Below are 54,966 nucleotides of genomic sequence, written 5' to 3'. Positions count from 1 at the left end.
AGCGCGAAGGCGCCGAACAGCGCCTGGATGACGGGCGTCACACGGTCGAGCACGAGAACGCCGGTGGCTTCGTAGTAATTGTTGGCCATGAAGGCTCCTTTCGATGAATGAACGGAGCCAGCCCTTGCGGACGATGGCATCCGCAGGGGAACCGCCTGATGCCGGATGGCACTGGGCGGGGAGAAACGCGAGGGACATGGCCTCGGGCGAGGCGCATGTCCCTCATGGGGTCGCGTGAACGCAGTGATGAAGGTGTGCCGGGGACCGGCTCACCAACCGCTGTAGTTCAGCAGGAGGTCGGCGATCACCTGGCGACGAGGCAGATCGAGGCCGTCGAAGTCCGACAACCCGTTGAAGTGGCAGCGCTTGAGCATGGCACCGCCCTCGCGCGCGTTGTAGAAGCTGACCATCGCGGACAGGAACATGCGTTCCCCGCTGCTCAGGACGCCGAGGGCGTCGTTGAGGCGCAGCATGTCGGGGCGCAGATCCCACTTGCTCTTGGCCTGGTTCAGACCTTCACGGGTGCCATCGCCAAACCATTGCGGGCCGGCGATCTCGACACCACGCTTCCATGCCTCGAAAAAGGCTTGGGGCGCGGCGCTGAAATGCCGTTCTTCCCGAACGATCTGATCGACGACTTCCTGCGGCAGTAGCTGGTTCATGACGTGATTCCTCCAGTTGGATCAGGGAACGGCGAGCTGGGACCAGCCGCCTCTTTCGAGGGCACGTTGAGCCGCGGCATGGCTGCGGAAGTACTCACGAGATTCCCGCGAAACGGGACCTTCGGTATCGCGCGTGCCGATGTAGTGGCCGGCGGCGCTGTGCAGGACTTCGAGCGGCAGGAACTTGCCGCAGTAGGTCAAGGCCAATTGACCGAATCGGCCGAAAGAGGCTTGCTGGGACATGGATGGGCTCCTTGGAAAAGCGGGGCCCTGTCCCTCACGGGATGGCAGCTCCCGCACGCGGTTGAAAAAAAGCATCAGCGTCTTGGCGACGCGCGTCCGCGCAATGGATGCGATGCGGACTGGTGGGTTGCGCGGGGAGAACCCCGCGGCAGCCTGAAACCCTGGCTGCTGGCATGTGCTGACGAATCAGCGAGCATGCGGGCAGCTTCGTGGGGGGGGCGCGCCACGTCAGTTGGAAATCGGCATCTGGTCCAGCCCCGATTGATGTACGCAGAGACAAAGAAAAGCCCCGCAGCAAGTGCGGGGCGGTCATGACGGTGCGGTGAGGCTGGATCAGCGGGGCTTGTCGCCCAGGACATGCTGCTTCCAGATGGCGAATGCCTCGTCCGCTGGCAGCTCGGCCAGGATGACGATGGGCTGGTCCTGTCGGCTGCGCAGCTTTGCGAAATACGCTGCGCGGTCGGCAATGGCCTTGAGCTTGATGCCCTTGAGGAACAGCAGCCTGCCGTCCTTGATGAACAGCACCTTGTTGCCGATGTCGCGGTTGAACGCGGTGCGCAGCTTGCGCTCCGCGTGCATGGCATCGGCCAATTGGTCCACTAGGAAGTCGAGCGTCATGTCGATGAGAAGCGGCTCGTCGTCTTCGCGTTCGACGTCGAGCGATGCCGGCGGCAGGCTCTTGGCGAATTCCTCGGCCTGGGCCAGCAGCGCGGCCTGGCCTTGCAACGCGCGCACGAACGTCGAGCCGCCGTGTCCGTCGTTGCGGGCTTCGGCGATGGGCCTGCCGTCGAACATGACGGTGGCGGTGAAGCACAGCGTTTCCTCGCTCGCGAAATCCGCGACCTTGAGGTTCTTGAGGGTGATGCGGTCTTGTCGGGTGATGGTGTCCATGGGAAGTCCTGATATCGACCGGGTTGACGACACGCCCCTGACGGGACGCGGCATACATCCCGTGGGTTGGAGGAAGGTGGCATCGATGCCCGGTGGGCAGCGTTCGCCGGAGAGATGCCGGGGCGAACTGGCGGGTGGCGTGGGCGGAACCCACGGCAGTCTGGACACCCTGGCTGCTGGCTGTTGCCGATGCGTCGGCAATGCAGGAGGGAGGATCGCGCGACCCGCCGGCCGCGTCTTGCATCAATCCGAAGCGATCGATCTCGTCTTGTGCAGGTACTGCACCAGCCGGCGTCCCCAGCCACGCGACGCACAGCACGGCCATGGAATTGCCGATCGCCTTGCAGTTCGGTGCATCGGCGGTGCGTAGTGAGGCGGATTGCAATGTTGGCGGTCATGTGGGTCTCCCGTTCGTGTGGCGCAGGGCCATCGCCCTGGCCGGGGCGTTGAAAGGCAGGAGAAAGGCGCCGAAGGCCCCAGGGGCCTTCGGCTCGGGAGGAAAGAAGAACCACCCGTGGGCTGATTGGCAGGCCCGGTCGTCGCTAGAACCGTCTGCTCATCCAGCAATCACACCCGGCCCATGTCGTGGCTGGGGCCGGCATCGTCTGGCGCACATCCGCGCACAAAGGGAGCCCGTTTTTGCGCCGGCGGGCACCGGCACCGAATACCGCTGACCGCGAAGGGTCTCCGGATGGCTCGCACAGGCAAGCCATCGGGGGACCCTTCGCAGCGGCGGAAGGAATGCAGACGAGGAGAACGCGCGGGGTGCGGTTCGCGGAGAAGCCACCTTCAGGTCCCGCGGCCGGGGCCGGCCGGACGGGACGCGCACACGGAGCAAGAAGGCGTTGCGCGCTGGGGCGTCCCGCAGGGCATGCGGGACACGGGCCACGCCGCCGATGGCGGGCATGGCTCACGGGGAACGGGGGCGGTCAGGCGCCTTTGCGGCCACCGCCACTGGTACGGCGTGGACGCGAGGCACCACGCCTGGACGTGCCGGTTGCCACCGGCAGCGTGCCTTTGCAGTCGGGGTAGCGACTGCACGACCAGAACGGGCCGCTCTTGCCGGTTCGCTGGCGCGTGGGTGCGCCGCACTGCGGACAAGCCGGTCCTTGGGGAACCTTGATGGACAGGGACGTGCTGCCGTATTGCGCGATCAACTGCGAAATCCAGGCGGCCTGCTTGCCGATGAACACATCCAGGGTGAGTTGTCCGCCCTCGATCATGTCCAGCGCCTGTTCCCAGACGGCGGTGGTGCCGGGGTCGGCAATCGCCGCGGGCACGGCGTCGATCAGCGTGAACGCCGCATCCGATGCGCGGATGGAGCGCCCCTTCTTCACGATATAGCCGCGGGCGATCAGCCCGCTGATGATGTTGGCCCGCGTCGCCTCGGTGCCGATGCCCGTCGTGTCCTTGAGCTTCTGCTTCAGGCGCGGGTCGGTCACGAAACGCGCAACGCCCTTCATCGCCTTGACCAGTTCGCCCTGGGTATAGGGCTTGGGCGGCATCGTCTTGAGGGCCTTGATGTCGGCCCCGGCGACCTGGCATGCCATCCCGTCACGCAGCGCAGGCAGCACCTGGGTGCGCACGGGGGCGTCGCCATCCTCATCGGCGCTGCCTTCACGTTCGGACTCGGCCAGCACCAGGCGCCAGCCGCGGGCGACGACCTGCTTGCCCGTAGCCACCAGCTTCTGCTGGCCGCAGGAGAGATCCGCCACGGTGCGGTCGAACTCGTGGTGCGGGAGGAACTGGGCCAGGTAATGTGCCCGGATCAGCCGGTACAACGCCCGTTCCTTCTCGCTCATGGCGGAGAGATTCGCGGGTTCGAGCGTCGGGATGATGCCGTGGTGCGCCGTCACCTTGCCGTCGTTCCAGGCGCGCGAGCGCTGGGTGCGGTCGAGCTGGCCCATGATCTGGGCCAGCGTGGGATCGGTCTTGAGCAGGCTGTCCAGGACCGTGGGCACTTCGGCGAACATGCTTTCGGGCAGGTAGCCCGAATCCGAGCGCGGGTACGTCGTGGCCTTGTGCGTCTCGTACAGGGCCTGGGCGATCTCCAAGGTTTCCTGCACGTCCAGCCCAAGCTGCTTGGAACAGACTTCCTGCAAGGTGCCCAGGTCGAACAGCAGCGGCGGGCCTTCGCGCACGCGCTCGGTCTCGACCGACACCACCTGGGCACTGCCCGCGGCGCGGATCTGCTGCGCGGCCTGCTGTGCGACGGGCTGCCGCAGGCAGCGGCCGGCGTCGTCGGTGCTGGCATCGGGTGCCACCCACTGCGCGGTGAACGTCTGACCGCCTGCGGACAGCGACACGTCGATGGCCCAGTACGGCACGGACACGAAGGCCGCGATCTCTCGGTCGCGGTCCACCACGAGTTTGAGCGTCGGGGTCTGTACACGCCCGACCGACAGCACGCCATCGTAGCCGGCCTGCCGCCCGAGCACGGTGAACAGCCGGCTGAGGTTCATGCCCACGAGCCAGTCGGCGCGCGAGCGCGCCAGCGCCGAGTAATACATCGGCAGCGTCTCGGCCGAGGGCCGCAGCTTGGCGAGCGCGGTGCGGATGGACGCATCGTTGAGCGCCGACAGCCACAGGCGTTCGATGGGACCGCGGTAGCCGCACAGGTCGATGATCTCGCGTGCGATCAGTTCGCCTTCGCGGTCGGCGTCAGTGGCGATGACAAGCTGGGTCGCCTTCGCCAGAAGCGCTTTGACGACCTTGAATTGCGTGGCGGTCTTCGGCTTGACCTCGACCCGCCACTGCTGGGGAATGATGGGCAGCTGTTCCAGCGACCAGCGCTTGAGCGCCGCGTCATAGACCTCGGGTGCTGCCGCTTCGACGAGATGGCCGATGCACCAGGTGACCGTGACACCGGAGCCGTTGAGGCAGCCTTCACCGCGCTGCGTGGCGCCGAGAATCCGGCCGATGTCTTTGCCCTGGGAGGGCTTCTCGCACAGAAACAGCCGCATGTCCGTCCATCCGCTTCCCGTTGTTCATGGAGTTGCTGGGATCGAGGATGCCGAGCGCCTGTTGGGGCAGCAGCAAACAAGCTGCATGCGGCAGCGACCGCTTTCACGCCGATGGAACGGCTTGGGCGGGATGGCGTGCGGCCGGCGGTGTGCGAGCCGGGAGCCGCGATGTTCGGGAGCGCGCGGAAGCCGGTGGACGCTGATGGAGCTATCCCCTGGGGATAGCTCGCGAGGACATGGGGGGCGGCAACGTACTGCGGCCGCCCCCACGCCGGATCACTTCCTGCGCTTGGGCTCCTTCGACGCTGCCGGTTCCTGGGCGGCCTGGGGCTTGGGCTGCGCGTCCTGTGCGGTCTCCTGCGATTTGGGGCTCAGAACGACGGACTCGATGCGGAACGGCAGGATGCCGACGCTGCGCGCGTTGATCTGCCAGGTCTCGCGCGGCTGATCCTCGTTGTCGGTCCAGGGTTCGCGCTCCATGCGGCCGACGACCAGCACGCGCATGCCCTTCTGGTAAAGGTCCTTCCAGTGTGCGGCGTCGCGGTGCCAGATTTCCACCGGCGCCCAGAAGCCGCCGCGGTCCTCGAAGTCACCGCCCTTGGTGGGAACGGGGTTGTCGAAATACACGTTCAGCCGCAACAAGCGCCGCGGTTCGTCGTTGCCGTTGGGGAACTCCCGGTACTCGGGGGGCGAGCCGATGTTGCCTTCGCCCGAAAAATGCGTGCTCATGGTGCAATCTCCTTGGTGGTTGAAATACCCGTGCCATGTCGGCGTCGGGCGCGTGCTGGGGTGCCCGACGCGATCACCGATCGCGCACTCCGGGGGGTATGGACGCGAGCCGGCGCAGGTAGGCGTCTTCCGCCTCGGCGGCCTTGCTGGCGCACTCCTGGGCCTGCCTACCCAGGGTGTGCAACAGGCTGATCTGCATGTTCAGCGTGATGCGCTGCAGCTCGATCGCGTGCAGGTCGGCCAGCAGGTTGACCGGCGTGCTGGTGCTCGCCATCAGCTCCTGCCACAGGGCCACGCCCATGGCCGAGCGGTCGTTCCTGCGCCAGCGCAGGAACGTCGTTCCCGCGCCAGTGGTCTGCTGGGCCAGTTCCACGGGCAGCAGATGGAAGGGATGCCCACCGGCCTGTTGCAGCACTTGTCGCTGCGCCAGGCCGATCAACTCGTCGCGCATGGCGAAGCACTGGCTGGCCCAGGCCTCCAAGTCCCCTTTACCTTTAAAAGGCTTTAAAAGGCCTTTTAGAGAGGCCGCGTGTTCCAGGCGCATGAAGGCTCCCTGTTGCAGGCCCCGGAAGTAGCGGGTCGGCTGGTTCAGATCGCTCATGCGGATTCGTCCTCGCCGGCAGTGGCTGCGCCTTCGGACGGGTCGGCAGCAGCGGCCGCATCACCATCGACGCTGGTAGCGGCTGCGGCAGGATTCTCACCGCGCTGTTGCAGACCACGGCGCACCATGGGTGGCGCAAACGTCGAGCGGCGCGTGCCTTCGAGGACGTCCTGCGGCAACTCGCCGAACTTCTCCAGCGCGACCCGCGCTGCGGCATTCTTCGCCGCGAAATCGTCGCGGGTGCAGCCCGAGTAGCGGTACTGCTGGGCCAGCGAGAACAGGCTGCGCAGCGCGTGCGCGCCCTCGTTGAGCCAGCGCTCCAAAGTGCTGCGGTCGATCAGCGCGGTGTGGTGGGCGAGGATCAGCTTGCGCGCGATGTCGTCGTAGTCGGCCAGGAGATAGACGGCGGCAAAGCCCAACTGCGCATTGACGAACAGCGGCAGCTTGACGGGCTGCACGTTGAGGTTCTCGCCCAGGCTCAATGCCGCAGGCACGCCCGCCAGTGCCTGGTCCACTTGTTTGCGCAAGGTCTGCAGCGTGGTCCTGGTCTGGTCGAGCTTGTCCTCGATGCGCAGCATCCACCAGTCGCTGTAGGGGTCGTCCTGCTCCGAGCCGCGCTTCATCTTATTCATCACCGCGATGTAGCCGTTCAGGCCGACGATGCCGGGTCGCCCTTCGGCGGCGGCGCGGCCGTGCCAGATGCGGGAAGCGTGATGCGTGTGCAGCGTCAGCGACATCGCGCTGCGCAGGGAGCCGAGGTTGAGTTGCAATGGTTCGTTGCTGGTTGCCATGGTGAGCGCTCGCAGTTGGACAGGGAGCCGCCAGCATCCGCATGCAGCGGAAGGCAGTCAGTCAACAAACCGAAATGAGCCGGCCCCCGGTTCTATGCGCGCTGGCGGCGCAGCGCGCAACGGTCCCTTGGAGGCCGGAGCATTCACGTTGGCGCTCCGTGCCTCGGTCGTTGACGGTATGCGTACTGCACCGCACGTCGCGCTGCCGTTCGACACGATCCTTCGCCGCGCAGCCGTCCCCAGTGGACCGTTCCGTTGAGCGCCATGGAGGTCTGCTTCATGGTCTTGCAGGCGCTCTACTCAGGTTTTGCGCAGCATGTCGCGCCGTCGTCCGGCGTTTCACCACACAGCCGTCCCCTGGGGACCGTTTCTGCCGACCGCCAAGGAGGTCTGCTTCATGGCCTTGCCAGGCCCTGCGCTCAGGATTTGCGCAGCAGATCGCGCAGGCGCTCGATGTGCTGCCGGGCCACCGCGGGCGGCACGACGTTGCGCGGCGGCTCGGGCGGTGGCGCTCGCGCCGCCGATGGTGTTGGCGCTGCCGGGCTGGTCTGCTTGGCCCACGCATTGAACTCGCCGCGCATGGCGCGCTGGATGATGCCGAACAGGTACCCGGCGGGGTTGCGGATGCCATGCTTGCCGCACCGTGCGGCCCACTCGTCCAGCACAGCCTGCCGCAGGGCAGCGTCCACTTGCTGCAACGCCATCCTGGCGCCGGCTTGCTGTTCCGCCTTCAGTTCCGCGAAACGCTTGGGCCATTGCAGGTCGCCCAGCGCGCGCGCCTGCGCGGTAGTACGTACTTCATCAATACGACTACTACGTACTGTACGGTCCTGCTTCGGATTCCGAAGAGCGCCGTCTGGCGCGGGTTTCGGCCCTGCTTCGGATTCCGAAGAAGGGCGTTCGCCATTCCGAAGAAGGCTGGCGGGCCCTTCTTCGGAATCGTGGATCGCATCCTCCTGTGGATAACTTGCGGTGGCGGTGATGCCCTGGTCGGCCAGGCGCTCGGCGAGCACTTGCAGCCGCGACGGCAAGGTGCGTCCGGACAACATCGGGTCGTCCGCGATCTCCTGGAGGGTGTTGAGTCCCACCACCTGAACGGCCTTGGCCGAATGCCCCAGCGACTGGCTGACCAGGGCCAGGTAGTCGGCGTCGAGCTGCATGGCCTCGAACGGTGTCAGGGGTTCGTCATGCAGGACGTAGAGGTTTCCGAGGATGCGGCCGGTCTTGGGGTCGCGCCGTCGTCGCACGAGGCTCAGCCAGCGCGTGAGGCGCAGCAGCGTCAGCGCCCGCGCGACGGTCTCGTGGGAGGCTTGTCCCGCGCAGGGCATGGACGCCAGCCAGGGGCGCAACTGCTCATAGGTCGAGAACGCCGTGACGCCGTCGTCGTTGAGCATCAGCCGGAACACCTGCCAGGCGTTGCGCTCCAGCGGTGTCAGGCGGCGGTCGAGGAACAGCCGCCGCGGCACGCTCTCGTGCCGATTGCCACTGAACAGGAAGGCGTCGCCGGACGCGGCAGGCGTGGGCACTGCCATGGGCGCTGGCGCGCTGGGATGTGGCTTGGGCGTGAGGTCCTTCAGCGCAGCGTCGAACAGGTCGGCGAGTGCGATGGGGCCTTGACGCGGGGCTCGTGGGGCGGTGTCGTCCACGGCCATGGCCTAGCCCAATCCCTGATCGACCCAGTTCCTGATCGCGGCCCAGACCACCGAGAGCGGCAGTGACATGCCCTCGGCCAGGTCCATGGCCGCATCGAGAATCGAGGTCTCGTCCTCCAGATCGACGTTCCTGCTGCTGGTCACGGCTTTCCATTGCCGCCACAGTTCGGTGTCCTGGGTCTCGTCCAGGACGGGGTGGCGCCCCTTGCGCTTGGGCAGGCCGAGGATCTCCCGCCGCAGGGCGACTTCCTGATGGGTCAGGCCATAGAAGCGGCTGACCATCTCCGTGCTGGCCCCCAGCCGCAGCATGCGATCGACCGTGGCGATTTCCTTCTCCACGTCCTGTGCCTGGTTGAGCAGGCGCTGCAGCACTTCGCGGTTGACCGTGACCGAGCACCACGAGACGCTGGCGTTGGCCAGCACGCTGATGAGCGCGGGGTGCTTGAGCGCATCCAGCTCGGCCTCGCCGAAGCCCATGGCCTTGCAGCGGCGCAGTTGGCCGTTGCGAAGGTCATACAGCGCCTGGGCGATCACGGCCTGGTTGAGCGGATGCGATGTGGACATGCGACCTCCCTCGCTCACGTCCCGGGCGCCGTGGTGCCGGCTTCCAGGTCCAGCAGACGCCGGGCCAAGCGGAGCAGCCGAAAGAGCTTGACCAACGCCGTGTCGCTCAAGCGCCTTGCGCCGCTGCCATGGCCTTGGCTCTGGCCGTGCAACAGGGTCGGCAGGTCGGTGGCGAGCTGCGCGCCGTCCAGGCCCGCTTCGGCGACGGGCTGACCCGTCAGGGAAGTGAGGAGCGTCAGCACCGCGCGGCCGAGCGGCGACGGGGCTTGGCCGCGGGCGCGGCACGCAAACCCGATGCCATCGGCGCGATCCTCGATGTACTCGTCCAGGCCTGCCTCCCCGGCGATCTCGCGCGCGAACTGCGCGATGTGGATGCGCAGCCGATCGGGCGTGTCCAGGCCCGCGTCGATGTACCAGACATCGGAGATCGGATAGAGTCCGCCGGCTTGCACCGGGATGGACTGCAACACGCTCGCCGAGAAGTCGGGCGGCAGCGCATCGCCCAACTGGTCGGCGACCATGCGCTGGATCGACTGCAGCCGTTCGGTCGTCGGTGCCGGCGAGACGATGTGCTCACGAAGCAGATCGCTCGGTGCAGCCGCCGGGCTTCCCGTGGCCGCTTCGCTAGCCGCCTTGTCGTCGTGGCGCAAGGTGGGCTCGGACGCCGGAGGGCTGGCGGGTGGAGGACCGTCCGCCGCTGCAGGCGTGGCGATGGACGATGCTGCGCCCGGCGGAGTCGGCGTGCCGGCGGTGGGCGAAGGCAACGCCGGCTGCGCCGCAGGTGGCGTCGGGTCACTGACCAGCGCCCGGTGGCGGCTTTCCGATTCGGTCAGATCCAGCGCCAGCACGTCGTAGCCGATGCCCAGCAGCTCGGACATCTGGCCGATCAGCTCGTCTTGCACGCGCTGCGGCGCGAACTCGTCGCCCTGCGTGTCGAACTGCGCCAGCACCTCCTGAAAAAAGCTGTCGAAGTCCAGCGGCAGCGAGCGGTCCTTGGCATAGTGCTCCCAGGTGCGTTTGCAGGCCGTACGCATGACCGACAGCCGCTCGACCTGGTGGCGCCCCAGGCCGCTATAAAGCACACTGGGAATGGCGGGCAGCAGGTAGCGCACAGCGTCGGCCATGCGGGTGATGTGCGATCGCTGGACGGGGAAGCCATCGGCCGCCAGGCGGCGGGCCAGTTCCGACTGGCTCAGGGCGGCGCCGCTCTCCTGCTCGTAGAACTCGCGTGCTTTCTCGACGCCGAGCGCTCGCTCGATGAACGTGAGGCCGCCGCGCAGTTCGTTCTCGGCAAGGTGCCCGGTCAGCGCGACGATCTCGCCGCGCTCAGGCCATGGCCGGAACAGGCACGATATGCGGAAGAAGCGTTCGTCCTTGGTCTCCGACCAGAGTTCGCGCAGGATCGCCAGCCGCGTGTTGCCGCCGTTGCGGATGATGTAGTGGTCCCCGCCGGGCCGGCGCGTGATAGCCGGCGCCGCGTCCAGGCCGCGCTCGCGGATGGACGCCTTGATTTCCTCGTAAGCCGGGTTGCGCTTCATGCGCGGGTCATGGTCGTAGGGCCGCAACTGGTCCAGCGTCACGACCATGGGCGTGTCCGCGATCGGGTCGCTCAAGGCCGTAGCCGCTGGGCCGCTGCGCTCGAAGCCGGCCGCGAGCAGCTTGCCTGCCATGTCCTGCGAGGTCATGTCAGCCATGGCCGCACCCCTCGCAGTCCCCACGACCGCCGGCCGGCGCCATGCGGGCCTCTCGCTCGGCGCGGCGGATCTGCGCACGGGCGTTCAATTCGGCCCGGTGGTCACTCGCTGTCGAACTCGTGTAGATCGCCGCGCAGCCGGCCTTGGTGAACTTGAGGTGCCCGCCACGCGTGCCCTTGACGTGCCAGCCTTCGCCCACCGCGAACTCGATCAAGGCGCGCAGCCGCTTGTGGCCGCGGGCCAGTTCATGTGCGTTTGCCATGGGGCCTCCCGGCATCAAGAGGTCGCTGCGGGCGGCCGGATACTTGAGCCAGTCGGTCCTGCCATTGCGGGAACAACTCGCTGGCGAGCGCGCGCATCGTGTCGAGCGCGGCAGGGGCGACTCTGCCGGGCGGCTGGCGGTGCTCGACCCGATGCACCGGCAGGCCGCGCGTCGCGGCGCGCGGATAGGCTTCGATGGCCGGCACGTCGGTGGCGAGCACGCGGATGCCGGCATGGTCCTGGAACAGGTCGCGCAGGGCCTGCTGGATCAGCCGTGCGTTGGCGGACACCGGGTGGACGCGGTTGATGAGCAAGTGCAGCGGCGGCGGTTCGATACCCAGGTGCCGGTACGGCGCAATGTCTTCGAGCAACTGCATGGTGCCGCGCCGCAGCTCGCGTGCCGCGAGGATCTCCGGCGTGACGGGCGACAGCGCGAGATCGGAGGCGAGCACCGCCATCTCCAGCAGCACGGAACGCGCGCCCTGGGTGTCGATCAGCACCAGGTCGTAGAGGGGAGCAAGTGCTGGCAGCAGATGCCGCAACCGCAGGCGGCCATCCGGCGCATGCAGCAACAACGTGTTCAGCTCGCCCCGGTGGTCGTTGGACAGCACCAGGTCCAGGCCCGCGATGATCGTGCGGGACACGAGCTGGCCAAGGTCGCGCTCGTTGAAGGCCAACAGCTCATAGATGCCGCCAGGCGCGCGCTGGGTCAGTTCGTAGTAGGAGGACAAGGTGGGCTGCACGTCGAGATCGAGCAGCAGCACGCGCAGGCCCGCGTCCGCGGCGAGCCCGCCCAGGTTGGCGGCCGTCGTGGTCTTGCCGACGCCGCCCTTCGTTGAAATGATGGACACGACCTGCATGGCGCTCTCCGGCTGGGAATGGGAAGTCCGCGGGAGAGCGGGTCAGGTCCGGTGGTTGAGGCGCTCGGCGATCCACTGGTCGATTTCGATCGAATCCCAGCCGACAGCGCGCACGCCCAGGCGCAGCGCCTGAGGGAACTGGCGCTTCTTCATCAGGTTGTAGATGTGGGCGCGTTTGAAGCCGGACTTCGCTTCGACTTCATCGAGCCGCAGGATGCGGCGCTCGTTCGGCGGGAGTACAGGGGTCTGCGACATGGCGGTCACTCCTGAACGCTCGGTGGCGTTTGTTGGCGTGACCTCTATTCAATAGACATGGCTGTGGAAAGACATTGCAAATGCAATCTCCGCGACTGCACATACAAGCTGGAAAAACCTCATGCGCTTGCGCTACGGACGTACTTCCTGGCGTTGGCGAACTTGCCGTTCAAGGTTCGCTCCGTGATGCCCATGGTGCCGCCGAAGTGGGCGACCAATGCCGAGACGAGTGCCTCCTGTGTTTTGAAGCTGGAATAGGGCACACCCGAAGGGGACTGGCCCAGCATCAGCGTCAGCATCCCGCCGATGATGTTGAGATACGTCGTCTCCGCTCGCTCGCTGATCTCGCATTGCTTGGAAGCCAGCAGCGCGGTGGACTGCTTGAGCAAGGTGTCGCGCTGCTCCTGCAATTCCTGCATCTGGCGACGCGCATGCTCCAGGGCCGCCTGAAGGGCCAGTCGCTCGATCAGGATCGCCTGTCCTGTTTCCAAGGTGATAAAAGGATGCGCCATGCGTTCGCCACGGCTGAACAGGAATCCTGGCCGGTGCTCGGGATAGTGGTTGCGCATCCAGCGCTTCAGATCGACATGGCGAACGGTCAGATCCGGCGACTGCAGCAGCTTCGGATCATTGAGCGTGATGCCGTTCTGGCCGTAGGGCAGCTCCCCGTTGAGGATGCCGTCATAGATACGCTCCGAGTACAGCCGGCACTCATTCCATCGCGGGCAATTCAACGATGGAGGCAGGAAGCGCGGTGACGCGATCGCAGCCAGGATTATCGGCAGGTACCGCAGCAACCCGGCCCACCGTATGGCAGCCTCGATGGGACGATAGAACACCTTCGATGTTGGAATGTCCTTGTGCATGTCTTCGTCTCCTTTCGGAAGCGCTACATCACCGGCTCCTTTCTTGCCCTGCCAAGGGCTGCTGTGTCGTTATGACCTTCCGCGGGTGCCTGGGAAGATGCCCTGAACGTAGACGGGCGAGGTGATTGGTTTGGCGTCCGCTGTAGGTGGCCTCGTCTTGCTCGTTGTGCAAGAATCGATCGGTTGCCGGCCCATCGAGCGATGAGGACGAAAGCTCGATATTGGCGCTCACGGTACCAGCGTCATGCGCTGCGCTGTTCCCCGCAAAACCGATTTGGTATGGTCTGATACGGCGATGGTTTCAGAAGCTGCGATCAACGGCTTCTGTTCTCCGGGACCTAGGGTCGGCAGAGAAAATCCGGCGGTGTCATATCTGCCCCGGATGCTGATATAGCGATATAGCATCACCCGCGCAGGTCCAGATGACTGCCAACCTGAGATTCGATGCTCACAAGTCCGTAGCAGTTGGTCTACTTGCTCTCTGGTTTCGAGACTGGAAGTGTTGTCGTCCGGTCCGAGGTAGATGGGCGGGGTGATGAATGCCCTGGCATTCCAGGAAGTGGCTTTGCCTAACATGCTCATGGTAAAATTCCCCAGGCTTACTTTGGAATTCCGTTCGGGTGTACTCGGGCCGAGTTCTGGCTTTTAAATTCAACACTTTGGTCTGTCCATGACCCGTACCGCTTCGACCAACATCGCTCTGTGGTGGCGCTTCCAATAGGAAGCGGCATGTCGTTGCGGTCTTGACCGCACCTTGCCGCCGTACCGGCAGGCAAGGTTTCAAGAAGGCTCCCCGGCACGGCGGCTCCAAGATTTGAGGAGATTGCCCGATGCCCTTGGCACCCCAGCCCCGTCGTAGAACTGATGCCCCGCGCGCTGTGTCGCCGCGAGGGGTAGGTCTGTCCGCCCAGTCTCAGCACTTGGCCCTGGCATGCGGGCGCCGTCGCTGCGTCAGTACACCGCACTGGCGCACGCCAAGACATCTCTCAGGAGCCCTTGCTACCTTGAGCCAGCACATGCTCGCGCTTCGTCCATCGCAATCAACTGTCGATGTGTGTAATAAAGTGGGTAATGGAGGTTGTGTGTAATGAAAAACATTAATGAAATCAAGGACTTAGAATCATGAGACTCCTGATGGTCGACAACTACGACAGCTTCACCTACAACATCGTGCAGTACTTCGGCGAGCTGGGCGCCGAAGTCGAGGTGTTTCGCAACGACGAGATCACGCTGGAGGGCATTGCCGCGCGTGCGCCCGACCGGCTGGTGATCTCGCCCGGGCCCTGCTCGCCGGCCGAGGCGGGTATCTCGGTGGCGGCGATCCAGCACTTCGCCGGCAAGCTCCCCATCTTGGGCGTGTGCCTGGGCCACCAGAGCATTGGCGCGGCCTTCGGCGGCAAGATCATCCGGGCGCAGCAACTCATGCATGGCAAGACCAGCGTCATCACCACCACGCAGACGGGCGTGTTCGCAGGCCTGCCCAAGCAGTTCACGGTGAACCGCTACCACTCCCTGTCCATCGAGCGCGCGAGCTGCCCCGAAGTGCTGGAGGTGACGGCCTGGGCGGACGACGGCGAGATCATGGGAATCCGCCACCGCGAGCTGGCCATCGAGGGCGTGCAGTTCCACCCCGAGAGCATCCTCACCGAGCACGGCCACGCGATGCTCAAGAACTTCCTGGATCAAAAATAATAGCTGCCAGCGCTTGCCTGTCAACGAATTCACTGCGAAAAATGCTTGAAATGCATATACAGCAAGCGCAAGCAGCTATCAAAATAGAGGTACTTCCATGACCCCCATCACCCCCCAGGAAGCGCTGCAGCGCACCATCGAGCACCGCGAGATCTTCCACGACGAGATGCTGCACCTCATGCGCATGATCATGAGCGGCGAACTCTCGCCCGTCATGACCGCGGCCATCACCACCGGCCTGCGCGTGAAGAAGGAAACCATCGGCGAGATCACCGCCGCCGCGCAGGTGATGCGCGAGTTTTCCCACAAGGTGCAGGTGCACGACACCAAGCACCTCGTGGACATCGTGGGCACGGGCGGCGACGGCGCCAACACCTTCAACATCTCCACCTGCGCCACCTTCGTGATCGCCGCCGCGGGCGCCAAGGTCAGCAAGCATGGCGGGCGCAGCGTCAGCAGCAAGAGCGGCAGCGCCGACGCCATGGAGGCGCTGGGCGTGCACATCAACCTGCAGCCTGCGCAGATCGCGCAGTGCATTGGCGACGTGGGCATCGGCTTCATGTTCGCGCCCAACCACCACCCCGCCATGAAGAACGTGGCGCCGGTGCGCAAGGAGCTGGGCGTGCGCACCATCTTCAACATCCTGGGGCCGCTGACCAACCCGGCAGGTGCGCCCAACATCCTCATGGGCGTGTTCCACGAAGACCTGGTGGGCATCCAGGTGCGTGCGCTGCAACGCCTGGGCGCCGAGCACGCGCTGGTGGTCTACGGCCGTGACGGGCTGGACGAAATCAGCCTGGGCGCGGGCACGCTGGTGGGCGAATTGAAAGACGGCGCGGTGCGCGAGTACGAGATCCACCCCGAGGACTTCGGCCTGCGCATGGCAGGCACGCGGGCGCTGCGCGTGGAGAACCCGACCGAATCCAAGGCCATGCTGATGGGCGTGCTGCAGGGCGACGAAGGCCCGGCGCGCGACATCGTCTGCCTGAACGCCGGTGCCGCCTTGTATGCTGCCAACGTGGCCGACTCGCTGGAAGACGGCCTGCGCCGCGCCCAGCAGGCCCTGGCCAGCGGCGCGGCCCTGGCCAAGCTGCAGCAGCTGGTCGCCTACACCCAGAAGCTCGCGGCCTGAGCGCACGGCGATGAGCCTGCTGGACGCTCCCATCTGGAACGACCCCGCGACGTGGATCGTGCTGGGCGTGTCGCTGCTGTTCATCGTCGTGGGCATCGTGATGCACCGCATCATCATGAAGGTGGTGCGCGGCCCGGCACCGCCCACGCAAGGCCACAAGGGCCCGGTACCTCCGCGCGAATGAGCGGGACGGGCGCTGGCGCCAGTGCGCGCCGTCACCATTGACGCTCCCTGCGGGGAGCAAGGAAGCAAGCATGTCGGACATCCTGAAGAAAATCTGCGACGTGAAGGTCGAGGAAGTGGCCGCCGCGCAAAAGCGCGTGTCCTTCACCGACATGCGCCGCGACGCCGAGAGCCGCGTGCTCACGCGCGACTTCGTGGGCGCGCTGCGCGCCAAGATCGACCAGGGCCAGGCCGGCGTGATCGCCGAAATCAAGAAGGCCAGCCCCAGCAAGGGCGTGATCCGCGAGGATTTCATCCCGGCCGACATCGCGCAAAGCTACGCCGAGGGCGACGGCAAGGTCAGCGCGGCCTGCCTGTCGGTGCTGACCGACCGCCAGTTCTTCCAGGGCCAGCCCGATTACCTGAAGCAGGCACGCGCCAGTTGCCCGCTGCCGGTGCTGCGCAAGGACTTCATGATCGATCCGTACCAGATCTACGAGTCGCGCGCTTTTGGAGCGGACTGCGTGCTGCTGATCGCCGCCTGCCTCGAGGATGGCCTGATGGCCGAGATGGAGCAGATCGCCCGCAGCCTGGACATGGCCGTGCTGGTGGAGGTGCACGACGGCGCCGAGCTGGAGCGCGCGCTGCGCCTGCAGACGCCGCTCGTGGGCATCAACAACCGCAACCTGCGCACCTTCGAGGTCAGCCTGCAGACCACGCTGGACCTGAAGAAGGAAGTGCCCGCCGACCGCCTGCTGGTGGCCGAGTCTGGCATCCTTGCGCCGGTGGATGTGCACACGCTGCGCGATGCCGGCGTGAATGCGTTCCTGGTGGGCGAGGCCTTCATGCGCGCGCCCGACCCGGGGCGGGCGCTGGCCCAGCTGTTCGCCTGACGGCCGCAGGCCGGGCGTCCCCCGGGGTTGGGGCGGTGGCGGCATACTGGGCCCATGAAAGTCATCGGGCCGCGTCGATGAGCCTTGTCTGAGGCGGTTACCCGGCCATTCTTATCGTGCCCGCATGGAGGAGTTGCCTTGCGCGAGAGACCGGATACGCAGGCCGAGCGTTTTCGCAGGGAGTGGTGGTTGCTGGCGGGCCTGTGGCTGGCGCTGGGGGCGCTGATTGCGGTCGTGCTGATCCTGGAGCGGCGGGACACCGAGGCACGCGAGCGCCAGCAGGTCGCGCACCAGGTGCATATCGTCCATGAGAACCTGGAGCGCCAACTGCATGCCGTGAACCAGGCGCTGGGGGATATTGTTGCGAACCTGGCGCAGTGGCGCGCGCGCCCTGAAGGCGCCTTGCCATTCAACGAGCGGCTGCGGGCCTTCAGCGACGCCATGACCGGCGTGCGCACGCTGACCGTGCTGGATGCCGAGGGTACGGTGGTCGCCTCCAGCCGTGCCGAGTTGCTCGGAGAGAACCTCGCCTACCGCGATTACTTCCAGTCGGCGCGGCGACTGGCAAGCCGCGAGCAGCCCTCGCTGATCGTCAGCGCGCCCATGCGCACGGTGCTGGGTGTCTGGGCCATCACGCTGTCGCGCCCCGTACCGGCGGAGGATGGGCTGTTTGGGGGCGTGGTCACCGCGACGCTGGACCCCGAGGAGTTCAAGACCCTGCTGGATTCCGTGCGCTACACCCCCGACGTGGAGAGCACCCTGGTGCACGGCGACGGCGTGCGCTTCCTGCGCGTGCCCGAACGGGCGGGGCTGCTGGGCGCCACGCTGGCGCAGCCCGGAACGCTCTTTCAGGCGCACCTGGACAGCGGGCGGATGGAAAGCCTCTTCGTCGGCGCGATGGAGCCGGACCCGACCGAGCGGCTGGTGGCGCTGCGCACCATCTTTCCGGCGCACCTGCACATGGACAAGCCGTTGGTTGCGGCCGTCGCGCGGGACTGGAGCCAGGTGCTCGCCGCCTGGCGCGCGCGCGCCTGGACGCTGGGTGTGGCATGGCTGCTGACGGGGGTTGCCATTGGGCTGGGCCTGGGCTTCATGCAGCGCCGGCGCCGCCAGCTGTGGCACCGCGAGCAGGCGCTGGCTGCCCAGGAAGCCGCCTTGCAGGCCCGCTGGCAGGCGGTGCTGCACGCCACCCAGCAGGGCGTGTGGGACTGGGACATGGCCTCGGGCACGGTGTATTTCTCGCCGGTATGGAAGACCATGCTCGGCTACGCAGAAGGCGACATCGGCGACAGCCTGCAGGAATGGGAAAGCCGCGTGCATCCCGACGATCTGGCGCGCGTGCACGCCGACGTGGCGCGCCACCTGGCGGGTGAAACGGCGGTCTATGAGAACGTGCACCGCATGCGCTGCAAGGACGGCAGCTACAAATGGGTGCAGGACCGCGGCCAGGTGACCGCGCGCGACGCCAGCGGCCGACCCACCCGCCTCATCGGCACCCACACGGACGTGACCGCGCAGCGGCAGCACCAGGAGACGCTGGACCGCCTGGCCGAGAACGTTCCCGGCGCGCTGTACCAATACCAGCGCGAGCCCGACGGACGCAGCCACTTCCCGTACGCCAGCCCCGGGGTGCAGGACATCTACGGGCTTCCCCCGCAGGCCCTGTGCGTGGATGCGGAGCAGGTCTTCGCGCGCATCCACCCCGACGACCTGCAGGCGTTGCGCGAAAGCCTGCTGGCATCCGCGCAGACCCTGGAGCTGTGGCGCACCGAGTACCGCGTGCTCGTGCCCGGGGAGCGCGAGCGCTGGGTCAGCGGCCAGGCGCGGCCCGCGCGCACGGCCTCGGGTGCCGTGCTGTGGCATGGCTATATCCATGACGTGACGCTGGCCAAGCAGCAGGCGCTGCAGCTGCAGGAGACCGAGCGCCTGCTCAGGCATCTGATGCAGGAAATGCCCATCGGGCTGTGCATGATCGATGCCGCGGGCGTGATCTATTTTCGCAACCGGCGCTTCCAGGACCTGTTCGGCTACACCGAGGCCGAGGTGCCCACGCTGGGGCAGTGGTGGCCGCGCGCCTATCCCGATCCGCACTACCGCGAACAGGTCATCGCCGCGTGGAACGCAGACCTGGCGCAGGCAGGCGCGCAGGGGGGCGAGATCGCGGACAGGGAATACCGCGTCACCGACCGCGACGGCAGGCTGCACACCATCACCATGGGCGGGCTGGCGTTTGGCGACCATTGCATGGCCACCTTCGTGGACGTGACCGAGCAGCGCGCGCAACATGAACTGCTGCGCAAGCTGGCCTTCATGGACGGGCTGACGGGCCTGGCCAATCGCCGCCAGTTGGACCGCACCCTCAAGGCCGAATGGCGGCGCTGCCGGCGCAGCGGCCAGCCCCTGTCCGTGGTGATGGTGGACATCGACCATTTCAAGCAGTTCAACGACCTGTATGGCCACCAGCAGGGCGATGATTGCCTGCGCGCCGTGGCCGCCGCGCTGCGCGGCGGCCTGGGGCGGTCGCACGACCTCGTGGCCCGCTACGGCGGCGAAGAGTTCGTCTGCCTGTTGCCCGAGTGCGACCTGGACGGCGCGCGCGCCAAGGCGCAGGCGCTGTGCCGGGCCGTGCATGCGCGGCAGATGGAACACCGCGGCTCGCCGATTGCGCCCGTGGTCACGGTGAGTGCCGGGGTGGCCTGTGTGGTGCCCGGCGCCGAAGGCACCCCCGAACAGTTGCTGGCGCGCGCGGATGCGAACCTGTACCGCGCCAAGGCGGCAGGCCGCAACCGGGTGCATGACGGAATGGATTCGCTATCGTAAATATAGCTTGTAGCGCAGAATGGATAAGCCTTGGAGCATGATTTGATGCTAAATACTCCCGCCGCCACGCAACTGCAAAGTGCCGACCCTGCCGACTGGCCTGTCGCGCCGGGCTGGCAGCCGCTGGTCGACACGTTCTTTGCCAGCGCGCGCGGCCGGCAGTTGCTGGCCTTCCTGCAGGCGCGGCTGGAGGCCGGAGCCGCCATCTTCCCGCCGCAGCCGCTGCGGGCGCTGCAGCTCACGGCCCCCGAGGACACGCGCGTGGTCATCCTGGGGCAGGACCCGTACCACGGCCGTGGCCAGGCCGAGGGGCTGGCCTTTTCGGTCGCGCCGGGCGTGCGCCTGCCGCCCTCGCTGCAGAACATCTTCAAGGAAATGCAGCGCGACATGGGCGTACCCCTCCCACCGTTTCCCAACCCGGGCGGCAGCCTGGTGAAGTGGGCGCAGAACGGTGTGCTGCTGCTCAACACCTGTCTCACGGTGGAAGAGGGCCAGGCCGCGAGCCACGCGGGCAAGGGCTGGGAGCAGCTGACCGATGCCGTCATCCGCGAGGTGGCCGAAGGGCCGCGCCCCGTGGTGTTCATGCTCTGGGGCAGCCATGCGCAGTCCAAGCGCGCCTTCATCCCGCAGGACCGGGGGCACCTGGTGCTTACCTCCAACCATCCCTCGCCGTTGTCGGCGCTGCGCCCGCCCGTGCCGTTCATCGGCAACGGCCACTTCGGCCAGGCGCGGGCGTTCCGCCAGCAGCACGGGTACTGATCAGCGCCGCTCGCGCACCGTCAGCCACGCGCTCGCGGCGCCGCTGGCGGCGATCAGGCAGATGCCCAGCAGCGACCAGCGGTCCGGCATGTGGCCGTACACCGCCCAGCCGGCCAGCATGGCAAACGCGATCTGGGTGTAGAGGAACGGCGCGATCGTGGCGGGCGCTGCGCAGGCGTAGGCCCGCAGCAGCAACAGATGGCCCAGCGCGCTCGACAGTCCCATGACCACCAGCCCCAGCCATACCCAGGCGCTGGTGATGGCGGTCCACACGAAGGGCGCCGCCAGCGTCATCAGCCCGGCGGCAATCCAGCTGGTGTAGAACTGCGTGGTCGTGGGGGCCTCCTGCCCGGCCATGCGGCTGCTCAAGATCTGGTACCCCGTGCCGCAGGCCAGCATGCCCAGCGGCAGCACCAATACCCCGCTGAAGGACTGGCCGCCCGGGCGCAGGATCAGCAGCACGCTGGCCAGCCCTGTGGCCACCAGCAGCCAGCGCAGTGGGCTGACCGGCTGGCGCAGCCACAACGCGGCCACGAGCGTCACGCACAGCGGCGTGGCGGCCACGATGGCGGTGAACTCCGCCAGCGGCATGGCGCGGATGCTGAAGATGCCGAACAGGCTGGTCGCGGCGAACAGCACCGCGCGCAACAGTTGATAGCGCGGGTGGTCCGTGCGCGGCGGGCGCCAGCCGCTGCGTGGCAGCACATAGGCGCTGGTGACCAGCGACTGGAACACATAGCGCAGCCACAGCGCCAGCAGCAGCGGCGTGGTGGCGCTCACCAGCTTGGTGGCGGTGTCCAGCAGCGCGAACGAGGCGCAGGCGCCCACCGTGAGCGCGATGCCGGCCAGGGCGGTGCGGGGGCTGTGCCCGGCCGGCGCGGCGCTCATGCGCGGGGCCGCTCCAGCAGCATGCAGTCGCCGTAGCTGAAGAAGCGGTAGCGCTGCGCGACCGCGTGGCGGTACAGCTGCATGATGTGCTCGTAGCCTGCCAAGGCGCTCACCAGCATCATCAGCGTGCTCTTGGGCAGGTGGAAGTTGGTGAGCAGCAGGTCGACCACCTGGAATGGAAAGCCCGGCGTAATGAAGATGCTGGTGTCGCCCGCGGCCTGGCCGCTCGCGGCCCAGGATTCCAGCGTGCGCACCGTGGTCGTGCCCACGGCCACCACGCGGCCGCCGCGCTGGCGGCAGCGCTCCAGCGCCGCCAGCGTGGCCAGCGGCACCTCGTACCACTCGCTGTGCATGCGGTGCTCGGCCAGGTTCTCGGTCTTCACGGGCTGGAAGGTGCCCGCGCCCACGTGCAGCGTGACGCTGGCGCGCTCGATGCCGCGCTCGGCCAGCCGGGCCAGCACGGCATCGTCGAAGTGCAGCGCGGCGGTGGGCGCGGCCACCGCGCCGGGCGCGCGCGCGAACACGGTCTGGTAGCGCTCGCTGTCCTCGCCGGCATGGGGGTCGTTGCCGCCGGCCTGCTGGCGCTCGATGTAGGGCGGCAGCGGCAGGTGGCCGTGGCGCTCCATGAGCTCCCAGGGGCTCTCGCCCGCGGGGCCGCGCAGGGCCAGGCGAAACAGCGGGCCGTCCGCGTCCGGGTAGCGGCCGAGCAGCGTGGCGTCGAACCCGCCCGCGGCCGCGCCGCCGGCCAGGTGGAGCGTGGCGCCGGGCAGCGGCTTTTTGCTGACCTTCATGTGCGCCACGACCTCGTTGCCGGTGAGCACGCGCTCGATCAACAGCTCCAGCTTGCCGCCGCTGGCCTTCTCGCCGAACACGCGGGCCTTGACCACGCGTGTGTCGTTGAACACCAGCAGGTCGCCCGGCTGCAGCAGGTCGGGCAGTTCGCGGAAGATGCGGTCGGTGGGCGGGGCGGCGCGCCCGTCCAGCAGGCGCGAGCCGCTGCGCTGGGGGGCCGGGTGCTGGGCGATGAGCAGCTCGGGCAGCTCGAAGTCGAAGTCGCTCAGGGTGAAGGTGCGGGGTGCGGTGGAGGCAGAGGACATGCGGGGCTTGAGGGCCGGACGGGCCCGTTCCAAGGCAGAAAGACAAGCCCGCGATTCTCGCAAAGATGCCGCCGCCGTGCAGCGCGTTGGTGCACCTCGGGCGCTACCAGCGAGGATCGGGCAGGTCGGACCAGAGTTGCGCGAGGTCGGGGAACTGCCAGCGCGCCGGGTCCTCGCGCGCGATGATCTTGTCGCGGCAGTCGGGCTCGGACAGGTCCACCAGCTCTGGGGGGATGCGCAACTCGGATCGGGTGGAGTAGAACACCCTCACGCGCGGCGCGATCAGCTTGCCCGGCGACTGCTCGGTCACCACACCCAGGCGGCCCGAGGCGAGGCGCACCAGCGAGCCCACGGGGTAGATGCCGATGCTCTTGACGAAGGCCTGGAACAGCCGGCTGTCGAAGTGGTCGCGGGTCCATTCCGCCATGCGGCGCAGCGACTCCGAGGGGTCCCAGCCGCGCTTGTAGGGCCGGTCCGACGTGATGGCGTCGTACACGTCGCAGATGGCGGCCATGCGTGCCAGCGTGCTGATTTGCTCGCCCGGCAGGCGGTGGGGGTAGCCCGTGCCGTCCATCTTCTCGTGGTGGTGCAGGCACGCGTCCAGCACGGGCCCGGGCAGGTCGGTGCCCTGCAGCAGGGCGTAGCCGGCCACGGGGTGGCTGCGCACCACGGTGAACTCGTCGTCGGTCAGCTTGCCGGGCTTGTTGAGCACTTCCAGCGGCACGGCCGCCTTGCCGATGTCGTGCAGCAGCCCGGCCAGCCCGGCCATGCGCGTGGCGCCATCGTCCATGCCGATCTGCCGGGCCAGCGCCACCATCAGCGCGGACACGGCGACCGAGTGCATGTAGGTGTACTCGTCGGCCGTCTTGAGCCGTGCCAGGCTGATGAGCGCGCCGGGGTTGCGCGTGACCGAGTCGGTGATCTCGTTGACCATTTCCTGCGCCACGGCGGTATCGATGGCGCGGCCCAGGCGTGCCTGGCCGAACATTGTGACCACGGCCTGCTTGGCCTGCGAGCAGATGGCCGCCGCGCGGCGCAGCTCCTGGTCCATGCCTGCCGGCTGGGGCGTCACGGCCGGGGCAGGCGTGGGCTGGGCAGGCAGGTCCTCCAGGTGCTGGAAGTCGCTGTCCAGTTGCGCGTCGGCTTCGGCGCGGGACACGCTGGCCGTGCCGGGCGCGATGTCCAGGCCCTTGGATGTGTCGATCCAGACCTCGTGGATCTCCGAGGCGCGGATGCGCGCCAGGTCTTGCGGGTCCTGCAGCAGAAAGCGCGAGCGCCAGAAGGGGTGCTCCATCCAGGAGCCGCAGAACTCATGCAGGTACATGCCCAGGGTGAGATGCTTGACTTCGATACGCTTGAGCATGGCGGGAGACGACGAGACGGTAACGTGCGGTAACTGCGGGCATGATAGCCTTTTTGCCGTGCCCAGACCCACACGTTCCTCCACCTCCGCCTCGTCCTCCGCGAAGCCCGCCCCCAGCCCCGCACAGCAGGCCCTCGTCAAGCTGGGGCTGGTGCGCGACATTGACCTGGCCCTGCACCTGCCCCTGCGCTACGAGGACGAGACACGCATCACGCCGATCCGCAGCGCACGCGATGGCGACACGGTGCAGATCGAGGCCACGGTGACCGCCAGCGAGGTGCAGATGCGCCCGCGCCGGCAACTGGTGGTGACCGTGGAGGACGGCACCGGCAGCTGCGAGCTGCGCTTCTTCAGCTTCTACCCTTCGCACCAGAAGACCATGGCCGTTGGCGCGCGCCTGCGCGTGCGCGGCGAAATCAAGGGAGGCTTCTGGGGCCGCCAGATGCTGCACCCGGCGTTCCGCAAGGCCGAAGGGGACTTGCCCGCGGCGCTGACACCCGTCTATCCCACCGTGGCGCAGCTGCCTCAGGCGTACCTGCGCCGCGCGGTGGCGAGCGCCCTCACGCGCGTGGAATTGCCTGAGACGCTGCCGCCGGGGCTGGAGCCCCCCGCGGTTCCCTCGTGGGTGCGAAGCGATGGCCAAAATAGTCTCCAGCGCCCATGGAGCCTGCGCGAGGCGCTCCTGTTTTTGCATCACCCCGCGCCCGATGTGGCGCTGGCCACGCTGCAGGACCACAGCCACCCGGCGTGGCAGCGCCTGAAGGCCGAGGAACTGCTGGCGCAGCAGCTGTCGCAGCTCACCGCCAAGCGCGAGCGCGCCCGCCTGCGCGCACCGGCGCTGCGCCCGCAGACGCAGGCAGGGGGCACGCCGCTGCACGAGCAATTGCTGGGCGTGCTGCCCTTCAGCCTGACGGCCGCGCAGCGCCGCGTGGGTGAGGAGATCGCGCGCGATCTGGCCCGGCCGGTGCCCATGCACCGTTTGCTGCAGGGTGATGTGGGCTCGGGCAAGACCGTGGTGGCCGCGCTGGCCGCCACGGTGTGCATGGACGCGGGCTGGCAGTGCGCGCTCATGGCGCCCACCGAGATCCTGGCCGAGCAGCACTTCGCCAAGCTCATCGGCTGGCTGCAGCCGCTGCTGGCCGCGCGCGGGCGCCAGGTGGCGTGGCTGGTGGGCGGGCAGAAGAAGAAGGAGCGTGCCGAGATGCTCGCGCGCATCGAAAGCGGCGAGGCCGCGCTGGTTGTGGGCACGCACGCCGTCATCCAGGAGCAGGTGCGTTTCAAGAACCTGGCACTGGCGGTGATCGACGAGCAGCACCGCTTCGGCGTGGCACAACGCCTGGCGCTGCGCAAAAAGCTGGAGCACGCCGGCATGGAGCCGCACCTGCTGATGATGAGTGCCACGCCCATCCCGCGCACGCTGGCCATGAGTTACTACGCCGATCTGGACGTGTCCACCATCGACGAGCTGCCGCCCGGGCGCACGCCCATCGTCACCAAGCTGATCGCGGACAGCCGCAAGGATGAGGTGGTCGAGCGCATCGGCGCGCAGGTGGCGGCGGGCCGGCAGGTGTACTGGGTGTGCCCGCTGATCGAGGAGAGCGAGGCGCTGGACCTGTCCAACGCCACCGCCACGCACGCCGAGTTGAGCGAGGCGTTGCAGGGCGACGCGGCGCACGGGCGCGCGCCGGTGATGGTGGGCCTGCTGCACTCGCGCATGCCCGCCGCCGAGAAGAAGGCCGTGATGGACCTGTTCAAGGGCGGGCAGATGGGCGTGCTGGTGTCCACCACCGTGATCGAAGTGGGCGTGGACGTGCCCAACGCCTCGCTCATGGTCATCGAGCATGCCGAGCGCTTCGGCCTGTCGCAGCTGCACCAGTTGCGCGGGCGCGTGGGGCGCGGCGCGGCGGCTTCGGCCTGCGTGCTGCTGTACTCCACGGGCGACTCGGGCCGCCTGGGCGAGACCGCGCGCGACCGCCTGAAGGCCATGGCCGAGACCACCGACGGTTTCGAGATCGCGCGGCGCGACCTGGAGATCCGCGGGCCTGGCGAGTTCCTGGGCGCTCGCCAGTCGGGCGACGCACTGCTGCGCTTTGCCGACCTGGCCACCGATACGCTGCTGCTGGAATGGGCGCGCGAGACGGCGCCGCAGATGCTGGACCGCCACCCGCTGCTGGCCGAGCGCCACATCCAGCGCTGGCTTGGCGGAAAATCGGACTATCTCAAAGCCTGATGGGCCGCCCGCGGCCGCACAGCGCGGCGGGCGTTGCACAATGGCCGATTCTGCCGGCCGGATTCGCCATGACTCTTACCGAACTCAAATACATCGTCGCCGTTGCGCGTGAAAAACACTTCGGCCGCGCCGCCGAAGCCTGCTATGTCTCGCAGCCCACGCTGTCGGTAGCGGTGAAGAAGCTCGAGGACGAGCTGGAGGTCAAGCTCTTCGAGCGCAGCGCGGGCGATGTCTCCGTCACCCCGCTGGGCGAGGAAATCGTGCGCCAGGCGCAGAGCGTGCTGGAGCAGGCCGCCGCCATCAAGGAGATCGCCAAGCGCGGCAAGGACCCGCTGGCCGGCGCCCTCACGCTGGGCGTGATCTACACCATCGGCCCCTACCTGCTGCCCGAGCTGGTGCGCCATGCCATCGCGCGCACGCCGCAGATGCCGCTGATGCTGCAGGAGAACTTCACCGTGAAGCTGCTGGAGATGCTGCGCACCGGGGAGATCGACTGCGCCATCATGGCCGAGCCCTTCCCCGACACCGGCCTGGCCATCGCGCCGCTGTACGACGAGCCCTTCCTGGCCGCCGTGCCGAGCAACCACCCGCTGGCGAGCCGGCCCTCCGTCTCTGCCGCCGAGCTCAAGAACGAAACCATGCTGCTGCTGGGCGCGGGCCACTGCTTTCGCGACCACGTGCTGGAGGTGTGCCCCGAGTTCGCGCGCTACGCGAGCAATGCCGAAGGCATTCGCCGCACGTTCGAAGGCTCGTCGCTGGAGACCATCAAGCACATGGTCTCTGCCGGCATGGGCGTGACGCTGGTGCCGCGCCTGTCGGTGCCGCGGGATGCGCTGCACACGGGCGCACGCCGGCGCAAGAGCGACGACACGCACATCCGCTACCTGCCCATCAAGGAGAGCGACGGCAGCCCGCCGCCCATGCGCCGCGTGGTGCTGGCCTGGCGGCGCAGCTTCACGCGCTACGAGGCCATCGCCGCGCTGCGCAACGCTGTCTACGCCTGCGAGTTGCCCGGCGTCACGCGCTTGTCTTGACGCAGGGCGATGCTGCGCGGCGCGGCAGTTGGTACAGTCATGGCAGAGTCATTCCAACCACCCAGAAAGGACGCACCATGGCCAAGCCCAGCAGCAAATCCGTCAGCACCAAGAGCGGCGCACCGCGCATCAACATCGGCATCAGCGACAAGGACCGGGCCGCCATCGCGCAGGGCCTGTCGCGCCTGCTGGCCGACACCTACACGCTGTACCTCACGACCCACAACTTCCACTGGAACGTGACGGGCCCGATGTTCAACACGCTGCACACCATGTTCATGGCGCAGTACACCGAGCTGTGGAACGCCGTGGACCCGGTGGCCGAGCGCATCCGCTCGCTGGGCCATGTGGCGCCGGGCTCCTACGCGCAGTTCGGCCAGCTCACCAGCCTGCCCGACGTGCCGGCCCAGCCGCCCAAGGCGACCGAGATGATCCGCATCCTGGTGGAAGGCCATGAGGCCGTGGCCCGCACTGCGCGCGAGCTGTTTCCCCTGGCCGACAAGGCCAGCGACGAGCCCACGGCCGACCTGCTGACCCAGCGCCTCACGGTGCACGAGCAAACGGCCTGGATGCTGCGCTCGCTGCTGGAGGACTGAGGCGCAGCTGCGCACGCGGAGCCATGTCCGCCACCGAGACAGAGCTCAAGCTGGCGCTGCCCCCGCGCGATGCGGCGGCGCTGGCGGCGCGCCTCATGCGCGTGCCGGCGCTGGCACGGGCCACGCCGGTGCGTGAGCACCTGGTCAGCCTTTACCACGACACGCCTGCGCAGGACCTGCTGCGCCAGCGCGTCGCCCTGCGCCTGCGCCGCGAGGGGCCTGAGGGCGCGGGTGCCCGCTGGCTGCAGACCCTCAAGACCGCGGGCGACACCACGTCCGCGCTGAGCCAGCGCGGCGAGTGGGAAATGCCCGTGGCCGGCCCGGCGCTGGAGCTGCACCGGTTGGAGGGCACGCCCTGGCCCGCCATGGACCCCGATGGCGTGCTGGCCGCCGCGCTGCAACCGTGCTTTACCACCGACTTCGTGCGCACCCGCTGGCGTGTGCGGGTGCGCGGCGGCGCCGTGGTGGAGGTGGCGCTGGACGTGGGCGCCGTGACCGCCACGGTGGACGGCGCGGCGCATGCCACGCCGCTGTGCGAACTGGAGCTGGAGTTGCTGCAGGGGCCTCCCGAGGCACTGCTGGCGCTGGCGCGGCGCATCGCGCGGCACGTGCCGGTGTTGCCGCTGGCCGCGAGCAAGGCCGCACGCGGCTACGCGCTGCTACACCCGCCGGCCAGCCCGGCCTTGGAGGCCCAGCCGCCCGCGCTGAAGCGCGGCATGACGGTTGCGCAGGTCGCCGAACGCGTGCTGCAGGAGCCTTTCCACCAGTTCTGCGCCAACCTGTTTGCGCTGCAGCAGGGCAGCGACGCGCCCGAGGTGGTGCACCAGGCCCGCGTGGGCTGGCGCCGGCTGCGCAGCCTGGCGCGCCTCTTCGCCCCGGCCTGTGCCGCGCGGCCGGCCCCCGCCGCCGCAGCGCTTGCGCCGCTGCTGCAGTCCCTGGGACATTTACGCGACCTGGATGTGGCGCGCACCCAGACGCTGCCTGCGTTGGCCGCGCACTACGCGCAGGGCGGCGCGCGGCAGGCCGCCGCCTGGGCGGCAGCGCAGGCCGCGCTGGATGCCGCCGCAGACCAGGCCCGCGCGCAAACGCGCGCCGCACTCCATCGGCCCGCCGTGGGCGCCGCGCTGCTGGCCTGGCAGGACTGGTTGCATGGCTGGGCGCTGGCCGCGCAGGGGGAGTGCGGCGTGGACGCCTGTGCCAGCGATGCCCTGGCCGGCGCGCCGGCGCGGCACTGGGTGCGCAAGCGTGTCCAGCGGCTGGTGCGGCGCCTGGGCGCGGCGCTCAAAACGGCGGGCGATGACGAAGGCCTGCACCATGCCCGCATTCTCGCCAAGCGGTTGCGCTACGGCAGCACGTCGCTGGCGCCGCTGCTGCCCCGTCGCATGGGCCGCCACCGGGGCGCGGCCGAGCAGTGGCAGGAGCGCCTGGGCGCGCAGCGCGACTGGGCGCAGGCCGCCGCTCTGGTGGCTGGCTGCGGGGGCGATGCCGCCGTGGTTGCCTTCCTGCGCGGGGCCGCGCTGGGGCGCGGCTGGGATCCCCTGCGGGACGCCGCGCGCCGTTGAACGGCAGTCTTCCGGTCACGGACAGTGCCGTGCGCCCACGCGGACGCGCCGGCCACCATGGCGTATAAAAGCGGGCTTTGGCGCACGCTGGCGGGCACCCGCCCCCGTGTGCTGCGTCGTCCGCGGGCCTTGTGCCTTAGGTGTCCGTGTCCGCCCCGTGGCGCCCCGCGCAACCTGTGTTTTCCCTTGCCTCCATGTCCGCTGTCGCCCCGCGCTCCCGCCTGTCCCTGTACCTCGACCTGATCCGCTGGAACCGCCCCGCGGGCTGGCTGGTGCTGGTGTGGCCCACGCTGGCGGCGCTGTGGGTGGCGGCGGACGGCTTTCCCGGCTGGCACCTGCTGGCGGTGTTCGTGGCCGGCACGGTGCTCATGCGCAGTGCGGGCTGCACCATCAACGACATTGCCGACCGCGACTTCGACCGCCATGTGAAGCGCACCACGCAGCGCCCCATCACCAGCGGCCAGCTGGGCGTGAGGGAGGCCGCGCTGGTGGGCGTGGTGCTCACGCTGGTGGCTTTCGTGCTGGTGCTCACCACGCGCTGGGAGGCGGTGGCCTGGTCGGTGCCCGCGGTGCTGTTCACCATCCTGTACCCGTTCACCAAGCGGTTCTTCGCCATGCCGCAGGCGTTCCTGGGCATCGCGTTCAACTTCGGCATCGTGATCGCCTTTGCGGCCGTGCAGGGCCGGGTGCCGGCCACGGCCTGGGTGCTGTGGCTGGCCAACCTGTTCCTGGTGCTGGCCTACGACACCGAGTACGCCATGGTGGACCGCGACGACGATCTGAAGATCGGCATGAAGACCTCGGCCATCACGCTGGGGCGCTTCGACGTGGCGGCCATCATGGGCTTCTTCGTGCTGTGCCTAGGGCTCACGGCGTGGGTGCTCGCGCCCTACGGCCTGGGCTGGCCGCTGTGGCTGGGGCTGGGCGTGGCGGCGGCGCAGGTGGCGTGGCACTTCACGCTGATCAAGGACCGCACGCGCGAGGGGTGCTTTACCGCCTTCAGCAAGAGCCACTGGATCGGCGCGGCGATCTTTGCCGGGGTGGCGCTAGGGTATTTGCTGCGCTAGTGATAGCTGCCAGCGCTTGACTGTCAAGCGCTGGAGCTATTTTTGACGCATGAATCAGGCGCCGAACTCGGCCGCCAGTTCCTTGGCACGGGCCTCTGCCGCGCGCATGGCGGCGATGAAGTGCGCGGGCACCTGTGCAGCCTGCAGGTGCGTGATGGCGGCGTGCGTGGTGCCGCCCTTGCTGGTTACGCGCTGGCGCAGCACCTCGGCGCTCTCGGGCGAGCGCGCGGCCAGCTCCGATGCACCCTGGAACGTGGCCACGGCCAGCTGGTAGGCCTGCGCGGGGGGCAGGCCCATGTCCACGCCGGCCTGGGTCATGGCTTCGAGGAACAGGAACACATAGGCCGGGCCGGAGCCCGACAGCGCGGTGACCGCGTCGAGCTGCTCCTCGGCCTCCACCCAGACAAACTGGCCGGTGGTGGCGATCACGCGTTCCACCAGCGCCTTGCCCTGCGGGTCCACTTGCGGGCGGGCGAACAGGCCGGTGATGCCCTTGCCCACCAGCGCGGGGGTGTTGGGCATGGCGCGCACGATGTGCTGCGTGTCCAGCCAGCGCGCGATGCTGTCCGTGGGAATGCCGGCGGCCACGCTCAGGTGCAGGGCGGTGGCGGTGTGGGCGCGGGTGGCGGCGGCGGCTTCCTTGAAGGTCTGGGGCTTGACGGCCCAGACGACCAGCGCGGCGCGCGCGAGCGCATCGCCAGCCGCGGGCTGCGCGGTGATGCCGAATTTGTCCTGCAGCGCGGCGCGCGCGGGCTCGAAGGGTTCGACCACCTCGATCTGGCCGGCCGGCAGGCCGCGCTGCAGCAGGCCGCCGATGATGGCGCTGGCCATGTTGCCGCCGCCGATGAAGGCAATGGGGGGAAGGGGGGATGCGCTGGCTGTCATGGGATGGGGCGGGGAAGCGATGGGGTCAGGCGGCATTGTGCGCCGTCCAGCATCATTCAGAGTGATTCAAAAACAGGAGCTGCTCGCGCTTGCTACGCAGTGGATTCAGAGGGTTTTGTGTCTGAAAATGGGTTGCAGCAAGCGCCAGCAGCTATGGTTTTTACGTCAACCGGGTAGCACGGCCTGCGCGACGGCGTGTTCCCAACGCGCCATCAACGCCTCGGCCTGGCTGCGCGGCAGGGTGGGGGTGAAGCGCCGCTCGGCCTGCCACAGGGCAGACAGCTCGTCGGTGCTGGCATACACGCCGCTCGCCAGGCCCGCCAGGTAGGCGGCGCCCAGGGCGGTGGTCTCCACCACGGCGGGGCGCACCACGGGGATGCCCAGCAGGTCGGCCTGGAACTGCATCAGCAGGTCGTTCACGCAGGCGCCGCCGTCCACGCGCAGCTCGCTCACCGGGGCGCCGCCTGCGGCCACGGCGTCGCGGCTCATGGCGGCCAGCAGCGCGGCGCTCTGGTAGGCAATGGATTCGAGCGCGGCGCGCGCGATGTGCGCGATGGTGGTGCCGCGCGTGAGGCCGGTGATGGTGCCGCGCGCGTCGGGCTTCCAGTAGGGCGCGCCCAGCCCGGTGAAGGCGGGCACCATCATCACGCCGCCCGAGTCGGGCACGCTTTCGGCCAGCGCCTGCACCTCGGAGCTGGCCGAGATGGCGCGCAGCCCGTCGCGCAGCCACTGCACCACGGCGCCGCCCACGAACACGCTGCCTTCCATGGCGTACTCGGGCGATCGGCCGGCTTGCGCCGCGCTGGTGGTGAGCAGGCCGTTCTCGCTTTTCTGAAAGCGGCTGCCGGTGTGCATGAGCATGAAACAGCCCGTGCCGTAGGTGTTCTTGGCCATGCCGGCGGTGAAGCACGCCTGGCCGAAGAGCGCGCTTTGCTGGTCGCCCGCCACGCCGCCAATGGCAATCGGGCCACCCAGCAGCGCCGCGTCGGTGGCGCCGAAGTCGCTGGCCGATGGCAGCACCTCGGGCATCAGCGCGCGCGGGATGCGCAAAAGCTGCAGCAGCTCATCGTCCCACTGGTTGGTGTGCACGTTGAACAGCATGGTGCGGCTGGCGTTGCTCACGTCGGTGACATGGCGCGTGCCGCCGGTGAGCTGCCAGATGAGCCAGCTGTCCACGGTGCCGAAGGCCAGCTCGCCGGCCTCGGCCGCGTCGCGCGCGCCGGGCACGTGGTCCAGCAGCCATTGCAGCTTGGTGCCGGAGAAATAGGCGTCGATCAGCAGGCCCGTCTTGGCCTGGATGGCGGCTGCGTGGCCCTGCTCGCGAAGTTGCGCGCAGGCGGGCTCGGCGCGCCGGTCCTGCCAGACGATGGCGTGGTGCACGGGCTGGCCGGTGCGGCGGTTCCACAGCACGGTGGTCTCGCGCTGGTTGGTGATGCCCAGGGCGCGCACGTCCTGCGCGGTGATGCGCGCCTCGCGCAGCGCGTCCTGCGCAGTGGCGAGCTGCGTGCGCCAGATCTCGCGCGGGTCATGTTCCACCCAGCCGGGGCGGGGGTAGATCTGCGGCAGCTCGCGCTGCGCCTGGGCCACGATGCGGCCACGTTCGTCGAACACGATGCTGCGGGAGCTGGAGGTGCCTTGGTCGAGTGCGAGCAGGTAGGTCATGGGCGGAGCGTAACGTGTTGGGGCGCTGTTCAGTCGCCGGGAGGGCCACTCACGCGGCAGCCACGGTGCATTGCACGCCGGCCTCGTGCAGCAGCGCCGGGAAGGGCTCGGGCGGCGGCGCGTCGGTGAACAGCCGGTCGATCTGCGCGAGCTGCGCCAGCTGCACCATGGCCGGACGGTTGAACTTGGTGTGGTCGGCGGCCAGCCAGACCTCGCGCGCGTGTTCGATGATGGTCTGCGCGACCTTCACCTCGCGCATGTCGTAGTCGCGCAGCGAGCCGTCGGGCTCGATGCCGGAGATGCCGATGAGCGCGATGTCCACGCGGAACTGGCGGATGAAGTCCACCGCCGCCTCGCCCACGATGCCGCGGTCGCGCGCGCGCACCACGCCGCCGGCCACTGTCACCTCGCAATCGGGGTTGCCCGCCAGGATGGCTGCCACGTTCAGGTTGTTGGTGATGACGCGCAGGCCCCGGTGGTGCATCAGCGCCCGGGCGATGGCCTCGGTGGTGGTGCCGATGTTGAGGATCAGCGAGCAGTCGTTGGGCACCTGGCTGGCCACCGCGCGGGCGATGCGCGCCTTGCCTTCGGCATGCAGCGTTTCGCGCTGCAGATGGCCCAGGTTCTCGACGGTCGAGGCCGGCACCCGCACGCCGCCATGGAAGCGGCGCACCAGCCCCAGCTCCGCCAGCCGCTGCACATCGCGCCGCACGGTCTGCAGCGTCACGCCCAGCGTGTCGGCCAGTTGTTCCACCGTGGCGGACTGGCGGGTGCGCACTTCTTCAAGCAGTCGCAGTTGGCGGGGGTTGGTGTTCACGGCGGGGCTTCCAGCGGCTAGGCAGCAGCCCGAAACACGGAGAACAGGACTGCCGCCCTCACTGTAAAGCGAACCCAAACGAAAAGGTCCAGGGTAAACGTGGGGTGCAAACACTCACAAAGCAACACGCCCGGCGATCAAACGCGCTGAAGCCGCAGGCCGGAGCGTCCTGGCGAGCGACGATGCAAGGCTTGCGCAGCCTGCCGCCATGCAGGCTCCGCAGCCGGGCAAAAAAAATCCTCCGGGTGGAGGATTGGGGGACTGGTGGAAGCGAGTGAACCAGCGGTCCGAGGGACCGCCGGTGCTGCGCCGCCGATCAGAAGCGGTGGCGGATGGACAGCGTCACGCTGTTGACGTCCTTGCCTGGGGCCGAGGCCACGCCGCCCAGGAAGCCGTTGCCACCCAGCAGATCCTGCGAGGTGTTCTTGTTCTCCAGGTGCGTCACCACGGCATTCAGGTCGGTGCGCTTGGACAGCGCATACGTGTAGGCCGCACCGTAGGAGTAGCGGTCGGCATTGAAGGGCCGGCGGTCGTCCATGTTGTTGTAGGCCACGGCCACGGTGTGCGGGCCGCTCGTCAGGCGGTAGCCGATCTGGTACAGGTGGGTGTCCTGGCGGAAGCCCTGCAGGAAGGCGTTTTGCACCAGGGTGGCCACGGGCGCCGTGGCCGGGTTGGCCGCCAGGCCTGCCGCGATGGCCGAGAAGTCGCTCGGGTTGTTGTCCTTGATGGTTGCGTACTGGCCCGTCAGCGTGCCGGGGCCCACGTCCACGGTGGCGCCGATGACGGCCGTGGTCAGGGACTTCTGGCCCAGTTCGTTGTTGCGGGTGTTGTAGCCGCCGCCGAAGGAGTAGCCGTCACCCTTGTAGATGGCCATCGCGCCCAGCAGGCGCCGTGCGGTGGTGCGGCCGGCCACTTCGCCAGCGGCATACATGGCCGTGGCGGTGAGGCCGCCGACCTGCAGGCCGTACTGCAGCGAGTTGCTGATCCGGATGTCGAACGAGGCGGGGATCGCCGCCAACTGGCCCAGGGACAGGCTGGACTCGGTCTTCATCACGTCGAAGTTCGCCGTGGCCAGGTAGCCGGGCGTGTACTGGCGGCCCACGGTGAACTGGCCGAACGGCGTGACCAGACCGGTGAAGATCTGGCGGTCGAAGAAGCTGTTGTTCAGGTTGACGCCGACGGAGTTGCCGATCTGGCCGGCCACCGCGGTCACGGCAGGCTGCAGCGCAGCGGGCAGGCCCAGCGAGGTGGCCGTGCTCAGGCGGTCGGGCAGGCGGCCGCCGGAGATGGGGCGGTTGCTCAGGCCGCCGGTGTCGGCTTCCAGGCGCGCTTCCATGGTGAAGATGGCCTTGTAACCGCCGCCCAGGTCTTCGCTGCCCTTGAAGCCGAGCCGCGAGCCTTCCATGTTGCCGCTGGTCACGCGCGTCATGCTGCCGCCGGGTGCGCCGGTGATGTGGTTGATGCCCACGTCGACCAGACCATAGATCATCACGCTGCTTGCGCCGGGCGTGGTGGCCTGGGCCATCGCCACAGACGACACACAGGCGAGAGCCACTGCCGACAGCGCATGGATTTTTTTCATAACGTCTCCGAGTTGCAAGGTGAATGGGTTCGGCAGGTCCAGGAAATGGGTGGTGCCGTGAAACCAGAGACTAGGGGGTACGTTTCAATCGGTAAAGAGTGGCTTTACCGAGCTTGCTGCATTAGAGACAGGGGAAAACCCGGCGATGTATTTGCGTTGGACCTCTGGTAAACGCACGGTCGTTCGCAAATTGCATCGCTGGGTGGGACAGCCTGCGTTCCGTGTGCAAGCGAACCAAAACGAAAAGTCCCAGGGTAAACCTTGATTCGAAACGCTCACAAAGCAACAAGAATGATCGCAATCGAACGATCTTGGCCCTGGCGCAGCGGGCGTTGCACGAGCGTGCACCGGCGCTGGCGTCACACCAAACAAGGGGTGGCTGCATGCAGCTGGTATTGGAGAGCATCGGCAAGCGGGTAGGGGCACAGACCTGGCTGCACGAGATGGGCCTGTCGCTGCAGAGCGGGGCGGTCACCGTGCTGCTCGGGGCCACGCAGGCAGGCAAGACCAGCCTGATGCGCATCATGGCGGGGCTGGACGCTCCGACCCACGGGCGGGTGCTGGTGGACGGAGCCGACGTGACCGGCGTGCCGGTGCGCGAGCGCAACGTGGCCATGGTCTACCAGCAGTTCATCAACTACCCGTCCATGACGGTGGCGGATAACATCGCCTCGCCGCTGAAGCTGCGGGGCGAGAAGAGTGTCGACGCCCGCGTGCGCTCCCTGGCCGAACGGCTGCACATCGACATGTTCCTGCAGCGCCATCCTGCAGAACTCTCCGGCGGCCAGCAGCAGCGTGTGGCGCTGGCACGCGCCCTGGCCAAGGGGGCGCCGCTGATGCTGCTGGACGAACCCCTGGTCAACCTGGACTACAAGCTGCGGGAAGAGCTGCGCGACGAGCTGACCCAGCTGTTCGCGGCGGGCGACTCCACCGTGGTCTACGCCACCACCGAGCCGGCTGAGGCGCTGCTCCTGGGCGGGTACACCGCCGTGCTGCACGAGGGCGAGCTGCTGCAGTACGGTCCCACGGCCGAGGTCTTCCACGCGCCCGCATCACTGCGCGTGGCGCGGGCCTTCAGCGATCCTCCGATGAACCTGGTGCCGGCCGAGCGCGTGCCCGGCGGCGTGCGGGCCGCCGGTGCCGATGTGCTCGCCCTGCCGGACGCCGCGCTGGCGGACGCACCGGCGACCGGACTGACGCTGGGGGTGCGCGCCAGTGCGCTGCACGCCCGCCCGCGGGAGGGCGACGTGGCGATCACCGGCCGTGTGGAGCTGGCGGAGATCTCGGGCTCGGACACCTTCGTGCATGCCGACACGCCCTGGGGCGAGATGGTGGCGCAGTTCACGGGCGTGCATTACTTCGAGCTGGGCGAATCGCTGGTGCTGCACCTGTCGCCGGCCGATGTCTACGTATTCGGCGCGGACGGCGCCTTGCTGCGCGCGCCACAGCGCCGGGGAGGGATCTGACATGGCGCGCATCCAGCTCGACCTGGCCCATTCGTACAGGCCGAATCCGCAGCAGGACAGCGACTACGCGCTGCTGCCGCTGGACATGGTCTTCGATGACGGCGGCGCCTACGCGCTGCTGGGCCCCTCGGGCTGCGGCAAGACCACCATGCTGAACATCATGTCCGGCCTGCTCGTGCCCTCGCAGGGGCAGGTGCGGTTTGACGGCCGCGACGTCACCCGCGCCAGCCCGCAGGAGCGCAACATCGCGCAGGTGTTCCAGTTCCCGGTGATCTACGACACCATGACGGTGGCCGAGAACCTGGCGTTCCCGCTCAAGAACCGCAAGGTGCCGGCCGATCGCATCCGCCAGCGCGTGGGCCAGATCGCGGAGATGCTGGAGATGAGCCACCAACTGGACATGCGCGCGGCCGGCCTGTCGGCCGACCAGAAGCAGAAGATCTCCCTGGGCCGCGGCTTGGTGCGCGAGGACGTGAGCGCGGTGCTCTTCGATGAGCCGCTCACCGTGATCGACCCGCACCTCAAGTGGCAGCTGCGCCGCAAGCTCAAGCAGATCCACCATGAGCTCAAGCTCACGCTGATCTACGTGACGCACGACCAGGTGGAGGCACTCACCTTCGCCGACCAGGTGGTGGTGATGACGCGCGGGCGCGTGGTGCAGATGGGCACGCCGGGCGATCTGTTCGAGCGCCCGCAGCACGCCTTCGTGGGCCACTTCATCGGCTCGCCGGGCATGAACTTCCTGCCCGCGCAGGTGCAGGGCGGCGAGATCACCGTGGCCGCGCAGCGCTGGGCTCTGCCGCGTGCGCTGCCGGAGGGCGCCGTGCAACTGGGCGTGCGCCCCGAATACCTGGCGCTGGCCGACGCGCACGCGCCCGGCGCGTTGCGCTGCACCGTGGCGCGCGTGCAGGACGTGGGCACGCACCAGATGCTCACGGCCACCGTGGAAGGTCAGTCCCTCAAGGCCCGTTTCGCGCCCGAGCAGGCGCTGCCCGCGCCGGGCGAGGCGGTCTGGCTGCAGGTGCTGGGCGAGCACACCTGCTTCTACAAGAACGAGGAGCTGCTGCCATGAATGGCTACCCCCTGAGCCGCAGCGCGGCTTCCCCCTGGATGGGGGACGGCGCCCTTTGCTGCGGAGCGGCCCTTGCTGGGCGCCCCGCCGTCTGCGCCGCACCAGTGGTGCGCGTCGCAGGCAATGCCCACTCCCTGGAGCACTGCCATGAGTAGTACGACCAAACCCGTGAACCAGAAGGCCTGGTTCCTGGTGCTGCCGGTGATCCTGTGCGTGGCCTTCTCGGCCATCCTGCCCTTGATGACGGTGGTGAACTACTCGGTGCAAGACATCATCAGCCCCGAGCGCCGCGTGTTCGTGGGCACGGAATGGTTCGCCGCCGTGCTGCGCGACGAGGAACTGCACGGTGCGCTCGTGCGCCAGCTCACGTTCTCGCTGGCTGTGCTGCTGGTGGAAATTCCACTGGGCATCCTGCTGGCGCTCAGCATGCCCGCGCAGGGCTGGAAGTCGTCGGCGGTGCTGGTCATCGTGGCGCTGTCGCTCTTGATCCCGTGGAACGTGGTGGGCACCATCTGGCAGATCTTTGGCCGCTCGGACATCGGCCTGCTGGGCGCGGCGTTCGAGGCCATCGGCTTCGACTACAGCTACACCGGCAACGCCACCCACGCCTGGCTCACCGTGCTGGCCATGGACGTGTGGCACTGGACTCCGCTGGTGGCGCTCCTGTGCTTCGCCGGCCTGCGCAGCATTCCCGACGCGTACTACCAGGCCGCGCGCATCGACGGCGCGAGCAAGTTCGCCGTGTTCCGCTACATCCAGCTGCCCAAGATGCGCGGCGTGCTGATGATCGCCGTGCTGCTGCGCTTCATGGATAGCTTCATGATCTACACCGAGCCCTTCGTGCTCACGGGCGGCGGGCCGGGCAACGCGACCACCTTCCTCAGCCAGTACCTCACGCAAAAGGCCGTGGGTCAGTTCGACCTGGGGCCGGCGGCGGCGTTCTCGCTGATCTACTTCCTCATCATCCTGCTGCTGTGCTTCATCCTCTACAACTGGATGCAGCGCGTGGGCACCACGCCGAAGGAGGGTGCCGGCCATGAATGAGCCCCGCTTCCAGAAACGCACGCTGTTCCTGATCGCCTACCTGGTGTTCGCCGTGCTGCCCATCTACTGGATGGTCAACATGAGCTTCAAGACCAACGAGGAGATCCTGTCCAGCTTCTCGCTGTGGCCCCAGCACTTCACCTGGGCCAACTACCAGACCATCTTCACCGACGAGAGCTGGTACTCGGGCTACATCAACAGCCTGATCTACGTGGCCATCAACACGGTGATCTCGCTCACCGTGGCGCTGCCCGCGGCCTATGCGTTCAGCCGCTACCAGTTCCTGGGCGACAAGCACGTGTTCTTCTGGCTGTTGACCAACCGCATGACGCCGCCGGCCGTGTTCCTGCTGCCATTCTTCCAGCTCTACACCACCGTGGGGCTGATGGACACGCACATCGCCGTGGCGCTGGCGCACCTGCTGTTCAACGTGCCGCTGGCGGTGTGGATTCTCGAAGGCTTCATGAGCGGCATCCCGCGCGAGATCGACGAGACGGCGTACATCGATGGCTACTCGTTCCCGCGCTTCTTCCTCACCATCTTCCTGCCGCTCATCAAGGCCGGCGTGGGCGTGGCGGCGTTCTTCTGCTTCATGTTTTCGTGGGTGGAATTGCTCTTGGCACGCACGCTCACCAGCGTGAATGCCAAGCCCATCGTGGCCACCATGACGCGCACCGTGAGCGCCAGCGGCATGGACTGGGCGACGCTGGCCGCAGCGGGGGTGCTGACCATCGTGCCCGGCGCCATCGTGATCTGGTTCGTGCGCCACTACATCGCGAAGGGGTTCGCGATGGGCCGCGTCTGACGGGAAGGGAAGCCAACACATGAACCACCGCAATTCGCAGCGGCACGCGCAACGCGTCCCATACCAGCGGCAGCCGTGGAACGGGCTTTGCCCGGCCACCGGCTGCGTCCCCCTGGGGGGAAGCGCCGCAGGCGCTCAGGGGGGTACCCATGTTTGACTGGATGGCCTGGACCACCCCGGTGGCGGTGTTCTTCACCTGCATCGTGCTCATGCTGATCGGCATGACGGTGTGGGAAATCCAATCCCCCACGGTGGAGCGCAAGGGCTTCCTGCCCATGACCACCACGCGCGGCGACCGGCTGTTCATCGGCCTGCTCACCGCCGCGTACATCAACCTGGCCTGGGTGGGTCTGGGCGAGAAGATGGCCCAGTGGTTCTCGCTGGAGGCCGAGCCCTCGGTGTGGATCAGCTTCGTGCTGTCCATGCTGGTGCTGGCGCTGGTGCTGCGCAAAGGGTAGTCAAAAAAGATAGCTGCTTGCGCTTGATTTACGGGGATTTGAGATAGAAAACTATCTAAAAACCAATAACAACAAGCGCCAGTAGCTCACATTTTTATAAAAGGGGCCAGCCGACTCTCCCCCGGCACCGGCGCCCATCCAACCCCCGGGGAGCGTTCTTGTGAGGAGACAGCAATGAAGATGCAGTTCAAGGCGATCGCGTTTGCCGCCGCGGCGCTGGCGCTGGGGCAGGCAGCCTGGGCCGGCGAGGCCGAGGCCAAGAAGTGGATCGACAGCGAGTTCCAGCCCTCCACGCTGAGCAAAGACCAGCAGATGGCCGAGATGAAGTGGTTCATCGACGCGGCCAAGAAGCTGCAGGCCAAGGGCGTGAAGGAGATCGCGGTGGTCTCCGAGACCATCACCACGCACGAGTACGAATCCAAGACCCTGGCCAAGGCGTTCAGCGAGATCACGGGCATCCAGGTCAAGCACGACCTGATCCAGGAAGGCGACGTGGTCGAAAAGCTGCAGACCTCCATGCAGTCGGGCAAGTCCATCTATGACGGCTGGATCAGCGACTCCGACCTCATCGGCACCCACTACCGCTACGGCAAGATCCTGAACCTGTCCGACTACATGGCCGGCCCGGGCAAGGACTACACCAACCCCGGCCTGGACCTGCAGGACTTCATCGGCACCAAGTTCACCACCGCCCCGGACGGCAAGCTGTACCAGCTGCCCGACCAGCAGTTCGCCAACCTGTACTGGTTCCGCGCCGACCTGTTCGACCGCAAGGACTTGAAGGACAAGTTCAAGGCCAAGTACGGCTACGACCTGGGCGTGCCGCTGAACTGGAGCGCCTATGAGGACATCGCCGAGTTCTTCACCAACGACGTGAAGAACATCGACGGCAAGCCCATCTACGGCCACATGGACTACGGCAAGAAGGACCCGTCGCTGGGCTGGCGCTTCACCGACGCCTGGCTGTCCATGGCCGGCAGCGCCGACATCGGCACGCCCAACGGCCTGCCCATCGACGAATGGGGCATCCGCGTGGCCGACGACAAGTGCACCCCGGTGGGCGCCAGCGTGGCCCGTGGCGGCGCGACCAACTCGCCGGCCGCCGTCTACGCGCTCACCAAGTACGTGGACTGGATGAAGAAGTACGCGCCCAAGGAAGCCATGGGCATGACCTTCGGCGAGGCCGGCCCCGTGCCCGCCCAGGGCCAGATCGCGCAGCAGATCTTCTGGTACACCGCCTTCACCGCCGACATGACCAAACCCGGCCTGCCCGTGGTGAATGCCGACGGCACGCCCAAGTGGCGCATGGCCCCCGGCCCCAACGGCCCGTACTGGAAGCAGGGCATGCAAAACGGCTACCAGGACGTGGGCAGCTGGACCTTCTTCAAGGACCACAACCCCGACCGCCTGGCCGCCGCGTGGCTCTACGCCCAGTTCGTGACGGCCAAGACCACGTCGCTGAAGAAGACCGTCGTCGGCCTGACGCCGATCCGCGAGTCCGACATCCGCTCCAAGGCCATGACCGACATGGCGCCCAAGCTGGGCGGCCTGGTCGAGTTCTACCGCAGCCCTGCGCGCGTGGCCTGGTCTCCCACCGGCACCAACGTGCCCGACTACCCCAAGCTGGCGCAGCTGTGGTGGAAGAACGTGGCCCAGGCCGTCACGGGCGAGAAGACCCCGCAGGCCGCCATGGACACACTGGCCGACGAGATGGACCAGGTGATGGCCCGCCTGCAGCGCGCTGGCATGGAGCGCTGCGCGCCCAAGCTGAACGCCAAGGGTGACCCGGCCAAGTGGCTGAGCGATAAGCACGCGCCCTGGAAGAAGCTCGCCAATGAAAAGCCCAAGGGCGAAACCATCAACTACAACACCCTGCTGCAGGCCTGGAAGGACGGCAAGGTGCGTTGATGCCGCAGCGGATGGGCCCTTTGCCGGGCCCATCCCGCGGATCCGGTCACAATTCAGGGTAAACCCTGATTTTTCTGTCAGGGTTACGGACCATTCCCCTTATGACTAGCGACACCTCCACCCCTTTGGCAACCGTACGGGCCGACCTGCTGGCCCGCCTGGCTCAACCCGTGACCTACGACCTGGCGGTCGTCGGAGGTGGGGCGACGGGCCTGGGGGTGGCGCTGGATGCGGCGGCGCGCGGCTTTTCCGTCGTGCTGTTGGAATCGCACGACTTCGCCAAGGGCACCTCCTCACGTGCCACCAAGCTGGTGCACGGCGGCGTGCGCTACCTCGCGCAGGGCAACATCGCCCTGGTGCGCGAGGCGCTGCATGAGCGCACCACGCTGTTGCGCAACGCCCCCCACCTGGCGCAGCCGTTGGCATTCGTCATGCCTTCTTACAAGGTGTGGGAAACGCCGTTCTACGGCATGGGCCTGAAGATGTACGACGCCCTGGCCGGCAAGGCGGGCCTGGGGCCTACCGAATTCCTTGGGCGCATGGAGACCCTGCGCTGCCTGCCCACGGCCATGGCCGACGGGCTCAAGGGCGGCGTGAAGTATTGGGACGGGCAGTTCGACGACGCCCGACTGGCCCTGGCCCTGGCGCGTACCGCCGCGCAGCGGGGGGCCCTGCTGCTCAACTACTGCCCCGTGGACGACCTGTTGTACGACGGGGGGAAGGTGGCGGGCGTGGTTTGCCAGGATGCCGAGACCGGGCGGCGCTACGAGGTGCGCGCGCGCTGCGTGGTCAACGCCACCGGCGTGTGGGTGGACGCCCTGCGCCAGCGCGATGGCGATGTGAGCGGCCAGCCCGTCAAGCCCATGGTGGCGCCCAGCCAGGGGGTGCACATCGTGGTGGACCGCGAGTTCTTGCCCTCCGATCATGCGCTGATGGTGCCCAAGACGGCCGACGGGCGGGTGCTGTTTGCGGTGCCCTGGCTGGGCAAGGTGATTTTGGGCACGACCGACAGCCCACGCCAGGATCTGGCGCGCGAGCCCCAGGCCATGCGGGAGGAAGTGGCCTTCATCCTGGGGGAATCGGCGCGCTACCTGCGGCGCGCCCCCCAGGCGAGCGATGTGCGCAGCATCTGGGTGGGCCTGCGTCCCTTGGTCAAGCCCTCGGACGAAGACGCCGCCGCCACCAAGAGCATCAGCCGGGAACACACCGTGCTGGCCAGCCGCAGCGGGCTGGTCACCGTGACTGGCGGCAAGTGGACCACCTACCGCGCCATGGCCGAGGATGTACTGCTCAAGTGCATGGACGAACACCTGCTGCCGCGCCGCCCGGGCGGGATCACCGTTGCGCTGCCCCTGGTAGGAGCAGGTGCCACCCGGGAGCGACAGGGAATGAACGCGCCCCAGGGTCTGCATTCCTACGGTGACGAGGCCGCGCGGGTGCAAGCCCTTCCGGGTTCGCAGGTGCAACTGGCCGAAGGGCTCAGCGAGGCCATGGTGCGCTTCGCCGCGCGCCATGAGTACGCACGCACCGTGGAGGACGTGCTCGCACGGCGCTCGCGCGTGCTGTTTCTCGATGCGCGCCTGGCGGCCGCGCTGGCGCCGCGCGTGGCGGACATCCTGCGCGAGGAAATCCCCGGCCAGGACCCGCAGCTGCCCGCGTTCCTAGAGTTGGCCGCACACTACGCCACGGTGCCGGCATAAAAAGCGCTTGACGCCCGGTTTCAAGTTTGCGATACTGCCGGGCTTCGCGTTAAGTGCGCGAGGTTTCTGCCCAGCGGGAAGCGCCGCAAATGGTTTGCGGCGTGGACGACGGGCCCAAGACTGACTGGCAGGTCGGCCGCCTTGAAAGGCTTCGGGGCATTCGACCGCTGGTGCAAGTTGGGAATATTGAAATGATCCAAACAGAATCTCGGTTAGACGTTGCCGACAATACCGGCGCGAAGTCCGTCCTGTGCATCAAGGTGCTGGGCGGTTCCAAGCGTCGCTATGCCAGCGTTGGCGACATCATCAAGGTGAGCGTGAAGGAAGCTGCTCCGCGTGGCCGCGTCAAGAAGGGCGAGGTCTACAGCGCAGTGGTTGTGCGTACGGCGAAGGGTATCCGCCGCGGCGACGGTTCGCTCGTGAAGTTCGACGGCAATGCAGCAGTGTTGCTCAATTCCAAGCTGGAGCCCATTGGCACCCGCATCTTCGGCCCCGTGACGCGTGAACTGCGTACCGAGCGCTTCATGAAGATCGTGTCCCTGGCTCCCGAAGTTCTCTAAAGGACGCGCCATGAACAAGATCCGCAAGGGCGACGAAGTCATCGTGCTCACCGGGCGCGACAAGGGTAAGCGCGGCACGGTGTCGCTGCGCAAGGATGACTCTCATCTGGTCATCGAAGGCATTAACCTGGTCAAGAAGCATGTCAAGCCGAACCCCATGAAGGGTACGACTGGCGGCATCGTGGAAAAGGCCATGCCCATCCACCAATCCAACGTGGCCATTTTCAATGCCGCTACCGGCAAGGCTGACCGCGTGGGCATCAAGGTGCAGGCCGACGGCACGCGTGTTCGCGTGTTCAAGTCCAGCGGCGCCGAAATCAAGGCTGCCTAAGGAGTCCACATGGCACGACTGCAAGAAATCTACCGCGACAAGATCGCCCCCGAACTGGTCAAGCAGTTCGGTTACACCTCGCCCATGCAGGTTCCCCGTCTGACCAAGATCACGCTCAACATGGGCGTGAGCGAGGCCGTGGCGGATAAAAAGATCATGGACAACGCCGTGGCGGACCTGACCAAGATCGCAGGTCAGAAGCCCGTGGTGACCAAGGCCAAGAAGGCTATCGCCGGTTTCAAGATCCGCGAAGGCCAGGCCATTGGTTGCATGGTGACGCTGCGCGGTGCGCGGATGTACGAATTCCTGGATCGCTTCGTGACGATCGCGCTGCCCCGCGTGCGCGACTTCCGTGGTATCTCCGGTCGCGCATTCGACGGCCGTGGCAACTACAACATCGGCGTCAAAGAGCAGATCATTTTCCCTGAGATCGAGTACGACAAGGTGGATGCCTTGCGCGGCCTCAACATCAGCATCACCACGACGGCCAAGACCGACGAAGAAGCCAAGGCGCTTCTCACGGCTTTCCGTTTCCCGTTCAAGAACTAAAGGCAGCGTATGGCTAAAGTAGCTTTGATCCAGCGCGAACTGAAGCGCGAAAAACTGGCCGCCAAGTACGCCGCCAAGTACGCGGAACTGAAGGCGATTGCCGGCGATGCCAAGCGCAGCGACGAAGAGCGCGAAGCGGCCCGTCTGGGCCTGCAGAAACTGCCTCGCAACGCCAACCCCACGCGCCAGCGTAACCGCTGCGAAATCACCGGTCGTCCCCGTGGCACTTTCCGTCAATTCGGTCTGGGTCGCGCAAAGATCCGTGAACTGGCATTTGCCGGTGACATCCCCGGTGTCACCAAGGCCAGCTGGTAAGCAGGCAGGAGAGATACAACATGAGCATGAGTGATCCCATCGCTGACTTGCTGACCCGCATCCGCAACGCACAAATGGTGTCCAAGGCCACCGTGTCGGTGCCTTCTTCCAAAGTGAAGGTTGCCATCGCCCAGGTGCTGAAGGACGAGGGTTATATCGACGGCTTCGAAGTGAAGTCCGAGAGCGGCAAGACTGAACTCGAAATCACCCTGAAGTACTACGCCGGTCGCCCGGTGATCGAGCGCATCGAGCGCGTGAGCCGTCCCGGCCTGCGCGTGTACAAGGGCTGTGGTTCCATTCCGCAAGTCATGAACGGCCTGGGCGTGGCAATTGTCACGACGCCCAAGGGTGTGATGACCGACCGCAAGGCGCGCGCTACCGGTGTCGGTGGCGAGGTGCTTTGCTACGTCGCTTAACGTGGCATTGAGGAGAAGACTGAAATGTCCCGTGTAGGTAAATCCCCGGTAAGCATCCCCGCAGGCGTGGATGTGTCCATCAAGGACGACCAGATCAGTGTCAAGGGTGCTGGTGGCGTGCTGTCGCTGGCGCAGAACGCGCTGGTGAAGGTGTCTAACAACGAAGGCAAGCTGAGCTTTGAGCCGGTCAACGACTCGCGTGAGGCCAATGCCATGAGCGGCACCGTGCGCCAGTTGGTGAACAACATGGTGGTCGGTGTGAGCAAGGGCTTTGAGAAGAAGTTGACGCTGATCGGCGTGGGCTTCAAGGCAGCAGCCTCCGGCAACAAGCTGAACCTGGCCATCGGTTTTTCGCATCCCGTGAACTTCGAGATGCCCACCGGCATCACCGTTGCCACGCCGACGCCCACCGAAATCGTGATCAAGGGTGCTGACCGCCAAGTGGTGGGCCAGCTGGCCGCCGAGATCCGTGCCGTTCGTCCGCCCGAGCCCTATAAGGGCAAGGGTATCCGCTACGCGGACGAAAAAGTCACGATCAAAGAGACCAAGAAGAAGTAAGGAGCTGCAGCATGTTGACCAAAAAAGAGCAGCGTCTTCGTCGTGCCCGCCAGACCCGCATCCGCATTGCCCAGCAAGGTGTCGCGCGTCTGACGGTCAATCGTACGAATCTCCATATCTACGCCAGTGTGATCTCCGGCGATGGCAGCAAGGTGCTGGCCAGCGCATCCACGGCCGAAGCCGATGTGCGCAAGTCGCTCGGTGGCTCGGGCAAGGGTGGCAACGCCGCTGCAGCCCAGATCATCGGCAAGCGCATCGCCGAGAAGGCGAAGGCGGCCGGTGTCGAGAAGGTTGCATTTGATCGTGCAGGTTTTGCATATCACGGCCGCGTGAAGGCCCTGGCCGATGCAGCCCGTGAAGCCGGCCTGCAGTTCTAAGCGGAGCGGAATACAAAATGGCTAAATTTCAACCCAAGGTACAGAGCGAAGGTCAGGACGACGGTCTGCGCGAAAAAATGATCGCGGTCAACCGCGTGACCAAAGTCGTGAAGGGTGGCCGCATTCTGGGCTTCGCTGCGCTGACGGTGGTTGGCGATGGTGACGGCCGCGTGGGCATGGGCAAGGGCAAGTCCAAGGAAGTGCCCGCCGCCGTGCAAAAGGCCATGGAAGAGGCACGTCGCAACATGGTGAAGGTGTCGCTGAAGAACGGCACCATTCACCACAACGTGACGGGCCACCACGGCGCAGCCGTGGTGATGATGGCCCCGGCCCCCAAGGGTACCGGCATCATCGCTGGCGGCCCGATGCGCGCCGTGTTCGAGGTGATGGGCATTACCGATATCGTGGCCAAGAGCCACGGTTCGTCCAACCCTTACAACATGGTTCGCGCCACGTTTGACGCCCTGACCAATTCCACTACGCCGGCCGAAGTGGCCGCTAAGCGCGGTAAGACGGTCGAAGACCTCTTCGCTGCCTGATAGGGAGGCGTGCAATGACAACGCAACAAACCATCAAGATTCAACTGGTGCGCAGCCCGATTGGCACCAAAGAATCGCACCGCGCTACCGTTCGTGGCCTGGGTCTTCGCAAGCTCAACAGCATCAGCGAACTCAAGGACACGCCTGAAGTGCGCGGCATGATTAACAAGATCAGCTATCTGGTCAAAGTCCTCTGAGAGGTTGATGATGGAACTCAATAGCATCAAGCCCGCAGATGGTGCCAAGCACGCCGCGCGCCGCGTTGGTCGCGGCATTGGTTCCGGCCTGGGCAAGACCGCTGGCCGTGGCCACAAGGGACAAAAGTCCCGCTCCGGGGGGTACCACAAGGTGGGCTTCGAAGGCGGTCAAATGCCTTTGCAGCGCCGTCTGCCCAAGCGCGGCTTCAAATCGCACCTGCTGAAGTTCAATGCGGAAATCTCCTTGACCGCCCTGGAAAACCTGGGGTTGGCTGAGGTGGATGTGCTGGCGTTGAAGAACGCAGGACTGGTGGGCGAGCTGGCCAAGGTGGTCAAGGTGATCAAGAGTGGCGAGATTTCCAAGGCTGTGAAGCTGTCGGGAATCACCGCAACTGCTGGCGCCAAGGCTGCCATCGAAGCGGCCGGCGGTAGCCTGGCCTGATCTGGTTCTGACGAAAGGCATCTGTGGCTACTAACGCAGCTCAACTGGCAAAAACCGGTAAGTTTGGCGATCTCCGCCGGCGTCTGGTCTTTCTGCTGCTCGCGTTGGTTGTGTACCGCATCGGCGCGCACATTCCCGTTCCTGGGATTGACCCGGCGCAGCTGCAGCAGTTGTTCAGTGGCCAGCAGGGCGGCATTCTCAACCTTTTCAATATGTTTTCGGGTGGAGCGCTCTCGCGCTTCACGGTCTTCGCGCTGGGGATCATGCCGTACATCTCGGCATCGATCATCATGCAGCTGATGACCTATGTGGTGCCCACATTCGAGCAGTTGAAGAAGGAAGGGGAGGCCGGGCGCCGCAAGATCACGCAGTACACCCGTTATGGAACGTTGGGCTTGGCGATTTTCCAATCGCTGGGTATTGCGGTGGCTCTGGAGAGCTCCGCAGGTCTCGTGTTGAGTCCGGGCTTCGGCTTCCGGCTCACGGCAGTGGTCAGCCTGACCGCCGGCACGATGTTCCTGATGTGGCTGGGTGAACAGATCACTGAGCGCGGCCTGGGCAACGGTATTTCGATCCTGATCTTTGCCGGTATCGCCGCGGGTCTGCCCAGTTCTATCGGTGGTCTGTTGGAGTTGGTGCGCACGGGGGCGATGAGCATCCTGGCAGCCATCTTCATCGTGATCGTCGTGGGACTGGTGACGTACTTCGTCGTCTTCGTCGAACGTGGTCAGCGCAAGATACTGGTGAACTATGCGCGGCGCCAGGTGGGCAACAAGGTCTATGGTGGGCAATCCTCCCATCTGCCTTTGAAGCTCAACATGGCGGGTGTGATTCCTCCAATCTTTGCGTCGTCCATCATCCTGCTGCCTGCAACCATTGTGAATTGGTTCAGTGCGGGAGAGTCGATGCGGTGGTTGCGTGATATTTCTGCGGCACTGACGCCCGGCCAGCCGGTCTATGTGATGTTCTACGCCGCGGCGATCATCTTCTTCTGTTTCTTCTACACGGCTCTGGTTTTCAACAGCCGCGAAACGGCAGACAACCTGAAGAAGAGCGGAGCATTCATTCCAGGCATCCGCCCGGGTGAACATACCGCGCGCTACATCGACAAGATCCTGGTGCGGCTGACGCTGGCCGGGGCTGTTTACATCACATTCGTGTGTTTGCTGCCCGAGTTCCTGATCCTGAAGTACAACGTGCCGTTCTATTTTGGTGGTACGTCGTTGCTGATCATCGTTGTCGTGACGATGGACTTCATGGCTCAGGTACAGAACTACATGATGTCGCAGCAGTACGAGTCGCTGCTGAAGAAGGCTAACTTCAAGACGACATTAGGTACCTGATGTCCGTGTGCCTTTGGCGAATGCGCTATAGTCGCGGGTTCGCCAAGAAGCAACGGCTTATTGATGCCCTTCGATCCATCGCGGGCACTTATTTTGTGTTCCGCGCACTGGGCCGGAACGATTGGACAAGTTTAGGAGAATGCAATGAGGGTTTCGGCTTCGGTCAAGAAAATTTGCCGTAACTGCAAAATCATCCGCCGTAAGGGCGTTGTGCGCGTGATCTGCACGGATCAGCGCCATAAGCAGCGCCAAGGTTGATTGGGAAGTATTAGAGGACGAACATGGCACGTATTGCTGGTATCAATATCCCGCCCCATCAGCACACCGAGATTGGCCTGACGGCCATCTACGGGATCGGGCGTACCCGTGCTCGCAAGATTTGCGAGGCATGCGGAATTGCTTATTCCAAGAAGGTCAAGGAATTGACCGATGCCGATCTGGAGAAGATTCGCGACCAGATCGCTCAGTTCACCATCGAAGGTGACCTGCGCCGTGAGACCACGATGAACATCAAGCGACTGATGGACATTGGTTGCTATCGCGGTTTCCGTCATCGTCGCGGTCTGCCGATGCGTGGTCAGCGCACGCGCACCAACGCACGCACCCGCAAGGGCCCGCGCAAGGGTGCAGCGGCACTGAAGAAGTAAGATTCTGAAAGATCACTATGGCTAAATCTCCTGCCAATAATGCCGCGCAACGTGTGCGCAAGAAGGTTCGCAAGAACATTTCGGACGGCATCGCCCACGTGCACGCCTCCTTCAACAACACGATCATTACGATCACCGATCGCCAAGGCAATGCTCTGTCCTGGGCGTCTTCTGGTGGCCAGGGCTTCAAGGGTTCGCGCAAGTCAACTCCTTTTGCTGCTCAGGTGGCATCGGAAGTGGCCGGTCGCGCAGCCATTGAGCAAGGCATCAAGAACCTCGATGTCGAAATCAAGGGTCCCGGTCCTGGCCGCGAATCCTCGGTGCGCGCGCTGGGCGCTCTCGGCATCCGCATCACCTCCATCTCGGATGTGACGCCTGTGCCCCACAACGGTTGCCGCCCCCAGAAACGCCGCCGTATTTAATTGGTTTCATAAGCCCACCGCCACCGATCGCCTGGCGCGATGGTGGCTCCCGCAGTCCGCTGCGGCAGTCGATTCAAGGATATAAAAAGTGGCACGTTATCTCGGCCCCAAGGCCAAACTCTCCCGCCGCGAAGGCACCGACCTGTTCCTGAAGAGCGCACGCCGCTCTATCGCGGACAAGGCCAAGTTTGATTCGAAGCCAGGCCAGCATGGCCGTACTTCTGGCGCACGCACGTCAGACTATGGTCTGCAACTGCGCGAAAAGCAGAAAGTCAAGCGCATGTATGGCGTGCTGGAAAAGCAATTCCGCCGCTATTTCGAGGCCGCTGAACGCCTCAAGGGCAATACGGGCGCTAATTTGCTCGGCCTGCTCGAGTGCCGCCTGGATAACGTGGTGTACCGCATGGGCTTCGGCTCGACCCGTGCCGAAGCGCGCCAGCTCGTGTCCCACAAGGCCATCACTGTGAATGGTCAAAGCGTCAACATCGCATCCTATCTGGTCAAGGCCGGCGACGTGGTTGCGGTACGCGAAAAATCCAAGAAGCAGGCACGTATTGTTGAAGCTTTGCAATTGGCGCAGCAGGTGGGCATGCCCGTTTGGGTCGAAGTGAATGCCGACAAGGTAGAAGGTACCTTCAAGAAGGTCCCGGATCGCGATGAGTTCGGCGCAGACATCAACGAATCCCTGATCGTTGAGTTGTACTCGCGTTAAACCATAGCCTTAAGTTAGCCGAAATCGTCCCTGAACCGCGAGGCATCGCGGTTTAGGCGCTTCACCAGCCTTACCGGTGTAACGAGCTGGGGGTATTGAGAGGAAGTCTGCATGCAAACCAATTTGCTGAAACCCAAGGCAATCAATGTCGAGCAACTTGGCCCCAACCGTGCCAAGGTGGCGTTGGAGCCTTTTGAGCGCGGTTACGGGCACACGCTGGGCAATGCCATTCGCCGTGTACTGCTCTCTTCCATGGTGGGTTACGCAGCAACGGAGGTGACGATTGCCGGTGTCTTGCACGAATACTCGTCCATTGACGGCGTTCAGGAGGATGTGGTCAACATCCTGCTGAACCTCAAGGGGGTGGTGTTCAAGCTGCACAACCGTGACGAAGTCACGCTGAGCCTCCGCAAGGATGGCGAAGGCGTCGTCACAGCGCGCGACATCCAGACGCCGCACGACGTTGAAATCGTGAACCCCGAGCACGTCATTGCCACGCTGTCTGCGGGCGGCAAGCTGGACATGCAGATCAAGGTGGAGAAGGGCCGCGGCTACGTGCCCGGCAACCTGCGCCGCTACGCGGACGAGGCGACGAAGTCCATTGGCCGTATCGTGCTGGATGCTTCCTTCTCGCCGGTGAAACGCGTGAGCTATACCGTCGAGAGCGCGCGTGTGGAACAGCGCACGGACCTGGACAAGCTCGTCGTCGAGATCGAAACCAACGGCGCTATTACTGCCGAGGACGCGGTCCGCGCTTCCGCCAAGATTCTGGTGGAACAACTGGCAGTATTCGCGCAGCTGGAAGGCGGTGAGTTGGCAGCTTTCGATGCGCCGGCAAGCTCTCGCGGCGCTGCGACCTTCGATCCGATCCTGCTGCGTCCTGTGGACGAACTGGAACTCACCGTCCGCTCTGCCAACTGCCTCAAGGCAGAGAACATCTATTACATCGGTGATCTGATTCAGCGAACCGAGAATGAACTGCTGAAGACGCCGAACCTGGGTCGCAAGTCGCTCAACGAGATCAAGGAAGTGCTCGCTTCGCGCGGCCTGACCCTCGGTATGAAGCTCGAGAACTGGCCTCCGGCAGGGCTAGACAAGCGTTAAGTTATAATTTTAGGCTCTTTGAAAAGAGCCAGTGCCTCGGGCAGTACCTGATACGGCTGCCCGATTTAATTACATCAAAGGAAAGCACCATGCGCCACGGACACGGCCTCCGTAAACTCAATCGCACCAGCTCGCACCGCCTCGCGATGCTGCAGAACATGATGAACTCGCTCATCGAGCACGAGGCCATCAAGACCACGTTGCCCAAGGCCAAGGAACTGCGCCGCGTGATCGAACCCATGATCACCCTGGCCAAGGAAGATTCCGTTGCGAATCGCCGCCTGGCTTTCAATCGCCTGCGTGATCGTGACAGCGTGACGAAGCTGTTCAACGACCTGGGTCCGCGTTTCAAGACGCGCCCCGGCGGCTATACCCGCATTCTGAAGATGGGCTTCCGGGTGGGCGACAACGCGCCCATGGCATACGTCGAACTGGTTGATCGTGCTGAGACGCCTGAAGTTTCTTCCACGGAAGCTTAAATCTAGGTTATAATTTCAGTCTACCGCGCGATGGAGCAGTCTGGTAGCTCGTTGGGCTCATAACCCAAAGGTCGGAGGTTCAAATCCTTCTCGCGCAACCAAATTCTGATAGTCAGAGAAAATGGCCCACTTCGGTCTAGCCGTTCTCGCTAGGAGTTGCTAAGCCAGCAGCTCGGTTCGTTTCAGACCCCTCCCGCCGCAAGGTGAGGAGGGGTTCTTCTTTTCGGACGTCGAACAGTTCAGCCGGCCAGACGCCTGGCGGCAGCGGCTTGGGCTCTGCAGGTTTGGGCGGTGCCCTCCGGCGCGGTGGCAAAGGCGGTTGGTAATAGATGATGTCCTCCGCCGTAATTGGTCCCTTCGCCAATCCGAGCCGCATGGCGGGAGTCTTCCCGTCTTCGCCGACCTCGCAATAATTGAAGTAGGTTCGAAAGATTTCTACCAGTTTCACCAGAACCGCTGGGTTATAGGCATTCTTACCAAACCAAAGTCTTCTGTCGGCGCTCGCGCTGATAACCCCTCGTTCGGCTACCGTGAGCGCCCGTCGAACTTGCATGAAGAATCTATCAACAGCCGTCAATGACGCCTTCAGGTGCAGCCGGGCAAAATGACGAAGCTGGTCACTCCGCTTTTCCGGGTCAGTCTCGGGTTCGTCAATATCAGTGAGCCACGAAACTCCCTTTTGTGGCTCTCGCATGTCCGCGATTGGATGTCGAAACCAAGGGTCGCCCCACTTGCCAATAAGTGTTGGGCTGCTTAACTCTTCCAGGGCCAGGATTAAGCTGGCCTCTTCCTCGTCAACTCCGGCGTCACTCATTACCTTCCGGAGTCGCCGCTTGGCAGCGCCAACAATCCCCTTCTTCTGGTCAACCGTGAATTCCTTGAGGACCTTTACGTAGAATGCGTCTGCGGTCCTATTTAGAACGCGCTCCGGAACGCTCACCAAGATTGCAGCCCGAATACCAGATTCTTGGTCAACGAAGAATCTTAGTTTCTCTGCCTTCTGCAGCAATCTCGTCACGAACTGAATATGTGCCGCCATGACGGTCTGCTCGTGCAAGAGCATGCCCTTGGCCGGCGCCCTGGTCGCCGTCGAGGGGTCGTCGCCGCTCTCGATGTCCTCGCGCTCCTGAGCCGCGTCATAGGTGTCCTTGACAGCCGCGAGCAGCTCCCCAGGCAGCTCAGTTGGCTCCTCGCTGGCCCGTCGGGTGCCCTTACGGCTCGCGGCAGCCCGTACCGCAGCGTCATCCCAGTCTTGGGGTAACCAAACCCGAGCAAACCGTCGAAAGGGTTTTGCCAATCGCTGGTCGCCGAATTTGGTCATCTCCTCCTTGACCTTCTCACTATCCATCTCGCCATCGAAGTTGACGTTCGCCGCGTACAGGTAGCCTGTTATTTGGTCGGCGCTCGCGATGGAAAGGAGGACAGTGTTCTTTCTGCTCTTCCGGTCCGACCAGTTGACAATGAGCTTTTGTCGGTCGGTCGAGATATACCTCTTGCCGAGGTCCTCCCGGTCAAGAAGCCCGCGCTCTCGCTCGCCAGCAAAAATCTGGCATTGCTCGTGGATAAAGTCGATTCGGTCGTAGAGAATAGCAGGCGAAATTCCCAGCACCTTGATGATTCGCCGCAAGGGCATCGAATTCATCAGATGCTCGAATATGCCAATGTTCGGATGGGTTTTCTGTTGGCGCTTTGTCGAGCGACCGCCAAAGACGAATATCTTTCGACAGGCTCCGCACTTGAATCGCGGCGTGCCGTGTGCGTTAGTTCCGAATCTTGTGTGCCGCCCACTATGTTCAGGTTCGGCTTTGCGGAATAGCTCGCAGTCCTCGTTGGGACACGTTGGAAGCTGGGGCTCCAGGTATCTGCCGATTCGCAATAACTCTTCCGCGATGGCCAGATTGCTCTGCATGGGAAAGCTTTCCCTGCAAAGGTGGCAAAACAGATTTGGTTGACCCTTACCGCTGGCGACAACGCGGTAGTCTCCGGGTGCGTATCCACCCGGCTTTCGGGCGGCGGCCCCACGCTTGGACTCGTTGTGGGGCGGTACGCCAAAGTTGGCGCACTTAGGGTTCCGGCAGTGGTTGACCTGGATGCCGGCGGCGGTCGGAGGGAACCGCCAAGGCCATTCGCCGGACGAAACCGCTCCTGGAAGCGATTTCACCTCAGACAAAGAAGCGCCCCAGTCGTTGACTGGGGCGCATTGTGGGCCAATCAGGGCTACCTTAGCAACTCTTTCCGAGAACGGCTAG

Annotated in this window: 59 protein-coding genes and 1 tRNA gene (1 of these 60 only partly in view); 36 read left to right on the top strand and 24 right to left on the bottom strand. The window is 66.0% G+C overall.

Going from position 1 to position 54,966, the window contains the following annotated elements; all coding sequences use genetic code 11:
• The 16 genes from BV908_RS14815 to BV908_RS22225 form a co-directional block, all read right to left on the bottom strand.
• A protein-coding gene (locus tag BV908_RS14815; RefSeq protein ID WP_003050366.1) for a hypothetical protein crosses the window boundary here: on the bottom strand, window positions 1–89 show its beginning. It extends 598 nt beyond the left edge of the window; the window shows 89 of its 687 coding nt (coding positions 1–89); the start codon lies at window positions 87–89; its stop codon lies off the left edge, out of view.
• Window positions 90–269: 180 nt separating this feature from the next.
• Window positions 270–662 (bottom strand): hypothetical protein, encoded by a 393-nt coding sequence (locus BV908_RS14810; protein ID WP_003050375.1) that lies wholly within the window; start codon window positions 660–662, stop codon window positions 270–272.
• A 21-nt stretch (window positions 663–683) separates the two neighbouring features.
• Window positions 684–905, bottom strand: a complete 222-nt coding sequence (locus tag BV908_RS14805; RefSeq protein WP_003050378.1) for a hypothetical protein — start codon at window positions 903–905, stop codon at window positions 684–686.
• Window positions 906–1,238: 333 nt separating this feature from the next.
• On the bottom strand, window positions 1,239–1,796 hold the full coding sequence (locus BV908_RS14800; RefSeq protein ID WP_003050381.1) for a hypothetical protein: 558 nt from the start codon (window positions 1,794–1,796) through the stop codon (window positions 1,239–1,241).
• A 929-nt stretch (window positions 1,797–2,725) separates the two neighbouring features.
• Window positions 2,726–4,759 (bottom strand): DNA topoisomerase III, encoded by a 2,034-nt coding sequence (locus BV908_RS14795; RefSeq protein WP_018715759.1) that lies wholly within the window; start codon window positions 4,757–4,759, stop codon window positions 2,726–2,728.
• 276 nt (window positions 4,760–5,035) lie between these two features.
• Window positions 5,036–5,488, bottom strand: a complete 453-nt coding sequence (locus tag BV908_RS14790) for a single-stranded DNA-binding protein (protein WP_003050391.1) — start codon at window positions 5,486–5,488, stop codon at window positions 5,036–5,038.
• A gap of 73 nt (window positions 5,489–5,561) precedes the next feature.
• Window positions 5,562–6,089, bottom strand: coding sequence for a DUF3158 family protein (locus BV908_RS14785; protein WP_003050393.1), 528 nt, complete (start codon window positions 6,087–6,089; stop codon window positions 5,562–5,564).
• Window positions 6,086–6,880, bottom strand: a complete 795-nt coding sequence (locus BV908_RS14780) for a PFL_4669 family integrating conjugative element protein (protein WP_003050396.1) — start codon at window positions 6,878–6,880, stop codon at window positions 6,086–6,088. Before BV908_RS14780 ends, BV908_RS14785 begins: the two co-directional genes overlap by 4 nt.
• A 419-nt stretch (window positions 6,881–7,299) precedes the next feature.
• A complete protein-coding gene (locus BV908_RS14775; RefSeq protein ID WP_103738520.1) occupies window positions 7,300–8,532 on the bottom strand; it encodes an STY4528 family pathogenicity island replication protein in 1,233 nt (410 codons plus the stop codon).
• A gap of 3 nt (window positions 8,533–8,535) precedes the next feature.
• Window positions 8,536–9,096 (bottom strand): DUF2857 domain-containing protein, encoded by a 561-nt coding sequence (locus tag BV908_RS14770; RefSeq protein WP_003090097.1) that lies wholly within the window; start codon window positions 9,094–9,096, stop codon window positions 8,536–8,538.
• A 14-nt stretch (window positions 9,097–9,110) separates the two neighbouring features.
• Window positions 9,111–10,790, bottom strand: coding sequence for a ParB family protein (locus tag BV908_RS14765; RefSeq protein ID WP_103738519.1), 1,680 nt, complete (start codon window positions 10,788–10,790; stop codon window positions 9,111–9,113).
• Window positions 10,783–11,052: a hypothetical protein gene (locus tag BV908_RS14760; RefSeq protein ID WP_103738518.1), complete on the bottom strand. Its 270-nt coding sequence runs from the start codon at window positions 11,050–11,052 to the stop codon at window positions 10,783–10,785. Before BV908_RS14760 ends, BV908_RS14765 begins: the two co-directional genes overlap by 8 nt.
• Entirely contained in the window at window positions 11,036–11,911 is an 876-nt protein-coding gene (locus BV908_RS14755; protein WP_103738517.1) for a ParA family protein, read from the bottom strand. The genes BV908_RS14760 and BV908_RS14755 overlap by 17 nt, the downstream gene beginning before the upstream one ends.
• A gap of 42 nt (window positions 11,912–11,953) precedes the next feature.
• A complete protein-coding gene (locus tag BV908_RS14750) occupies window positions 11,954–12,166 on the bottom strand; it encodes an AlpA family transcriptional regulator (protein WP_003090093.1) in 213 nt (70 codons plus the stop codon).
• 119 nt (window positions 12,167–12,285) lie between these two features.
• Window positions 12,286–13,032, bottom strand: a complete 747-nt coding sequence (locus BV908_RS14745; RefSeq protein ID WP_103738516.1) for a hypothetical protein — start codon at window positions 13,030–13,032, stop codon at window positions 12,286–12,288.
• A gap of 228 nt (window positions 13,033–13,260) precedes the next feature.
• The gene (locus tag BV908_RS22225) at window positions 13,261–13,614 is read right to left on the bottom strand and encodes a hypothetical protein (RefSeq protein WP_128457255.1); all 354 of its coding nucleotides are present in this window, start codon (window positions 13,612–13,614) and stop codon (window positions 13,261–13,263) included.
• Window positions 13,615–14,154: 540 nt separating this feature from the next.
• Between BV908_RS22225 and BV908_RS14740 the strand changes: the two genes are divergently transcribed.
• The 6 genes from BV908_RS14740 to BV908_RS14720 all read left to right on the top strand — a co-directional run bounded on the left by BV908_RS14740 (window position 14,155) and on the right by BV908_RS14720 (window position 20,490).
• Window positions 14,155–14,724, top strand: a complete 570-nt coding sequence (locus BV908_RS14740; protein ID WP_103738515.1) for an aminodeoxychorismate/anthranilate synthase component II — start codon at window positions 14,155–14,157, stop codon at window positions 14,722–14,724.
• 97 nt (window positions 14,725–14,821) lie between these two features.
• Window positions 14,822–15,856, top strand: a complete 1,035-nt coding sequence (gene trpD, locus BV908_RS14735; RefSeq protein ID WP_011803832.1) for an anthranilate phosphoribosyltransferase — start codon at window positions 14,822–14,824, stop codon at window positions 15,854–15,856.
• Between the two features lie 10 nt (window positions 15,857–15,866).
• Window positions 15,867–16,040 (top strand): hypothetical protein, encoded by a 174-nt coding sequence (locus BV908_RS22470; RefSeq protein ID WP_172205614.1) that lies wholly within the window; start codon window positions 15,867–15,869, stop codon window positions 16,038–16,040.
• Window positions 16,041–16,110: 70 nt separating this feature from the next.
• The gene (trpC, locus tag BV908_RS14730; RefSeq protein ID WP_103738514.1) at window positions 16,111–16,911 is read left to right on the top strand and encodes an indole-3-glycerol phosphate synthase TrpC; all 801 of its coding nucleotides are present in this window, start codon (window positions 16,111–16,113) and stop codon (window positions 16,909–16,911) included.
• Between the two features lie 138 nt (window positions 16,912–17,049).
• Complete coding sequence (locus BV908_RS14725; RefSeq protein WP_103738513.1) at window positions 17,050–19,731, top strand: diguanylate cyclase; 2,682 nt, start codon at window positions 17,050–17,052, stop codon at window positions 19,729–19,731.
• Between the two features lie 45 nt (window positions 19,732–19,776).
• A complete protein-coding gene (locus BV908_RS14720; protein ID WP_103738512.1) occupies window positions 19,777–20,490 on the top strand; it encodes a uracil-DNA glycosylase in 714 nt (237 codons plus the stop codon).
• Here BV908_RS14720 and BV908_RS14715 read toward each other — a convergent pair whose 3' ends face one another.
• The 3 genes from BV908_RS14715 to BV908_RS14705 all read right to left on the bottom strand — a co-directional run bounded on the left by BV908_RS14715 (window position 20,491) and on the right by BV908_RS14705 (window position 23,838).
• A complete protein-coding gene (locus BV908_RS14715; RefSeq protein ID WP_103738511.1) occupies window positions 20,491–21,378 on the bottom strand; it encodes a DMT family transporter in 888 nt (295 codons plus the stop codon). It lies immediately after the preceding gene.
• Complete coding sequence (gene queA, locus BV908_RS14710; protein ID WP_103738510.1) at window positions 21,375–22,475, bottom strand: tRNA preQ1(34) S-adenosylmethionine ribosyltransferase-isomerase QueA; 1,101 nt, start codon at window positions 22,473–22,475, stop codon at window positions 21,375–21,377. The genes BV908_RS14715 and queA overlap by 4 nt, the downstream gene beginning before the upstream one ends.
• Window positions 22,476–22,578: 103 nt before the next feature.
• Window positions 22,579–23,838, bottom strand: a complete 1,260-nt coding sequence (locus BV908_RS14705) for an HD-GYP domain-containing protein (protein ID WP_103738509.1) — start codon at window positions 23,836–23,838, stop codon at window positions 22,579–22,581.
• A gap of 58 nt (window positions 23,839–23,896) precedes the next feature.
• Here BV908_RS14705 and recG point away from each other — a divergent pair, with 58 nt between their 5' ends.
• From recG to ubiA, 5 genes are all read left to right on the top strand, one after another.
• Window positions 23,897–26,068, top strand: coding sequence for an ATP-dependent DNA helicase RecG (gene recG / locus BV908_RS14700; RefSeq protein ID WP_103738508.1), 2,172 nt, complete (start codon window positions 23,897–23,899; stop codon window positions 26,066–26,068).
• Between the two features lie 68 nt (window positions 26,069–26,136).
• Window positions 26,137–27,102 (top strand): LysR substrate-binding domain-containing protein, encoded by a 966-nt coding sequence (locus BV908_RS14695; RefSeq protein WP_103738526.1) that lies wholly within the window; start codon window positions 26,137–26,139, stop codon window positions 27,100–27,102.
• A gap of 77 nt (window positions 27,103–27,179) precedes the next feature.
• Window positions 27,180–27,698 carry a Dps family protein gene (locus tag BV908_RS14690; RefSeq protein ID WP_011803840.1) on the top strand — a complete coding sequence of 173 codons (519 nt, stop codon included), beginning with the start codon at window positions 27,180–27,182 and terminating at the stop codon, window positions 27,696–27,698.
• A gap of 23 nt (window positions 27,699–27,721) precedes the next feature.
• The gene (locus BV908_RS14685) at window positions 27,722–29,260 is read left to right on the top strand and encodes a CYTH and CHAD domain-containing protein (protein WP_103738507.1); all 1,539 of its coding nucleotides are present in this window, start codon (window positions 27,722–27,724) and stop codon (window positions 29,258–29,260) included.
• Window positions 29,261–29,454: 194 nt separating this feature from the next.
• Window positions 29,455–30,327 (top strand): 4-hydroxybenzoate octaprenyltransferase, encoded by an 873-nt coding sequence (gene ubiA, locus BV908_RS14680; protein ID WP_011803842.1) that lies wholly within the window; start codon window positions 29,455–29,457, stop codon window positions 30,325–30,327.
• Window positions 30,328–30,381: 54 nt separating this feature from the next.
• Here the strand turns inward: ubiA and proC are convergent, their stop codons facing one another.
• From proC to BV908_RS14660, 4 genes are all read right to left on the bottom strand, one after another.
• Window positions 30,382–31,212 carry a pyrroline-5-carboxylate reductase gene (gene proC / locus BV908_RS14675; protein ID WP_041838932.1) on the bottom strand — a complete coding sequence of 277 codons (831 nt, stop codon included), beginning with the start codon at window positions 31,210–31,212 and terminating at the stop codon, window positions 30,382–30,384.
• A gap of 165 nt (window positions 31,213–31,377) precedes the next feature.
• Complete coding sequence (gene glpK, locus BV908_RS14670) at window positions 31,378–32,874, bottom strand: glycerol kinase GlpK (protein ID WP_103738505.1); 1,497 nt, start codon at window positions 32,872–32,874, stop codon at window positions 31,378–31,380.
• 49 nt (window positions 32,875–32,923) lie between these two features.
• Window positions 32,924–33,691: a DeoR/GlpR family DNA-binding transcription regulator gene (locus BV908_RS14665; RefSeq protein ID WP_103738504.1), complete on the bottom strand. Its 768-nt coding sequence runs from the start codon at window positions 33,689–33,691 to the stop codon at window positions 32,924–32,926.
• A 316-nt stretch (window positions 33,692–34,007) separates the two neighbouring features.
• On the bottom strand, window positions 34,008–35,273 hold the full coding sequence (locus tag BV908_RS14660) for a porin (protein WP_103738503.1): 1,266 nt from the start codon (window positions 35,271–35,273) through the stop codon (window positions 34,008–34,010).
• 383 nt (window positions 35,274–35,656) lie between these two features.
• Between BV908_RS14660 and BV908_RS14655 the strand changes: the two genes are divergently transcribed.
• The 25 genes from BV908_RS14655 (at window position 35,657) to BV908_RS14535 (ending at window position 52,818) form a co-directional block, all read left to right on the top strand.
• Complete coding sequence (locus BV908_RS14655; protein WP_103738502.1) at window positions 35,657–36,739, top strand: ABC transporter ATP-binding protein; 1,083 nt, start codon at window positions 35,657–35,659, stop codon at window positions 36,737–36,739.
• A gap of 1 nt (window position 36,740) precedes the next feature.
• Window positions 36,741–37,811, top strand: a complete 1,071-nt coding sequence (locus BV908_RS14650) for an ABC transporter ATP-binding protein (protein WP_103738501.1) — start codon at window positions 36,741–36,743, stop codon at window positions 37,809–37,811.
• Window positions 37,812–37,958: 147 nt separating this feature from the next.
• Window positions 37,959–38,855, top strand: a complete 897-nt coding sequence (locus BV908_RS14645) for a sugar ABC transporter permease (RefSeq protein ID WP_012655439.1) — start codon at window positions 37,959–37,961, stop codon at window positions 38,853–38,855.
• Window positions 38,848–39,660, top strand: a complete 813-nt coding sequence (locus BV908_RS14640) for a carbohydrate ABC transporter permease (RefSeq protein ID WP_012655440.1) — start codon at window positions 38,848–38,850, stop codon at window positions 39,658–39,660. The genes BV908_RS14645 and BV908_RS14640 overlap by 8 nt, the downstream gene beginning before the upstream one ends.
• 149 nt (window positions 39,661–39,809) lie before the next feature.
• Entirely contained in the window at window positions 39,810–40,118 is a 309-nt protein-coding gene (locus BV908_RS14635; RefSeq protein WP_011803850.1) for a DUF2160 domain-containing protein, read from the top strand.
• Window positions 40,119–40,292: 174 nt separating this feature from the next.
• A complete protein-coding gene (locus BV908_RS14630) occupies window positions 40,293–42,026 on the top strand; it encodes an ABC transporter substrate-binding protein (protein ID WP_103738500.1) in 1,734 nt (577 codons plus the stop codon).
• 101 nt (window positions 42,027–42,127) lie between these two features.
• Window positions 42,128–43,726, top strand: coding sequence for a glycerol-3-phosphate dehydrogenase/oxidase (locus BV908_RS14625; protein ID WP_103738499.1), 1,599 nt, complete (start codon window positions 42,128–42,130; stop codon window positions 43,724–43,726).
• A gap of 191 nt (window positions 43,727–43,917) precedes the next feature.
• Window positions 43,918–44,286, top strand: coding sequence for a 50S ribosomal protein L14 (gene rplN, locus BV908_RS14620; RefSeq protein ID WP_011803853.1), 369 nt, complete (start codon window positions 43,918–43,920; stop codon window positions 44,284–44,286).
• Window positions 44,287–44,296: 10 nt separating this feature from the next.
• Complete coding sequence (rplX, locus tag BV908_RS14615) at window positions 44,297–44,617, top strand: 50S ribosomal protein L24 (RefSeq protein ID WP_011803854.1); 321 nt, start codon at window positions 44,297–44,299, stop codon at window positions 44,615–44,617.
• 9 nt (window positions 44,618–44,626) lie between these two features.
• On the top strand, window positions 44,627–45,166 hold the full coding sequence (rplE, locus tag BV908_RS14610) for a 50S ribosomal protein L5 (protein ID WP_103738498.1): 540 nt from the start codon (window positions 44,627–44,629) through the stop codon (window positions 45,164–45,166).
• Window positions 45,167–45,175: 9 nt separating this feature from the next.
• The gene (gene rpsN / locus BV908_RS14605; RefSeq protein WP_011803856.1) at window positions 45,176–45,481 is read left to right on the top strand and encodes a 30S ribosomal protein S14; all 306 of its coding nucleotides are present in this window, start codon (window positions 45,176–45,178) and stop codon (window positions 45,479–45,481) included.
• Window positions 45,482–45,501: 20 nt separating this feature from the next.
• Window positions 45,502–45,897 (top strand): 30S ribosomal protein S8, encoded by a 396-nt coding sequence (gene rpsH, locus BV908_RS14600; protein WP_011803857.1) that lies wholly within the window; start codon window positions 45,502–45,504, stop codon window positions 45,895–45,897.
• A gap of 24 nt (window positions 45,898–45,921) precedes the next feature.
• The gene (gene rplF, locus BV908_RS14595; protein ID WP_011803858.1) at window positions 45,922–46,455 is read left to right on the top strand and encodes a 50S ribosomal protein L6; all 534 of its coding nucleotides are present in this window, start codon (window positions 45,922–45,924) and stop codon (window positions 46,453–46,455) included.
• A gap of 11 nt (window positions 46,456–46,466) precedes the next feature.
• Window positions 46,467–46,832 (top strand): 50S ribosomal protein L18, encoded by a 366-nt coding sequence (gene rplR, locus BV908_RS14590; protein WP_011803859.1) that lies wholly within the window; start codon window positions 46,467–46,469, stop codon window positions 46,830–46,832.
• A gap of 17 nt (window positions 46,833–46,849) precedes the next feature.
• On the top strand, window positions 46,850–47,371 hold the full coding sequence (rpsE, locus tag BV908_RS14585) for a 30S ribosomal protein S5 (RefSeq protein ID WP_011803860.1): 522 nt from the start codon (window positions 46,850–46,852) through the stop codon (window positions 47,369–47,371).
• 14 nt (window positions 47,372–47,385) lie between these two features.
• On the top strand, window positions 47,386–47,568 hold the full coding sequence (gene rpmD, locus BV908_RS14580; protein WP_012655443.1) for a 50S ribosomal protein L30: 183 nt from the start codon (window positions 47,386–47,388) through the stop codon (window positions 47,566–47,568).
• Window positions 47,569–47,578: 10 nt separating this feature from the next.
• Entirely contained in the window at window positions 47,579–48,010 is a 432-nt protein-coding gene (rplO, locus tag BV908_RS14575) for a 50S ribosomal protein L15 (protein ID WP_011803862.1), read from the top strand.
• A 23-nt stretch (window positions 48,011–48,033) separates the two neighbouring features.
• Entirely contained in the window at window positions 48,034–49,353 is a 1,320-nt protein-coding gene (gene secY / locus BV908_RS14570; protein ID WP_011803863.1) for a preprotein translocase subunit SecY, read from the top strand.
• 144 nt (window positions 49,354–49,497) lie between these two features.
• Window positions 49,498–49,611 carry a 50S ribosomal protein L36 gene (gene rpmJ / locus BV908_RS14565; protein WP_003050535.1) on the top strand — a complete coding sequence of 38 codons (114 nt, stop codon included), beginning with the start codon at window positions 49,498–49,500 and terminating at the stop codon, window positions 49,609–49,611.
• Between the two features lie 23 nt (window positions 49,612–49,634).
• Complete coding sequence (gene rpsM, locus BV908_RS14560) at window positions 49,635–50,000, top strand: 30S ribosomal protein S13 (RefSeq protein WP_011803864.1); 366 nt, start codon at window positions 49,635–49,637, stop codon at window positions 49,998–50,000.
• A gap of 17 nt (window positions 50,001–50,017) precedes the next feature.
• A complete protein-coding gene (gene rpsK, locus BV908_RS14555; protein WP_011803865.1) occupies window positions 50,018–50,422 on the top strand; it encodes a 30S ribosomal protein S11 in 405 nt (134 codons plus the stop codon).
• An 88-nt stretch (window positions 50,423–50,510) separates the two neighbouring features.
• The gene (gene rpsD / locus BV908_RS14550) at window positions 50,511–51,134 is read left to right on the top strand and encodes a 30S ribosomal protein S4 (RefSeq protein WP_012655444.1); all 624 of its coding nucleotides are present in this window, start codon (window positions 50,511–50,513) and stop codon (window positions 51,132–51,134) included.
• Window positions 51,135–51,245: 111 nt separating this feature from the next.
• Entirely contained in the window at window positions 51,246–52,238 is a 993-nt protein-coding gene (rpoA, locus tag BV908_RS14545) for a DNA-directed RNA polymerase subunit alpha (RefSeq protein ID WP_011803867.1), read from the top strand.
• 89 nt (window positions 52,239–52,327) lie between these two features.
• Complete coding sequence (rplQ, locus tag BV908_RS14540; protein WP_011803868.1) at window positions 52,328–52,717, top strand: 50S ribosomal protein L17; 390 nt, start codon at window positions 52,328–52,330, stop codon at window positions 52,715–52,717.
• A 24-nt stretch (window positions 52,718–52,741) separates the two neighbouring features.
• A tRNA-Met gene (locus tag BV908_RS14535) sits at window positions 52,742–52,818 on the top strand.
• A 35-nt stretch (window positions 52,819–52,853) separates the two neighbouring features.
• Here BV908_RS14535 and BV908_RS14530 read toward each other — a convergent pair.
• Window positions 52,854–54,626 (bottom strand): hypothetical protein, encoded by a 1,773-nt coding sequence (locus BV908_RS14530; RefSeq protein WP_146052264.1) that lies wholly within the window; start codon window positions 54,624–54,626, stop codon window positions 52,854–52,856.
• Window positions 54,627–54,966: the final 340 nt, after the last annotated feature.

This window comes from Diaphorobacter sp. LR2014-1 (assembly GCF_002916785.1).
Lineage (GTDB): Bacteria > Pseudomonadota > Gammaproteobacteria > Burkholderiales > Burkholderiaceae_C > Diaphorobacter > Diaphorobacter nitroreducens.
Note: the sequence above shows the minus strand (reverse complement) of the source record. Positions and strands in the feature narration are given on the sequence as shown.

What these genes read in the sequence shown, in the direction of transcription:
- BV908_RS14810 (WP_003050375.1), bottom strand. Translation starts at nt 662, where the DNA reads ATGAACCAGCTACTGCCGCAGGAAGTCGTCGATCAGATCGTTCGGGAA.
- BV908_RS14805 (WP_003050378.1), bottom strand. Translation starts at nt 905, where the DNA reads ATGTCCCAGCAAGCCTCTTTCGGCCGATTCGGTCAATTGGCCTTGACC.
- BV908_RS14800 (WP_003050381.1), bottom strand. Translation starts at nt 1,796, where the DNA reads ATGGACACCATCACCCGACAAGACCGCATCACCCTCAAGAACCTCAAG.
- BV908_RS14795 (WP_018715759.1), bottom strand. Translation starts at nt 4,759, where the DNA reads ATGCGGCTGTTTCTGTGCGAGAAGCCCTCCCAGGGCAAAGACATCGGC.
- BV908_RS14790 (WP_003050391.1), bottom strand. Translation starts at nt 5,488, where the DNA reads ATGAGCACGCATTTTTCGGGCGAAGGCAACATCGGCTCGCCCCCCGAG.
- BV908_RS14785 (WP_003050393.1), bottom strand. Translation starts at nt 6,089, where the DNA reads ATGAGCGATCTGAACCAGCCGACCCGCTACTTCCGGGGCCTGCAACAG.
- BV908_RS14780 (WP_003050396.1), bottom strand. Translation starts at nt 6,880, where the DNA reads ATGGCAACCAGCAACGAACCATTGCAACTCAACCTCGGCTCCCTGCGC.
- BV908_RS14775 (WP_103738520.1), bottom strand. Translation starts at nt 8,532, where the DNA reads ATGGCCGTGGACGACACCGCCCCACGAGCCCCGCGTCAAGGCCCCATC.
- BV908_RS14770 (WP_003090097.1), bottom strand. Translation starts at nt 9,096, where the DNA reads ATGTCCACATCGCATCCGCTCAACCAGGCCGTGATCGCCCAGGCGCTG.
- BV908_RS14765 (WP_103738519.1), bottom strand. Translation starts at nt 10,790, where the DNA reads ATGGCTGACATGACCTCGCAGGACATGGCAGGCAAGCTGCTCGCGGCC.
- BV908_RS14760 (WP_103738518.1), bottom strand. Translation starts at nt 11,052, where the DNA reads ATGGCAAACGCACATGAACTGGCCCGCGGCCACAAGCGGCTGCGCGCC.
- BV908_RS14755 (WP_103738517.1), bottom strand. Translation starts at nt 11,911, where the DNA reads ATGCAGGTCGTGTCCATCATTTCAACGAAGGGCGGCGTCGGCAAGACC.
- BV908_RS14750 (WP_003090093.1), bottom strand. Translation starts at nt 12,166, where the DNA reads ATGTCGCAGACCCCTGTACTCCCGCCGAACGAGCGCCGCATCCTGCGG.
- BV908_RS14745 (WP_103738516.1), bottom strand. Translation starts at nt 13,032, where the DNA reads ATGCACAAGGACATTCCAACATCGAAGGTGTTCTATCGTCCCATCGAG.
- BV908_RS22225 (WP_128457255.1), bottom strand. Translation starts at nt 13,614, where the DNA reads ATGAGCATGTTAGGCAAAGCCACTTCCTGGAATGCCAGGGCATTCATC.
- BV908_RS14740 (WP_103738515.1), top strand. Translation starts at nt 14,155, where the DNA reads ATGAGACTCCTGATGGTCGACAACTACGACAGCTTCACCTACAACATC.
- trpD (WP_011803832.1), top strand. Translation starts at nt 14,822, where the DNA reads ATGACCCCCATCACCCCCCAGGAAGCGCTGCAGCGCACCATCGAGCAC.
- BV908_RS22470 (WP_172205614.1), top strand. Translation starts at nt 15,867, where the DNA reads ATGAGCCTGCTGGACGCTCCCATCTGGAACGACCCCGCGACGTGGATC.
- trpC (WP_103738514.1), top strand. Translation starts at nt 16,111, where the DNA reads ATGTCGGACATCCTGAAGAAAATCTGCGACGTGAAGGTCGAGGAAGTG.
- BV908_RS14720 (WP_103738512.1), top strand. Translation starts at nt 19,777, where the DNA reads ATGCTAAATACTCCCGCCGCCACGCAACTGCAAAGTGCCGACCCTGCC.
- BV908_RS14715 (WP_103738511.1), bottom strand. Translation starts at nt 21,378, where the DNA reads ATGAGCGCCGCGCCGGCCGGGCACAGCCCCCGCACCGCCCTGGCCGGC.
- queA (WP_103738510.1), bottom strand. Translation starts at nt 22,475, where the DNA reads ATGTCCTCTGCCTCCACCGCACCCCGCACCTTCACCCTGAGCGACTTC.
- BV908_RS14705 (WP_103738509.1), bottom strand. Translation starts at nt 23,838, where the DNA reads ATGCTCAAGCGTATCGAAGTCAAGCATCTCACCCTGGGCATGTACCTG.
- BV908_RS14695 (WP_103738526.1), top strand. Translation starts at nt 26,137, where the DNA reads ATGACTCTTACCGAACTCAAATACATCGTCGCCGTTGCGCGTGAAAAA.
- BV908_RS14690 (WP_011803840.1), top strand. Translation starts at nt 27,180, where the DNA reads ATGGCCAAGCCCAGCAGCAAATCCGTCAGCACCAAGAGCGGCGCACCG.
- BV908_RS14685 (WP_103738507.1), top strand. Translation starts at nt 27,722, where the DNA reads ATGTCCGCCACCGAGACAGAGCTCAAGCTGGCGCTGCCCCCGCGCGAT.
- ubiA (WP_011803842.1), top strand. Translation starts at nt 29,455, where the DNA reads ATGTCCGCTGTCGCCCCGCGCTCCCGCCTGTCCCTGTACCTCGACCTG.
- proC (WP_041838932.1), bottom strand. Translation starts at nt 31,212, where the DNA reads ATGACAGCCAGCGCATCCCCCCTTCCCCCCATTGCCTTCATCGGCGGC.
- glpK (WP_103738505.1), bottom strand. Translation starts at nt 32,874, where the DNA reads ATGACCTACCTGCTCGCACTCGACCAAGGCACCTCCAGCTCCCGCAGC.
- BV908_RS14660 (WP_103738503.1), bottom strand. Translation starts at nt 35,273, where the DNA reads ATGAAAAAAATCCATGCGCTGTCGGCAGTGGCTCTCGCCTGTGTGTCG.
- BV908_RS14655 (WP_103738502.1), top strand. Translation starts at nt 35,657, where the DNA reads ATGCAGCTGGTATTGGAGAGCATCGGCAAGCGGGTAGGGGCACAGACC.
- BV908_RS14650 (WP_103738501.1), top strand. Translation starts at nt 36,741, where the DNA reads ATGGCGCGCATCCAGCTCGACCTGGCCCATTCGTACAGGCCGAATCCG.
- BV908_RS14645 (WP_012655439.1), top strand. Translation starts at nt 37,959, where the DNA reads ATGAGTAGTACGACCAAACCCGTGAACCAGAAGGCCTGGTTCCTGGTG.
- BV908_RS14640 (WP_012655440.1), top strand. Translation starts at nt 38,848, where the DNA reads ATGAATGAGCCCCGCTTCCAGAAACGCACGCTGTTCCTGATCGCCTAC.
- BV908_RS14635 (WP_011803850.1), top strand. Translation starts at nt 39,810, where the DNA reads ATGTTTGACTGGATGGCCTGGACCACCCCGGTGGCGGTGTTCTTCACC.
- BV908_RS14630 (WP_103738500.1), top strand. Translation starts at nt 40,293, where the DNA reads ATGAAGATGCAGTTCAAGGCGATCGCGTTTGCCGCCGCGGCGCTGGCG.
- BV908_RS14625 (WP_103738499.1), top strand. Translation starts at nt 42,128, where the DNA reads ATGACTAGCGACACCTCCACCCCTTTGGCAACCGTACGGGCCGACCTG.
- rplN (WP_011803853.1), top strand. Translation starts at nt 43,918, where the DNA reads ATGATCCAAACAGAATCTCGGTTAGACGTTGCCGACAATACCGGCGCG.
- rplX (WP_011803854.1), top strand. Translation starts at nt 44,297, where the DNA reads ATGAACAAGATCCGCAAGGGCGACGAAGTCATCGTGCTCACCGGGCGC.
- rplE (WP_103738498.1), top strand. Translation starts at nt 44,627, where the DNA reads ATGGCACGACTGCAAGAAATCTACCGCGACAAGATCGCCCCCGAACTG.
- rpsN (WP_011803856.1), top strand. Translation starts at nt 45,176, where the DNA reads ATGGCTAAAGTAGCTTTGATCCAGCGCGAACTGAAGCGCGAAAAACTG.
- rpsH (WP_011803857.1), top strand. Translation starts at nt 45,502, where the DNA reads ATGAGCATGAGTGATCCCATCGCTGACTTGCTGACCCGCATCCGCAAC.
- rplF (WP_011803858.1), top strand. Translation starts at nt 45,922, where the DNA reads ATGTCCCGTGTAGGTAAATCCCCGGTAAGCATCCCCGCAGGCGTGGAT.
- rplR (WP_011803859.1), top strand. Translation starts at nt 46,467, where the DNA reads ATGTTGACCAAAAAAGAGCAGCGTCTTCGTCGTGCCCGCCAGACCCGC.
- rpsE (WP_011803860.1), top strand. Translation starts at nt 46,850, where the DNA reads ATGGCTAAATTTCAACCCAAGGTACAGAGCGAAGGTCAGGACGACGGT.
- rpmD (WP_012655443.1), top strand. Translation starts at nt 47,386, where the DNA reads ATGACAACGCAACAAACCATCAAGATTCAACTGGTGCGCAGCCCGATT.
- rplO (WP_011803862.1), top strand. Translation starts at nt 47,579, where the DNA reads ATGGAACTCAATAGCATCAAGCCCGCAGATGGTGCCAAGCACGCCGCG.
- rpmJ (WP_003050535.1), top strand. Translation starts at nt 49,498, where the DNA reads ATGAGGGTTTCGGCTTCGGTCAAGAAAATTTGCCGTAACTGCAAAATC.
- rpsM (WP_011803864.1), top strand. Translation starts at nt 49,635, where the DNA reads ATGGCACGTATTGCTGGTATCAATATCCCGCCCCATCAGCACACCGAG.
- rpsK (WP_011803865.1), top strand. Translation starts at nt 50,018, where the DNA reads ATGGCTAAATCTCCTGCCAATAATGCCGCGCAACGTGTGCGCAAGAAG.
- rpoA (WP_011803867.1), top strand. Translation starts at nt 51,246, where the DNA reads ATGCAAACCAATTTGCTGAAACCCAAGGCAATCAATGTCGAGCAACTT.
- rplQ (WP_011803868.1), top strand. Translation starts at nt 52,328, where the DNA reads ATGCGCCACGGACACGGCCTCCGTAAACTCAATCGCACCAGCTCGCAC.
- BV908_RS14530 (WP_146052264.1), bottom strand. Translation starts at nt 54,626, where the DNA reads ATGCAGAGCAATCTGGCCATCGCGGAAGAGTTATTGCGAATCGGCAGA.